Here is a 57,671-nt window from a genome sequence, read left to right on the forward strand (position 1 = left end):
GCAACACGTTTTGCTGAATCTGGTCTTATTGTATTTAGTTCCTGAACAAATAAATCAGCAGCATCAGTTGAGTTATTACAATGAACGACAATGTTATATCCATTTTTGTGAAGTAAAGTCGCGGTTTGTTTTCCAATTCTTTTTGCTGCCCCTGTGACTAAAACGGCAAGATTTTTACTCTTCATTTGTATTCTCTGTGTCATTAACTTTCAATTTATGGAAACTGTACGGAGGAAACTCTGTACTGGCTTAAATTTATCTACATAAAAGCAGGTATCTGGCTTGAGATCTTATGTTAGATAAAATAACATTCGCGCTAGACTTATGTCACTCTCTGGGCTCTAGTTTAAACGGATTGTAACCGTTTAACATGCCAACTCTTAATAAATTATAATGTATAAGCGACGCATTGTAGGCGCCGCCACTGTACTAAGGAAATAAAATGCCTGTTATTACTCTTCCTGACGGTAGTCAACGCTCGTTTGATCATGCTGTTTCTGTTCTTGATGTTGCTGGTGACATTGGCCCTGGTTTAGCAAAAGCGACCATAGCTGGTGTTGTTGATGGCAACCGCGTTGATGCAAAAGACTTAATTACCGAAGATGCTAAATTGCAAATCATCACGGCCAAAGACGACGATGGACTAGAAATTATCCGTCACTCTTGTGCGCACCTATTAGGGCATGCGATTAAGCAATTGTTCCCAGATGTAAAAATGGCAATTGGTCCTACTATTGATAACGGCTTTTATTATGATGTAGACCTTGATCACTCTTTGTCTCAAGACGATATTGCTGCTATTGAAAAGCGGATGCTTGAATTAGCAAAAACGAATTATGAAGTTGTTAAGAAAACCGTTTCTTGGCAAGAAGCTCGTGACGCTTTTGAAGCGCGTGGCGAGACTTATAAATTACAAATCTTAGATGAGAATATTGATAAGTCGGACAAACCTGGCTTATATCATCACGAAGAATACATCGACATGTGTCGTGGTCCTCACGTTCCAAACATGAAGTTTTGCCAACACTTTAAACTGATGAAAGTGGCTGGTGCATACTGGCGCGGTAACTCTGATAACAAAATGTTACAGCGTGTTTACGGCACAGCATGGGCTGACAAAAAGCAACTTAAGGGTTATTTAAAGCGTTTGGAAGAAGCTGAGAAGCGCGATCACCGTAAAATCGGTAAAGCGTTAGATTTATTCCACTGGCAAGAAGAAGCGCCAGGCATGGTATTTTGGCATAACGATGGTTACGCTATTTATACTGAACTAGAGCGCTTTATTCGTCGCAAGTTAACTGAATATAACTACGATGAAGTTAAAGGTCCATTAATGATGGATAGAAGCTTGTGGGAAAAATCAGGTCACTGGGACAAGTACGCAGACAACATGTTTACTACAAGTTCTGAAAACCGTGAATATGCTATCAAGCCAATGAACTGCCCAGGTCACGTGCAAATTTTTAATCAAGGCCTAAAGTCCTACAGAGACTTGCCATTGCGTATGGCTGAGTTTGGTTGTTGTCACCGTAATGAGCCATCTGGTGCATTACACGGTTTAATGCGTGTTCGTGGCTTTACTCAAGACGACGCTCATATCTTCTGTACTGAAGAGCAAATTCAAGAAGAAGTCATTGGCTGTATTCAAATGGTTTTTGATACATATAAAACGTTTGGTTTTGAAAATGTATCAATTAAACTTTCTACGCGTCCAGAACAGCGCGTAGGTAGCGATGAAATTTGGGATAAAGCAGAAAAAGCACTAGCTGATGCGTTAGAAGCAAATGAATTAGAGTATGACTTGCAACCTGGTGAAGGTGCATTCTATGGTCCTAAAATTGAATTCACATTACATGACTGTTTAGGTCGTGCTTGGCAATGTGGTACGGTTCAAGTTGATTTCTCTATGCCAGGTCGTTTAGGTGCAACTTACGTTGGTGAAGACAACGAACGTAAAACACCAGTTATGATCCACAGAGCAATTTTAGGTTCGTTAGAGCGCTTTATTGGAATTCTGATTGAAGAGTACGCCGGTCTTCTTCCAACATGGTTGGCCCCAAAACAGGTAGTAATTATGAATATTACCGATTCACAGGCCGAATATGTGAAAAATGTGGAAGAAAAGCTGAAACAAAGTGGAATTAGAGTCATTTCGGACTTGAGAAATGAGAAGATAGGCTTTAAAATCCGTGAGCACACTCTTAAGCGTATTCCGTTTATGTTGGTTGTTGGCGAAAAAGAGAAAGAATCGGCACAAGTTGCAGTTCGAACTCGAAAAGGTGACGACATGGGCTCTATGCCAATCGATGACTTTATCGCACAATTTAATGAAGTAGTGAGCAAATACGAATAATATTCGTAACTAATATCGAGCATCGCAATGAGTATAAAATTATAGAAAACGACTCGCGATGCTTTATTTATAATTTTTTTGGAGGATTTTGCCATTAGAGCGCAAAACAAACGTGGCCAGAAGGCTGCTCAAAACAGGTTAAATGAAGAAATTACCGTTCAAGAAGTTCGATTAGTCGGCGTTGAAGGTGAACCTTTAGGTGTTGTTTCTATTAAAGAAGCATTAGCAGCGTCAATTGAAGCAGGAATGGATCTTGTAGAGATCAGTCCAAATGCTGAGCCACCTGTTTGTAAAGTTATGGACTACGGCAAATTCCTATACGAAAAGAGTAAAGCTCAAAAAGAGCAAAAGAAGAAGCAAAAACAGATTCAGGTTAAGGAAATTAAATTCCGTCCTGGAACTGATGAAGGCGATTACCAGGTAAAACTACGCAACCTGCGTCGCTTCATTGAAGCTGGAGACAAGGCGAAAGTCACTATCCGCTTCCGTGGTCGAGAGATGGCTCATCAAGATATCGGACTAGATCTACTAAGACGTGTTAAAGCGGATTTAGAAGAAATTTCTACGTGCGAATCTTTCCCTTCACGTGCTGAAGGTAGACAGATGATCATGGTACTCGCACCAACTAAGAGCAACTAAGCTCTTAAAATAGTCGGTAGGTAAGGCCTTTAACAAGTAATTGGTGAGTTTCGACAAACCAGTTCGCCTTAATACCATTTTAATTAACACTCTAACAATGCGGAGTCTAGGCAATGCCTAAAATGAAAACTCATAGCGGCGCGGCAAAGCGCTTTAAAAAGACTGCCTCTGGTGGTTACAAACGTAAACAGTCTCACTTACGTCACATTTTGACTAAGAAGAGCTCTAAGCGTAAACGTCACTTACGTAGCAAGTTAATGGTTTCTTCAGTAGATAAGCCGTTGATCGATCGTATGTTAGCTGGCGCTTAAGAGAGGAGACTGAATAATGGCAAGAGTAAAACGTGGTGTACAAGCTCGCAAGAGTCACAAAAAAGTACTAAAGGCAGCTAAAGGTTATTACGGAGCACGTTCACGTGTTTACCGCGTAGCATTCCAAGCTGTAACAAAAGCAGGTCAATATGCATACCGTGACCGTCGTCAAAAGAAACGTGTTTTCCGTCAATTATGGATTGCTCGTATCAATGCAGCGGCTCGTCAAAACGGTTTGTCATACAGCAAATTCATGAACGGCTTGAAAAAGGCGTCTATTGAAGTAGATCGTAAGATCCTTGCTGACATCGCTGTTCACGACCAAGCAACATTCGCTGTTTTAGTTACTAAAGCAAACGAAGCGTTAGCTGCTTAATCAAGCCAAAATTTGATTTTGATGAAAGGAAGCCTAGGCTTCCTTTTTTAATGCTCTCGATTTATGTAACACTATTTTACTGAGCTGACCTGAAGCTAATCTTTACAAAACGCTCTGATAGGTCTGCAGAATACATTGAGTAGGCATCTTCGGTTTTAGTTAAAACCATGTTTGCGGGTATGAAACATGGTTTATTAAATTCTACCAATAGTGATCCATTTTTATTGTCTTCCTCTAACATCACTTCGTTTATCGCTAAGTGGGCGTTGTACATGCCGTGGACTATGGCACCTTTGAGACCAAACCGCTTTGCTAACCAGTTACTGATGTGAATAGGGTTATAGTCTCGAGAAATCGAAGCGTAATTTCTAACCATTTTTTGTGTAATCTTGTAGCTTGCTAATTCCGTCGATATGTTATTGTCTTGTGATACAGAAGCGGAGCTTCCTTTGTAGTAACGATTCTTGTCTAACATCTTGTTAATATTAACGATAGTAAGTTCTTTATTCTGCCAAACCGAAGTTCTAATTTCATAAAGGATACCTTTTTCATTTTCTGTAGCTGACATTAATTCAACAGAGACTACCGACGGCAGTCGCCAGTTTTGTTTCTTTAAAGGGATTATTTCGGATGAGATATGGATTAATCCAAGTAAATTTGAAGGGATACTGCTTTGACAAATACATTGGAGCATCAGTGGAAACGTCGCGTTAAATACAAAATTAGGACGGTGGTCGACAGAACCAAATAAACTCTCAAAACCATTTAGAACTTTATAATGTGGGAAGAAGTTATCTACACTAATAGCAAAAGGCTGAAATAGTGCTAATTCACGCGGGGTTCGTGTAATTGCGCTATAAATTAACTTAGTGAATGAAAAAGGTGGCTGTTGAATAACCATGATAAAGTTTATTTCCTTATTCTTGTTGACTCTGTTAAGTATACGAGTAAACGCCGAAACTAACACTATCAAGATATCATCCGGAGTTGCTCCTCCCTACATTATGGAAGAAGGCAGTTCGACAGGTTTTATATCAAAAATAGTTCACAAGTCATTAGACCATAGTAATAATAAACCTCAATTTATTTTTACTAACTGGACGAAAGCGCAACAAGCCGTTGATCTTGAACATCACTTGTCTTATTGGTGGCAGAAAAATAACGAGCGAGAGAAAAAGTGGCTTTTTTCTCAACCGATCTACAAAGCTGAGTTTGTTTTTTTAGCTCGAAAGGCTGTGCGTTTCTATTGGACACGCTATGACCAATTGCGACCTTATAAAATAGGCTTATCGAGGATTCAGAGTTATGGTCCGCAGTTTGACTCCTATGTACAGTATTTAAACACAGAACAACTAATATCTGATTACACGGGCATTAAAGCTCTTTTGAATAGTGAGCTTGATGTAATTTTAATTGAAAAAGCGTTAGCTAAATATTTACTTGGATACTTTTCGAAAAAGGATAATGAGCAGTTAGAACTGCTTGATGAACAAGTAATTTATACCGAGCCGTATTACTTAGTTTGTGCAAAATCGTTTGTTCAATGTAATTATTTGATAGAAGTTTTTAATGTTGGCCTTAACGAGGTAAAATCATCAGGTAGTTATCAAGCAATTGTAGAAGAGTTCTTCGAGGGAATAAATGAAAATTGAAGTTTTACCAGTGACGCCGTTTCAACAAAATTGCAGTATCATAATTTGTACTGAAACTAATAAAGCAGCAATAGTTGATCCAGGCGGAGAAGTAGATCGCATTATCTCAAAGTTAGATTCATTAGGCGTGATTGCAGAGAAAATTTTAATTACCCATGCCCATATTGATCATGCCGGTGGAACCAAAGATTTAAGTGAAAGGTTATCTTTGCCAATTGAAGGCCCACAACAAGAAGATATTTTTTGGATAGATAGGTTATCTGACCAGTCAAGAATGTTTCAGTTTCCCGAGGCAAAACCTTTCGAACCAACGCGATGGTTGTCTCATAACGATAAAGTCACGGTAGGTAATTTAGAGTTTCAAGTTTTACATTGTCCTGGACATACTCCAGGTCACGTTGTTTTTATTAACCATAAGTATAAATGGTGCTGGGTAGGGGACGTTCTATTTAAAGGAAGTATAGGCAGAACAGATTTCCCTAGAGGCGATCACGATACATTAATAAATGCAATTAAAGAAAATCTGTTGCCATTAGATGATGATTATCAGTTCTTATCGGGACACGGCCCAACATCAACTATTGGGAATGAAAGGGTAAACAATCCGTACATCAACTAAGATGCAAGCGAGAACACGTTAGTCGCGGTTCTCGCACTCTTTTTTAACACAGTTACCATATAGATAAAGGCTGTGATTGGTAAGTTCAATACCATTGCGTTTTGCTACATCGTCTTGACGTTTTTCAATAACATCATCTGTAAATTCAAGAACTTTACCACAATCTAAACAAACCAAATGATCGTGATGTTTTTTGTTAGCAAGTTCAAATACCGATTTACCACCTTCAAAGTGGTGTCTTGTTACAATACCAGCATCGTCAAATTGGTTTAGGACACGATAAATAGTTGCTAAACCAATTTCTTCTTCGTGTTCCAACATCAGCTTATATAAATCTTCGGCACTGATATGTTCGTCTTTAAGAGACTTTAATAGTTCTAAAACCTTTAAACGGGGCGAAGTCACCTTTAATCCGGCGTTTTTTAATTGAAGATCATTTTCACTCATAAAGCTTTTCTTTTAATTAATTCTAATTTCATTATACGCATAACAGACTACATTAGAACCGTAAAAACAGTTCTAATGTAAAATAGTTATGAATTATGCGATACGGCCCCAAAGGTCATATTCATCAGAATGCTCTATTAAAACATCAACTAAGTCGCCTGGTTTTACATCTTTTTCTTCATTTAAGTAAACCATACCGTCAATTTCTGGCGCATCTGCATAACAACGACCAATAGCACCTTCTTCATCAATTTCATCAATCAGTACCTTCATTGTAGTGCCAATACGTGCTTTTAATTTAGCGGTACTAATCGCTTGTTGTTTTTCCATAAAGCGAATATATCGTTCTTCTTTAACTTCTTCAGAAACGTCACCACCAAGCTCATTAGCCTTAGCCCCTTCAACTGGGCTGTATTTAAAGCAACCAACTCTGTCTAATTGAGCGACATCCAACCAGTCGAGCAACATTTGAAAGTCTTCTTCAGTTTCACCAGGGAACCCAACGATAAATGTTGAACGTATGACAATCTCAGGGCAAATATCTCGCCATTTTTGAATTCGTTCTAATACTCTTTCTGCTTGTCCTGGACGTTTCATTGCCTTCAAAATTTTAGGACTAGCATGTTGAAAAGGAATGTCTAAATACGGTAATAATTTACCTTCGGCCATTAACGGTATTGTTTTATCAACGGAAGGGTAAGGATAGACGTAATGTAAGCGAACCCACATACCCATTTCGCCAAGCTTTTCACACAATGTTTTCATGTCCGTTTTAATCGGCATGCCGTTCCAAAAGTCCATTTTGTGTTTAACATCTACACCATAAGCACTAGTGTCTTGAGAGATTACTAATAACTCTTTAACACCCGCTGCTTTTAAACGCTCCGCCTCAGATAAAACCTCGCCAATTGGGCGACTAACTAGGTCGCCACGCATTGATGGAATTATGCAGAACGTACATCTGTGGTTACAACCCTCAGATATTTTTAGGTATGCAAAATGTTTTGGAGTTAACTTAACGCCGTGATCAGGAATTAAGTTTTCAAAAGGATTGTGTTCTGGTTTCGGCAAGTGCTCATGTACTTGATTAAGGACTTCTTCATAGGCATGAGGTCCTGTAACTGCCAATACATTTGGGTGAATCTCTCTAATTTCATCGTCTTTAACACCTAAACAACCAGTTACGATAACACGGCCATTTTCTTTCAACGCTTCGCCAATGGTATCTAAAGACTCTTGAACGGCACTATCAATAAAGCCACAAGTATTCACAATAACCAAGTCTGAATCATGGTAAGTATTAACCACCTCATAACCTTCAGTGCGAAGTTGAGTTAAAATACGTTCTGAGTCGACTAAGTTTTTTGGGCAGCCTAAACTTATGAAACCGATTTTACTCCCTACATCAAAAGATTGACCTTCCGTTAACGTAGCCGCACCTTGTGCTTTATTTTGCTCTGCAATTACCTTAACTGGAGTTTCAAGCGTTGTTGTTTTGTTTGGAGTGAATTTTTCGACTGTCATACTTTGCCTTCTTTAATTGAACGTTCGAGCAGGGCATTTAGAATAGCCCTGCCGAATTTGCGCAAGATTATACAGGATAGAAGGGAACCTGAGTAGTAATACCTGTATTAACTGTTGAGCTCAACTAACTTGAAACTTGCACCATTGCTGCCGTCAACTAAAATTTGGCATTTACCCCAAGATTTTGGGATTACCCATTGATTATTTTCTTCGACAGTAAAAGTATTACGCTTGTTATCGCAACGAACATCTAATTTATCTAGGTTGCCATTTATACTCTGAATTACAAAAGAATTTCGAGACAATCTGTGTCGCCAAGTACCAGACTCAGTCAGATTTACGTTACGAACAATTAGTTTGTCGCTGGCGATATATTGCTCAATGTTTTCTGCGTATGGTGCTAATGCTTGTTTTGTGTTTTTTGCTTGGTCAGACGTTAAATAATCAAGGCTATTAAAAGTGTATAGAGCGTCGTTAAAGCGCTGTTGTTCAGACTCTAAGATGAACATCCGATGCAAATTACGAACGGTCGTACCTTCGGGTAACCTGCCACTGTAATTTGCATATTTAGGCTTGTGAGTTGCTTTATATAGATGTTTTAATTCATTGGTTTTGTCGCCCCGCAGTAAATAGTATTCTGCGTTTAAATAGTGAAACCATGTAAGCTCAGTTAAGTTAGACGTCTCTGCCCATTTAGCTTCTGATAATTCAATCTCTAATTTGTTTAGCTCTTTGTTTTCCAATAGAGCTAATGCACTGTCGTAAAATTTTCTGAACCGTTTTGACACGCTATTATTATTCAATGAAAAATCAAATTGAAGTTGCGAATCGCACTGTTGAATAGCCTCGCCATTTTTTTGAGCAGGTGAGTATTTCCACTTTTTTATGGCTTTTAATGCTGCACGTTCAAAGGCAATGTCTCCCGCAGAATCGATGACTATTGGCTCTATTACACTTCCATCAGTATCGATTACAAAACTCATCTGGACCCATCCTTCTTTTCCCTGTCTAACTGCGCTTGAAGGGTAAACTGGCTCTTTGCGTATGATTGGTGTTGCATTAACAACGGATTCTACTAGACGAGCTGTTTTGATATCAGGGTTTGGAATATTTAATTCTGAACCTGCGAACGCATGCATAGAGAATACTACTGAAAGAGCTATTGGACTCAGTTTTTGGATATGGCCTGATACCTTGCGTGAAAAGCGTTTCATATTATTCCCTCAATTATTGAATTTAGATTATCAAGAATTTAAAAAGGTTTTGCAAATGTAGGGTCTGACATAAAATATGTACTATTCAAGGTAAATTACGTAGGATTAACACTATATTTTTATTAAGCCATCAATAAATTATAGGTGTAATTTGTATATAAAAAACTCACTATTAGTTTGCATTCAGGGGCTGACTTTAAGTGCATTAGAAGTAAATCGGTTGATGCACCCGTTAGTTGGCGGCGTTATTCTGTTTTCTAGAAACTTTGCGAACAGCAAACAGTTACGAGAGTTAATAAGCCAAATTAAAAACATTAGAGGAGGAGAGTTAGTTGTTTCAGTAGACCAAGAAGGGGGGCGTGTACAGCGCTTTCGAACAGATGAGTTTACTAAAATTCCAGCAATGGGGTGCTTCTATGACTATTTTGTGAAACATGACAAGTTAAATGATGACTCATTTATTCGAACTACACTAAATAGCGCCGGTTTTTTGATGGCTATGGACTGTAAAGCTCATCATATCGATTTTAGCTTTGCTCCAGTACTAGATTTAGAGCGCGGTTCAGACGTAATTGGAGACAGAGCATTCCATTCAGATGTAGCGGTTACCCTAAAGTACGCTAATTACTTTATTGAGGGGTTAAAACAGGCAAATTTCCCATCAATTGGAAAACACTTTCCTGGGCATGGTTCTACAAAAGAAGACTCACACTTTCACTCACCTATAGACAAAAGAAATCTTGCTGATGTTATTGAGAACGACGGGAGTGTTTTTAAAAAACTCATAGAGCAAAACATGCTTGATGCAATAATGCCAGCTCATATTATTTTTGAACTAATTGATAGCAAGCCTGTAGGTTATAGCTCAATGTGGCTTAGCGAAATCCTCAAAAAGAGGTTAGGATTTGAAGGTTGTATTTTTAGCGATGACTTATCAATGGTAGGTGCTGGGCAAAGTGAAAAAGGGGAGCTTAGTTATAAATCTCGATACTCAAGAGCAATTAAAGCAGGTTGTGATGTGACTTTAATTTGTAATCAACCTGAAGAAGTTGATCAATTTCTAAAAAGCGTGGACCCAAAAGAGGTTGAAGTTTCGAAATCTGCATTGTCGCTATTATTATCCCGATATCGAGGTAGCTCGCCAGTAAAACCAAATAAAAGCGAGCTATTAGTGAACAGCCAACAACACTTAAGCTCAGCAAGAGAGCTTATGGCAGATATTTTATCTTAATTACAACGTGCAACGTTGAAACGGTCTGGAAGTTTCTTGCCAGCGACTGAAGGGTCGCGAGTATTGTTTAGTTTAGCGACAACATTTTTGAAAGTACATTGCGAGGCCGCATTTCTTGAAAGTTGAAATGGTGTGGTGCGTTTTGTAACTATTTCAATTCGCTCGATACCGTCGTCAACAGGCGCTTCTAACTTTATAGTATCGTTTTTATCGAAGCGCAGAGGGACCTTTTGGCTAACTAAGTTTGATTTATCGTCTTCAACCCAAACCATAATTTGGTTTTTAATATTTGAAGCACGTAGTAAATGTTGTTCTGATTCGTTCAATTTTACTTTTATAGGCAAAAACGCTTCTTGAACTCTATCAGTAGAGTTATCTATGGACTGTAAGGCTCTTAAATACAGTATGTGAGGGCCTGGTTTAATACCATTTCCGTCGGTACGCTTTCCATCAAAACCGACAACACCGATATAAAAAACACTAGTGTCATTCTTAGTTAGGAAATAATTTATAGAAGTCGTTTTACCAATGTCTGATTCATTAGGAGAAGTAGCACATGCACTTAAAAACAACAAAAAGAAAGTTAAGTAAATAATTTTCATTAATTTTATCCTTATTTATATAATTAGATTAACCGATCCATTACTAATCTAATATGTGTAAAAACAAACTATTTATCAATATAAAATCTAATGATAATAGTGGTTTATTTCTAAAAATTAATCAGAAACTATAACTATTTAGCCGAGGATGTTATAAATTGGCAGCTTTTGAAGTTTAGTAAAATGGAGTATCAATGCTTTTAAAAAAGCAAAGTTTAATTTGGTTAGCGCCACTTATAGCGGTTTTCGCGGGCATTATGACGCTTGAACTTGGCCAACCTAAAGAAATTGCCATAACGTTAGCAATAACTGTTTGGGTTGGAATATGGTGGGTTACAGAAGCGGTACCAATTCCATTTGCTTCACTTGTCCCATTTGTGTTTTTACCTGCATTTGGAGTTATAGACTTTAAACAAGCCTCGTCTGCGTTTGGAAGTCATGTAATTATTTTGTTACTCGGCGCGTTTTTGTTAGCAAAAGGGTTAGAGTCTTCTGGTGTTCATAAACGCATTGCTTTTAGCATAATAAATGCTATCGGTGGAACCAGTGCATTTAGAATAGTATTTGCATTTATGGTGGCAAGTAGCATTTTGTCAATGTGGATATCTAATACCGCAACAGTACTTGCTTTAATTCCGGTAGCCACAGCAATTGCGCTGTCAGCAAATAATAGAGACTTTGCCGTTGCACTACTATTAGGACTAGCGTTCTCAGCAAGTATTGGCGGTGTGGGAACACTAATAGGTACACCGCCAAACGTTATATTTGCATCAGTATACGAGACCTTTGCTGGTCAAGAGTTCGGCTTTGTAGAATGGATGAAATACGGTATTCCAGTTGTAATTGTGACAATTCCGGTTGTTGCTTTGTATTTAAGTCGCGGAATTTCACTTCAACACAAACTAGAGCTACCAGAAGTTGGAATTTGGCGAAAAAGCGAAAAACGAGCGTTATTAATCTTTTTTATCATTGCGATGATGTGGATATTTAGGAAGCATCCTTTTGGCGGTTGGGCAGAGTTGACAGGCATAGACCAAGTCGGCGACGCGACTATAGCGCTGTTTGGAGCAATGTTAATGGCCATTGTAATAGGTGACGATGACAAACCGATTTTAGATTGGCAGCAAGCAAAAACGATTCCTTGGGATATGCTTATTCTATTTAGTAGCGGTATTTGTTTAGCAAAGGGCTTTGCAGCATCTGGTCTTAGTGAATTAATTGGACAGCAGCTATCATCTGCTTTTGCTTTGCCGATGTTTTTACTATTGTTGTCATTATGTTTAAGTTTATCGTTTTTAACGGAAGTAACATCAAATACAGCCACTGCCACTTTATTTATGCCAATATTAGCGAGCGTGGCCATAGAGAAGGGGATTCCTATTGAACTAATAATGATCCCGGCGGTAATTTCGTGTAGTTTCGCGTTTTGTTTGCCAGTTGCAACGGCACCAAACAGTATTGTATTTGCGTCAGGACAATTAACAATTTCTGATATGGCCAAAAAAGGTATTGGGTTAAATGTTATTGGAGCGTTTATTGTTTCCACAGTGGTTTACTTTATCCAGTAACCCTCTTTTACGTGTCAATTTCATCGAAAAGCTGTGTCCAGATGCAAAAAAACCAGCAGTGCTTATATCACCTGCTGGTTTTTATTACTTTAATAAGAACGCTTAATACTTTTTAAAGCGATTAATTCGTAATTAGGCTAATTCGTCTAAACACATTTCTTCACGAATCTGAGCACACCATTGCTTAACACGTTGTTCTGTTAGTTCTGGTTGGCGATCTTCATCAATTCCTAAACCAACAAAGTGGTCTGCATCTGCCATTCCTTTAGAGGCAACAAAGTCATAACCTTCCGTCGGCCATTGCCCTAATAGAATAGCGCCCTTAGTTTCAACGATGTCTCGTACCATACCCATAGCGTCAAGGAAGTATTCTGCATAGTCTTCTTGATCACCACAGCCAAATATAGCAACAAGCTTTCCATCAAAATCAATTTGCTCTAACTCAGGAAAAAAGTCATCCCAATCACATTGAGCTTCACCATAGTACCAAGTTGGGATACCAAAAAGTAATAAGTCGTACTCAGCAATTTCTTCCTTAGTACTCTTTGCAACATCATGAACATCAATTAGATTTTTGCCCAATTCTTTCTGGATCATCTTTGCTATATGTTCTGTATTACCAGTATCGCTTCCAAAATAGATGCCTACGCTTGCCATCGGATTAACCTTCTAATAAATTTTTTAATGATTCTTCTATTAACTCTGCTAGTAGCTCACTACGGCTTATACCGCGCTGCTCAGCAATTACTGTTGCATCGTCATAAATTTCACGATGTAATTTAATTTCTACTCTTTTTAAACCAGCTTGTTTGTCTCGGGTAAGCTGATTTTTTTTATTAATTCTTATTTGTTGTTCACGACTATAAGGCGAAGATTTAGGTCTGCCTCTTTGTTTGTCAGTTGCAAACAGGTCAATAGTCGTTCTATCAATTGTTGCTTTTGCCATTTAAGATAAACCGTTACTTTCCCAAAAAAATTGAATAATTCCTTTCGCAACAAAACCCGCACAACCTAGGAACAAAACTAACCAAACAAATACGCGGCCAAATTTTGGCACTTCGCCTTTTTTCAAAACATCTTGTATCGCCAAGCCAATAAACACAAAAATGCCCAAAAAAAACAAATTTAGTCCAATTGTTTCTGCAATTGCATACTGTTCTGGTGTCATTACTTCATACCTTAAATGACCAAAAACCTAGGTCTGTGTTTTAGATTTACCACTATTTCAGTTCTATTGACCGAAACGGCGGCGGATATTAACAAATTTACAATCTTATTTCAGCTATTGAGATAAAAAATCTCTAGATATTTTTACAAATGCGACTGTACGTTCCGCATGTAACCAGTGACCAGCACCATTAATAGTTTTAGCCTGCACGTTTGGAAAGCGTGACACTATGTGCGGACGATAATCTGGCGTAACATAATTTGACTCACTACCAATTATAAAAAGGGTCGGCTTAGTAAACTCAGCGACGATATTTGCCTTTATAAGTTCATCGTAGTCCTTTGACAACTGCTCCAAGTCAAAACGCCACTTCCAGCCCGAACCTGACTCTTTGTTTCGAACTAAACTTTTTAATAAAAAGCTGCGTACTCCTGGTTCTTCAATTCGTTCGGCCAAGATAGCATCAGCTTCCTGGCGACTAGTTAAGCTATCAAGCGGAACGGCTTTTAGGCTTGATATAATTGCATCATGTCTTCTTGTATATTGAACGGGCGCAATATCGGCAACGATCAGCTTTGACACTAAATTAGGTTTCGTGAGTGCGACTTCCATTGCTATTTTTCCACCCAGTGAGTGACCTAAAATAGCGACAGGGCCAATATTCAACTCAGTTATAAAATTTGCAACCTCCGTCGCCATATTGCCTATTGAAAGCGGTGAGACGCTATCTGAGTCGCCATGGCCGGGAGCATCGATTAAGAAAACCTTGAATTGGTTAGACAGTTCTCGAGCGACGCTTTTTAAATTATCAGATGTACCAAATAAACCATGAATTATGACTAGAGGTTCGCCGTCGCCTATGGTTTGAAAATGTATTGTCATTGACACTGCCTTGAAAAATTTTTCGTTAAAACATCCATACTTGATCTTTATTTTCCCTTACACCACGTATTAATGCAATTAGGGTTTAAGAGCGGCTTTGATTCTGGTTATAATGATGGCATTCTTTAACGCCTACCGTTAACGATCATTTGAATCAAATAATAATTAGTAATGATTGGATTTTATGAAAACTATTCAAATAGACGATGATTTATATCAATTTATCGCCGCAAATACGCAAAAAATTGGCGAAAGTGCCTCCGATATATTAAGACGACTGCTGTGGGAACATGCAGAAATAAAAACAGTTGAAGTGACTTTAAAAAGTAACTCAGAGGAAATCGCAGTTTTAAAACGTGAAAACTCAGCGGTTGTCGAGTCTAAAAATATAGAAGAAAAAAATAACGAAATAGATTCAACAACTATAGAGCCGCAGGAAATCGTTACACCAAGTGTAAATGATACCGTGATATGCAAAGACACAACTGTATTTAATTTATTGAATAAAGAAGAAGTGGCTACGCAAAAAGGGGCTGTTGGTCGTTTTCTTTTTATATTGAGTAAACTTCATCGAGCGCACACGAATACATTTACAGATGTTCTTAGTATAAAGGGCCGTGAACGAAATTACTTTGGTCTTTCGGCATCCGAACTGGAAGCAAGTGGTAGTAGTATTAAACCTAAGCAAATACCAAATAGCGAATATTGGGTAACAACAAATAACAACACGCCACGTAAAAAGTTCATCATTTTCGAAGTAGCTCGCCAGTTAGGCTATGCTGAGTCTGATGCAGAAAAGCTCAGAGAATTAATTTAAGGAAATATTGATGGCAATGCACCCAAGAGCCGGACAGCCTGCAACCGCAGAAGACTTAATCAATGTACCCAGGTTGATGACTTGTTACTACCTAAATGAACCAGACATCGAAAAATACCCGGAACAACGTGTCGCATTTGGTACGTCGGGGCACAGAGGCACAGCGTTAGATACAACGTTTAATGAAAGCCATGTTTTAGCAATTGCTCAGGCTATTTGTGAATATCGTATTGCGCAACATTATGAGGGGCCAGTTTATCTTGGTTTTGATACCCACGCTTTATCTGAAGCCGCTTTTGCCTCGGTGATCGAAGTACTGGTGGCGAATGAAGTGCAGGTAATTGTGCAAGAGGGTTTAGGTTATACGCCAACGCCAGTAATATCTAACCTGATCATTGAACATAATAAAGCACATCCCGCATTTTTGGCTGATGGCATCATCATAACGCCATCGCACAATCCACCACAAGATGGCGGTATTAAGTATAATCCGCCTCATGGTGGACCAGCAGATAGCAAAGTAACAAAGTGGATTGAAGATAGAGCAAACAAATTGCTCATTGAAGATTTGCTTGATGTAAAACTATTTCCATACGCGCAAGCTTGGCAAACAGGTTACGTTAAAGAGCAAAATTTTGTTGAAGATTATGTAAATGGTTTAGAGCGCGTAATTAACTTTGCAGCCATAAGGAAAGCAGGCGTAAGCATAGGCGTTGATCCTCTTGGCGGGTCGGGTATTGCATATTGGCCACAAATAAAAGAGCAATACGGTATAGATCTTAAAATGGTTAACCAGACGGTCGATCCGACTTTTTCATTTATGTCATTGGATAAAGACGGCAAAATCCGAATGGATTGCTCGTCAGAAAAAGCGATGGCCAGCTTAATTGGTTTAAAAGATAAATTTGATATCGCTGTTGCAAATGACCCCGATTATGATCGTCATGGCATAGTGACCAAAACGCACGGGTTAATGAACCCAAATCATTACTTATCGGTTTGTATTGACTATTTGTCAAAACAACGTCCTGAATGGGATAAGAATCTTAAAATTGGTAAGACCTTGGTTTCGACATCAATGATTGATCGCGTTGCTAAAGCCAACAATAAAGAAGTTGTTGAGGTACCAGTAGGTTTTAAATGGTTTGTAGATGGTTTAACTAATCACCAGTTAATGTTTGGTGGTGAAGAAAGTGCTGGCGCGAGCTTTTTGACAAGATACGGCGACGTTTGGTCAACAGACAAAGATGGTATTATTTTAGCGTTATTAGCGGCTGAAATTACCGCTGTGACAGGCTTAAATCCATCAGAATATTATGACATGTTAGTTAAAGAACACGGTCAACCTTACTACAAACGTATTGATGCACCAGCAAACGCAGCACAAAAATCTGTTTTGAGCTCGCTTGCTCCGCAAGACATTACTTCTGATACATTAGCGGGTGAAAAGATTGTTTCTGTTCTTACAAAAGCCCCAGGTAATAGTGAGTCTATTGGTGGTTTAAAAGTTGTTACTCAAAATGGCTGGTTTGCAGCTCGTCCTTCTGGAACAGAAGAAATATACAAAATATATATGGAAAGCTTTTTAGGTCTTGAACATCTGGAAAAGATCGAAAAAGAAGCTCAATCAATAGTCACAGCCGCGTTTAGTAACAAAGGTTTATAACTTTAATATTATGCCAAATTTTGCCCTGCAAACGTATGTAGGGCAAAAAGTCCGGCCATCAGCTTGGTCAAAAACCTCCTAACCTATATATTCCTTCCCAAGATTTTGACTATTCTTGAACTCAAGCAATTCGGAATTAAATTCTGAACATTTAGTAAAATAAGGCTGAGTCTGGAGACAACAGGGCATTTCAAATGGCGAATAACAATAAATCGAATTTTCCTCTCACTGCTGCCATTACGGCGCAGACATTTAAAGAATCTATCATTAAGCATTTAAATGCGACGCATGGCACAGACATAAATAAAGCGACTAATCGTAGTTGGTGGGATGCCGTGACTTCGGCTCTAAACGAGCACGTTCATAGCAGTTTAAGTCAAACACAAAGAACGTATTTTGAAAATGATACCCGTGCGGTTCATTACTTTTCTTTAGAATTTTTAATGGGTCGTTTAACGGGTAATAATCTTCATAATTTGGGTTTATATGATGTTGCGAAACAAGCGCTGAATGACTTGAACGTCGACATTTCTGAGCTAGTTGACGAAGAAGAAGATATGGCCCTTGGCAACGGCGGTCTTGGTCGATTGGCAGCTTGCTTTATAGACTCATTGGCAACAATGCATTTACCAGCTGTAGGCTATGGTATTCATTATGAACATGGCTTGTTTCGTCAAGAGTTTCAAGATGGCCATCAAATTGAACGCCCAGATAGTTGGCGAGAATATGGTAATCCATTTGAAATTTGTCGCCCTGAAAGTGTTCAAGAAGTCCCTGTTTATGGATATGTTGAAACAAAATTTGATGACAAAGGCGGAATATCAAAAGTTTGGCATCCAGGACGCGTAATTAAAGGCGTGCCGTGGGATGTTCCTGTTGTCGGTTACAAAGGCACCAACGTTAATATATTAAGGTTGTGGGAGTCTAGAGCATCAGACTTTTTTAATTGGGACGTATTTAATGCTGGCGGCTATCACGATGCGCATAAAGAAAATGTAGAAGCGGAAACAGTATCTAAAGTTTTATACCCAAATGATGATACAGACGCCGGTAAAGAGCTGCGCCTTATGCAGCAATACTTTTTCAGTGCTTGTTCGCTAAAAGATATTATTAAACGATATCAAAGAGTGCATAACGATGACTGGAGTCATTTTAGTGCTCAAGTAGCGGTACAATTAAATGATACTCATCCAGCTATCGCAATTCCTGAGCTACTTCGTATTCTTGTGGATGAATATGGACAAGACTGGGAATATGCATGGACTATTTGTCGAGAAACCTTTAGTTATACAAACCATACGCTATTACCGGAAGCATTAGAGAAGTGGTCGGTTCGTTTATTCGAAAAACTACTGCCACGACATTTAGAGATAATCTACGAAATTAACCAACGTTTTTTAGCTACTGAAGTCGAGGCTAAATGGCCGGGTAATGATGTAGTGAAAACGAAGCTTTCTATTATTGAAGAAGGCAACGAACGTATGGTGCGAATGGGCAACTTAAGTGTTATCGGTTCTAACAAGGTAAATGGTGTAGCAGAAGTACACTCGGCCTTGGTAAAAACCGACCTTTTTCCTGAATTTGATGCGTTGTGGCCAGAAAAATTAACAAATGTTACAAACGGTGTGACGCCAAGACGTTGGTTAAAGGCTTGCAATCCTAGTTTGTCTGACCTAATTGATAGAACTGTGGGTGATCAATGGCCGACCAACCTAGAGTTGCTTAGAGATCTAGATAAATCAGCCGATGATTTAGCGTTCCAAAACGAATTTATGGCGATAAAGCATGATAATAAAGTTGCGCTAGCAAAAGTAATTAAAGAGCTGACGAATGTCGAAGTCGATCCGAGTGCTATTTTTGATATTCAGATAAAAAGATTGCATGAATATAAGCGACAACACCTTAATTTACTTCATATTATGGCGTTGTATCGACGACTGTTACAAAACCCAGATTATGACATGCACCCTCGAGTATTTATTTTTGGTGCCAAAGCCGCACCCGGTTATGCATTGGCAAAAGATATAATCTACGCCATCAACAAAGTAGCCGATAAGGTCAATAATGATGCAAGAATTAAAAACAAGTTAAAAGTTGTATTTTTACCGAACTATCGAGTTTCATTAGCAGAAAAAATGATACCAGCGGCGGATGTTTCCGAGCAAATATCAACCGCCGGTAAGGAAGCTTCTGGAACAGGGAACATGAAGCTGGCATTAAATGGTGCAATTACGATCGGTACGCTTGATGGTGCAAATATTGAAATTGCTGAAGAGGTTGGTAATGATAATGTGGTTATATTTGGCCTAACTGTTGATGAAGTTAAAGCGGTGAATAAGGCGGGATATAGCCCTTGGGACTACTACTATGGAAATCCAGAAATTAAAGCAGTACTAGACTGGTTTGAAACAGACTACTTTACACCGGGCAAACCTGGTGAACTGGCCTCAATAAAACATAGTCTTTTAGAAGGGGGCGACCCTTACTTATGTTTAGCTGATTTTGATGGTTATTCTAAAGCACACCAACAAATAAATGCTAAATACACAGATAAACGTGGCTGGGCAAAAAGTGCAATATTAAATACGGCGTACATGGGTAAATTTAACTCTGACCGTTCAATCCAAGACTATGTTGATAGGATTTGGAAACTTAAGCCTTACCCAGTTAAAAACGCGTAGAATTATACGTTTTGATTAAAAGATGCCTAGCTTATGCTGGGCATTTTTATATACATAATAGTTAGTGTTGCGCGTATATAATCAAGCGGATTGTTATGTATTTACTTGTAGCTTTGCTAATATGGCATGCGCTAACTTTTAGAAATTTAGGACTTTTCCCATATGCATGATCTTATTAAAACTGACTTTTTAACACTGACCCGTCAACACGAGTGGCATTTAGACGCGTTTATAAGTTCAAACGAGATATATAACATAAGCGTTTGGGATACCGGTGTTATTAAGTTTGAGCCCAAAACCTTGAAAAAAGAGCAAGCTGAGCAGGCGTTTGTCTTTTCATCTGCGATTCACGGTAATGAAACGGCGCCTATTGAGATTTGCAGCGACATAATTAATTCTCTTGTAGCAGGTGATTTAATTATTAAACATCCAGTCCTATTTATGTTTGGTAATCCCGCCTCTATCAATATCGGCGAGCGATTTGTAGAAGAAAATATGAACCGACTTTTTAGTGGCTATCATTCGTTACACGAAGGGCAGGCTACTAAAGTATTTCTCAATAAAGAGCGTGAGCGAGCGTCTAAGTTGGAACATTACATGACCAATTTTTATGCTGAATATACAAACGCTGAGAGAACGCATTACGACTTACATACAGCAATAAGGGACTCTGCCCATGAGAAGTTTGCTGTATACCCATATGTGCACGGAAAACCCTGGAAAAAACAACAGTTTGAAACGTTAAAAGCAATGGGCGTAACGACGTTTTTATTAATGGAGAAACCGGCGACTACGTTCAGCTATTACTCGTCTAATACACACGGAGCAAATTCTTTTACTGTTGAGCTAGGAAAAGTTAGACCCTTTGGTGAAAACGATCAAAGTAAATTTGTCGCTGCTAAATCCACATTAATAAATTTGTTACAAGGTCATACTTATGCCGGTGATAATTTTAATTCAGCAAATTACCAAATCATGACTGTGTATCGTGAAATTAATAAACATGATCAATCGTTTCAGCTTAGTTTTGCCGAAAATGTAGCTAACTTTACTCAATTTAAAGCCGGAGACCAACTCGCAACTGAGAACGGCGTCGCGATCGTGACCGAAAAAGACGGTGAGGCTATAGTCTTTCCAAATGCTAATGTCGCAATCGGGCAAAGAGCATTGTTAACAGTTCTACCTACTGATATATCCGCTAACTTAGTTTGACAAGAAAGTCGCTAAACAACTCGTAATGGTGGCACTTATCATTACGAGTTCGTTTGTTAAATATTCACTCTAGTTTAATAAATAGCCAAAAGTGGCAATTTATCTGAACACTTTATATCTCTAAACTATTTACTCTAAACCCCTCAAAAATTGAACGAAATCCCGCTCGCAGGTAAAGTCCTGCACAATCTATAATATTGTATAAAAATAATGATCAAATTGCGCTCTGTTAGGGGTCTAGGCCATAACAAACGATTTGAAGAAAGGGGATAGGATTCAATGGCTAAGCTATTAAACGTTGAAAATCCAACTAATACGATTCGTAAAGATACGTTAGAGCTGGATTTTGTTGGTGAGCACGCATTGTCGATACCGACGTTCAAAATGTTAGATGACAATGGCGAGCTTTATAAAGGCGCTCAAAAGTCTTCCATGAATAAAGAGACAGCAATTCGTATATATGAAACGATGCGTTTTATTCGTGTATTTGATGAACGTATGTTGGCAGCTCAACGCCAAGGCCGGGTAAGCTTTTATATGCAATGTCTTGGTGAAGAAGCTGCGGTAACCGGAAGTGCAGCTGCGTTAGAAGACAAAGACATGATCTTTGCCCAGTATCGTGAGCAAGCAGCTCTTGCCTATCGAGGTTTTAAGCTCGAACAGTTTATGCACCAAATGTTTTCAAACGAAAAAGATTTTGGTAAAGGCCGTCAAATGCCTATTCACTATGGTTCAAAAGAATTAAATTATTCTACGATCTCTTCGCCATTAGGCACGCAAATCCCTCAAGCAGCGGGTTACGCCTATGGTCAGAAGCTTAAAGGTGATGGTGCATGTACGATTTGTTATTTTGGTGAAGGTGCAGCATCAGAAGGTGATTTCCACGCTGGTTTAAATATGGCGGCGGTCCATAACTCGCCAACAATATTCTTTGCTCGTAACAACGGCTACGCAATTTCAACACCAGCAAGTGAACAGTTTAAAGGCGATGGTATTGCTGTGCGTGCTACTGGATATGGCATGAAAGCCATCCGAGTTGACGGTTTTGATGCACTAGCGGTTTATGAAGCCGTTAAAATGGCAAGAGCTTACTCCGTTGAGAATAACGCGCCAGTTTTAATTGAATCAATAGCATACCGTTTAGCTGCTCACTCTTCTTCAGACGATCCTACGGGATATCGTGAAAAGGAAGAAGAAGAAACCTTCCGTGATAATTGCCCAGTTGAGCGATTCCGTAAGTACATGGTTAAGCAAGGTTGGTTAGATGAAGCTGAAGATGAGAAGGTAAAAGAGCAAATAAAAGTGCAGGTACTTGATGCACTAAAAGTGGCAGAAAAGGTCGCTAAACCAGCTCTTGAAGAGATAGTTACAGATGTATATGAAGAAGTACCAGCCCATCTGCAAAAGCAATACGAGCAACTAAAAGCACATATCTTAAAATACCCAGAGTCGTATCCTGCTACGGCAAGTCGTATAGGGGAGTCTAAATAATGGCTAAAATGAACATGTTACAGGCGATAAACTCCGCGTTAGCGATCGCTATGGAAGAAAACGAAAATGCCTGTATCTTCGGTGAAGATGTTGGTGCATTTGGCGGTGTATTTAGAGCCACTAGCGGACTGCAAGAGAAGTTCGGAAAAGATCGTGTTTTTAATACTCCTCTTGTAGAGCAAGGTATTTTAGGTTTTGCAAACGGCTTAGCTGCACAAGGTACATTGGCTATTCCAGAGATTCAGTTCGCTGACTATATATTTCCAGCGTTTGATCAAATAGTAAATGAAACCGCTAAATTCCGTTTCCGCTCAGGTAATGAATTTAATGTAGGCAACATGGTTATTAGAACACCATACGGTGGTGGTATTCACGGTGGTCTCTATCACTCACAATCACCAGAAGCGTATTTTGCTCATACACCAGGCCTTAAATTGGTATTTCCAAGAAACGCATATCAAGCGAAAGGCTTATTAGCGGCTAGCTTAGAGAGTAATGACCCTGTTATTTTCTTTGAGCCAAAGCGCTTGTATCGTGCATCAGTAGGTGAAGTGCCAGAAGGAAAGTACACCATTCCATTAGGAAAGGCGGAAATCGTTCAGCAAGGTGATGACGTGACGTTGTTAGCTTGGGGAGCTCAGGTAGAGATGCTAGAAAAAGCGGCTGAGATGGCTGAAAAAGATGGTATTTCCTGTGAAGTTATTGATCTTCGGACCGTAGCACCATGGGACGTCGAAACCGTAACTGCATCTGTTATTAAAACGGGTCGTTTAGTCGTGTCACAAGAGGCCCCTTTAACGGGAGGCTTTGCGTCTGAAATTGCAGCGACAGTTCAAGAAGAATGCTTTTTGCATTTAGAGTCTCCAATAGAACGTGTTTGTGGTTTAGATACGCCATACCCATTAGCACATGAAAAAGAATATATGGCCGATCATCTAAAAGTTTACGAAGCGATTAAACGCTCTGTTAATTATTAAGTCTGGAGAATTAAGAATGAGTACTGATTTTATCTTACCAGATATTGGTGAAGGCATTGTAGAGTGTGAAGTTGTTGAGTGGTTAGTGTCCGAAGGCGATACAGTTGTAGAAGACCAACCAATTTGTGAAGTGATGACAGATAAAGCTATGGTTGAAATCCCGTCTAAAAGTGACGGTGTTATTACCAAGCTATATTATAAAAAAGGCGAGATTGCTAAAGTTCACGGTCCTTTATTTGCGTTGCAAGAAGCTGGCACTGCTAATAATGAGCAAGCTTCTGAGTCAAAACCAAGCGTTGAGACAATAACGTCTGCGGCGAGCCACAATGGCGCAACCGAATTAAATGCTACAGGTACAACTCTAGAGGACTTCCTACTTCCAGATATTGGAGAAGGCATAGTAGAGTGTGAAGTCGTTGAATGGTTGGTTAAAGAGGGTGATGTTGTAAAGGAAGATCAGCCGATTTGTGAAGTAATGACTGATAAGGCTATGGTTGAAATACCGGCTAAAAGTGATGGTGTTGTCGCAAAGTTATATTATAAAAAAGGTGAAATAGCGATAGTGCACAAACCTTTGTTTGCTATTGAAGTTGAAGGTGCGACAGCAGTTTCAGGCGCAGAAGATAAAGCTTCTACAACAACTGATAAGGTTGTTTCCATTGATACTCAAATGACTAAGTCGGCTTCAGCGGACGTAAATAATGAGTATTCTACTAGGAAAAAAGCCGTCGCTTCACCGGCCGTTCGCCGTTTGGCGCGAGAGTTAAACTTAGACATTACGGTAGTACCGGGTTCTGGTGCTAAAGGACGTGTTTACAAACAAGATCTACTCTCTTTTAAAGATAACGGCGTACAGTCATCTAATAAGCTTGCAAATGCTTCTAAACAAGATGTCGCGACGTCATCCTTACCGTCTGAAAGCAATCGGGTAGAGCCTATACGAGGCGTAAAGGCCGCTATGGCGAAAGCTATGCAGGTGTCAGTTTCTACGATTCCGCATTTTACCTACTCTGATGAAGTTGACTTAACCGCGCTATATGAATTACGTAAACAATTAAAGCCTGAGTACGAAGCTCAAGGTATTAAGCTGACAATGATGCCATTTTTTATGAAGGCGATGTCAATGGCAATGAAGCAATTCCCAATTATGAATTCTCAGCCAAACGAAGACTGTACAGAGTTAACGTATTTCAATGATCACAATATCGGTATGGCGGTAGATTCTAAAGTCGGACTTTTAGTTCCTAATATCAAGGGATGTCAATTGCTAAGCATTAAAGATATTGCAGTTAAAATGACTGAACTTACAGAGCAAGCCCGAGCTGGACGGTTAGCACCTGAGCAGCTTAAAGGTGGCACAATCTCAATATCTAATATCGGTGCACTAGGTGGAACTACAGCAACACCTATAATCAATAAACCAGAAGTTGCTATTGTTGCGCTTGGTAAAATGCAAACATTGCCACGCTTTGACTCAAATGGAAATGTTGAAGCAAGACGTATAATGAATGTAAGTTGGTCTGGTGATCACCGCATTATAGATGGTGGAACAATTGCACGTTTTAACAATTTATGGACTAAATATTTAGAAAATCCTACGTCTATGATTATGGATATGGTGTAGATAAATATTGCGAAATAAAAAAGGCTCTTAATTTAATAAGAGCCTTTTTTTTACAATTTTTGCGTTAGTTACAACTTAGGGCTAATCGTTACAATTAGAAAGTCGTAATTACTTTAACATCGGGCGTGACTTTTGATGCATCGATGTAACCAATAACGCTAGGGTTAGTAGAAACCAGTTTTAGAACCTCATCGGCATTGGCAACAGACTGCGGTGGGGTACCTTTCCCTGTGAAAACCAACTTTGACCAGTAGGCTTTTAATTGGCTCTCTGAACGTTTAAGTACCTTCTCGTTAAATTCAGCTGTTGCAGCTTGACTATTGTCTAAATTAACAGGAATAATTTGGTTTCCATCAGGGAACGATTTCATTTTGCCTGTAAATATCCTGGCAACATCTTTTTCATCTAGGCTAGCGCCGTTAGAAGGGTGAACAATCACTGCAATTTCCGATACTGCATTAAACGAAAATAGCGCTAAAATAATTAAAAGTTTTTTCATTGTTTATTCCTCTAGAAAACCAAATCTATACCAAAAGTTAGCGATTTACTGTCACCGGCCACGGCATACTCATAGGAGTTGTCATTCACGATGTCATATTGCACTTTAAACGCTGCTGATGGATGAAAGTTGTATCTTAAGCCGACAGAAGTTGTATCGTGATCTTCGCCGTCAGTAATTGGTGAACCGTCTAAGTACTCGCCTGTTTGATCGAGTTTAGAATAGGACAAATAAGGCGTTACACTTCCAAAGTTATGTCCAACACTCACCATTAACGAGTCAAGCTCACCGTCATCGTCTAATTTTAATTTGTTTAATTCTGTGAGAAGAAAGGTATCTCCCCATGTCGCATTAACTGCAATACCTAAAAATGTACCATCACGTTCTGTACTGCCTCCCCACGTTTGTTGTACACCACTACGATAGCGTTCGTTAGTATACGTCATTGCTGTAAATCGAAACTCTAACCAATCATTACTTGTGTTAACGACAGCACCAAAAATGTCTTTCCAGATCTCTGTTGTCGGCTCAATAAAAAAGAACTGACTTAATAGTCTATTGTTTACACTCTCTTCTTCACCAGTATAAAAGTTTGCTGAGACAGACCAATCATTGACTTGCGTCGTGTATAAAGCATTAATGCCATTGTAGTTAAAAACTTGCCATGTATAAGTATCAGCAGGTGGTCGTAGCCATACATAAGCAAAACCAACATCATAAAAGTCTGAGTAGTAAAATAATGGAAGGCGCTTTTTACCAGCTTGGATTGTCCAATTGTCATTTACTTCATAAGACAAATAAGCCCATTCAAAGGTGGTATTAAAATTATCTGCGCCTCTAGAGACGATTTGCGCAGTCGCAGATAGACCGTCTGAAAGTGTGGCTCTGACCTGTAGACCAAACAAGCTTTCTTGTTTAAATGATAGATCTTCGGTGTACGCTGATACGATAGGGTAGTCAGCTAAAAAAGTTGGGGGAACATCATAATGTGGAACACCGTCTCCACTCAATACTTTACCAGCGGTAATGCTAGCAAAGCCAGTGAAGTCGATATCAGCTTGTGCACTTCCTTGCGCCAACAAAGCACATGCCACCGTGGCTGCATAAATCTTTGTTCGCATATTTTGAGACCTAAAAGTTAATTAGTGTCTTAAAGGTATATAACTGAAAGTGAAATTTTACAAATCAGGATGGCAAATTTATTGAATTTAGGTGTTATAAACGCAAAAAGGCACAACCTAAGTTGTGCCTTTTCTTCGAAATGTGGTGGAGGGAGGTGGATTCGAACCACCGAAGGTAGAACCGTCAGATTTACAGTCTGATCCCTTTGGCCACTCGGGAACCCCTCCAGAACGAGACGCATAATAACAAAGAAAAAAAATCTGTAAACAAATAATTAAAGAAAATTTACCGACTGCCGAAATAATAACTAATTGAAGTAAATAAGAAGTTTATATGTCGAATAATTGGCCAAACAGCAGTTCAGATCACTCTGATTTAAATACGAATAAAAATGTAATTAGAGAGTCAGCCTATTATTCACAATTCCGTCGCGCTGTAGACTCATCAGATAGCCAAAGTTTTGCATTACTGCTTTCAATGATTACACAAGATGCCACTGAATTTGATCAGTTTCATCAAGTAGACACGCCGACTAATCTTAACGAAAACGCCATCACCGACATTTTTCCTACAGCCAAACCCGACATATATGGTGCGGGTAACTCGGTCCGTGCATCAAATCAAAATAGACTGGTTCATAATGGTCAATATCAAGATGTTCGGTTAGAGAACACTCTCAAGCCAGAACCCCTTTGTTACAAAAAGGCAGTTTTTGACGACGAATTAGTCAATAGTTTAGATTTTAATGTAAGACAAAAGTTAATAAATACGAGTCTAATCTCAAAAGATATTCCTACACAACGTAACTCAGATGTAGATAAAGATGCAAAAGTTGTGAATATACATAGCATTAAACGTCCAAATTCAATGGATATCGACCTTTGGTTTAATACCCTAACAGCTTCAAGAAGTTTAGACTTAGTGGGATAGAACTGGTTATAATCGACTACTATTCTTTATCTGTAGAGCGCTAGTTGATATATGATTCGTAGAATTCCTGTCCAGAACACCATTAGTCCAACGGTTCATCTGTTTTGCAAAAAACTAAAGGACAATTCGTCATTTAAATTCTCTGGTGATATAGAAACAAGCTACTCTTCTCGTTTGTCGCAATCGACAGACAACAGTATTTATCAAGCAATTCCCCAAGCCATTATCTTTCCTAAAAATGAAAAAGATCTATTAGCATTAACAAAGCTTGCTAATGAAGCCGAGTTTAAGGCGTTAAAATTTACACCGAAAGGTGGCGGCACTGGCACTAACGGGCAGTCTTTAACTGAGTTTATAATTGTCGATATGTCGCGACATATGCGAAATATAATTGAAATCAATGTGGAAGAACGCTGGGTCAAGGTAGAGTCTGGTGTAATAAAGGATCAGCTGAATGATTTCCTTAAACCCTATGGGTTTTTCTTTGCTCCTGATCTTTCAACGTCAAACAGAGCAACAATTGGTGGAATGATAAACACTGATGCGTCAGGTCAAGGATCACTAGTTTATGGTAAAACAAGTGACCATGTACTTGGCTTAGAAGCCATTACTATTGGCGGTGATAAGTTGTCTACGTCGCCTTTGACCGTTGATGAAGCGTTATCTCGAAGTGTCGACAACAAGACTACAGCGGGTATATATAAACAAGTTTACGAAACAGCAACTAATTATAGAGACCAAATTCGAGAAGTGTTTCCTCGTTTAAATCGTTTTTTGACAGGATATGACTTAGAGCATGTGTTAAGTGATGATAAAAAACACTTTGACTTAAGCAGAGTATTAGCTGGATCCGAAGGTACGTTAGCGTTTATTACTGAAGCTAAGCTTAATATTACCCCCATAGCAGCTTATAAAACGATGATTAATATCACGTATGACAGTTTTGATTCAGCGTTGCGTAACTCGCCATTTTTAGTTGATGCAAAAGCGACATCTGTAGAAACTATAGACAGTAAAGTTCTTAACTTAGCAAAACAAGACGTAATTTGGCAGGAAGTCCAAGATCTTATTATTGAGGTTGAAGGGCAAGTCATAGCAGGGTTAAATATTGTAGAATTTAATGACGAAGACGAGAGTAATCAAGATGATAAAGTCTCAAGTCTATGCAAAAGATTAGATCAACTAATATCAACAAAAAGTTCAGGCGTAATAAGTTATTCAGTAACTTCAGACCGTTCAGCAATGGCAAGAATATACGCAATGCGAAAAAAGTCGGTTGGCTTACTTGGTAATGTTAAAGGCGATAAGAAACCTATCGCATTTGCCGAAGACACCGCAGTACCACCAGAAAACCTTGCCGACTTTATCGCTGAATTTAGACAGCTATTAGACTCTCATAACCTTGAATATGGCATGTTTGGTCATGTGGACGCCGGTGTTCTTCACGTTAGACCAGCGTTAAATATGATGGATCCTAACCAAGAAAAGTTACTACGAGTGATATCGGACCAAGTTGTTAAGCTCACGGCAAAATATAAAGGTTTAATGTGGGGGGAGCACGGTAAAGGATATCGAAGCGAATATGGTCCAGAATTTTTTGGACAAGAGCTATTTTTAGAGCTTAGAAAAATCAAAGCAGCCTTTGACCCTCACAATAGACTAAACCCAGGTAAAATATGTACTCCTATAGGCAGTGAAGAAAAATTAGTGAGTGTTGATGCGGTTAAAAGAGGGCGATTTGACAAGCAAATACCGATAGACGTTAGAGAAGAATATCAACAAACCGTTAATTGTAATGGCAATGGCTTATGCTTTAATTATGATGAATCCAGCGTAATGTGCCCATCTTATAAAGTAACCAAAGATAGGCGATATTCGCCGAAAGGGCGTGCAACATTGATGCGAGAATGGTTAAGGTTACAAGGCGAAGGTGTGTCTTATGTAAACATGGCAATGGCAAAAACGGTATTTCTCGACTTGTTTAGATTGCCATACAAAGCCGCTTATACATTAGCGAAAAAGTTCGGTCGATATGACTTTAGTCATGAAGTAAAAGAAAGCATGGATGCGTGTCTAGCGTGTAAAGCTTGTACATCAGCATGTCCAATAAAAGTTGACGTACCAACATTTAGAAGCAAATTTTTAGAGGCTTATTACCTGAGGTACATGCGACCGTTAAGTGATCATTTAGTTGCTAATGTCGAGTCTATAATGCCAACGCTTTCTAGGATGTCTACGGTCACAAATTGGCTGACTCACAATCCAATTAGCAACTTTGTTGTAAAAAATATTGTTGGTTATGTTGATGCACCAAAGCTTAGCCAACACCCAACCCAAGTAATTGAAAGAAAATACTTTTATAACAAAACGCGTTACCAGGCGCTGGCCGAAGTTGATAAGCAAAAGACCGTTTTTCTTGTACAAGATGCGTTCACATCAAGCTATGAGTCATCTTTGTTAAAAGACACTGTTATTGCGCTTGAGGGATTAGGTTTTTCTCCGCTTATATTACCATTTCAAGTTAACGGTAAAGCCCAGCATGTTAAAGGGTTTTTGACAAAATTTACTGAAACGGCAAAAAGCGCCTGCGATTATTATAATGACATCGCGACCTTTAAACGACCAATGATCGGCCTAGATGCTTCTATGACTTTAGTTTATCGCGATGAATATCCAAATTTGCTAGGTCATAATAAGGTTAAATTTAAAGTAGACTTATTAGGTGAATGGTTATCAAAACAATTACTGAATAAATCTGTTGCAGATAAAACTAAAATGGCAATCGATGAATCATTAACGAAATACACAGTGTTGTCTCATTGTACAGAAAAGTCTTTAATCGCAGATGCACCTTCGCATTGGCCAATTATTTTTGAAAGGTTAGGGCTCACCGCTAAACCAGTGAATACAGGATGTTGCGGTATGGCCGGAACGTTTGGGCATGAAAAAGCAAACCAAACAGTATCAAAAGAACTCTTTGATATTAGCTGGGCGCCAATTCTTCAAAATAGTGAACATGATACGGTATTAGCCACAGGCTTTTCTTGCCGCTGTCAAAGCAAACGATTAGCCCAACAAACATTGAAACATCCTATTCAGATTATCGCAGGTCTGTTTAAATAGGCTTCATTAAGCAAATTAGGCATTATTATTTTGGAGTTTTGACATGGATTTCACTGAATACTCAATCGAATTTTTAACTATTGCACTTGCACATTTATTTGCAGTTGCAAGCCCAGGTCCCGACTTTGCGATTGTTATGAAACATTCGATTCAATATGGCAAGCGGACAGCATTGATAACCTCTGTAGGTGTTGGTAGTGCTATTTTTGTTCACGTTGCATACGCTTTAGCGGGCATTGGTCTAATTATTAACGCAACGCCTTGGTTATATGACTTATTAATTATTATTGCTGCAAGTTTTTTGATTTATCTTGGTATTGGAGCTCTACAATCACAGGCCCTGGTATCAACTGCAGCTATTAAAGAGTCAAGTAACCCTGAACTGTCTGATAAAAAGGCATTTTTACTAGGGTTTATGACCAATGGTTTAAATCCTAAAGCTACTTTGTTTTTTTTGTCTTTATTTACTGTTGTTGTATCTATTGATACGCCTATGATAATTAAAGGTGCTTATGGTATCTATTTGGCTTTTGCAACAGCGGCTTGGTTTTGTGGACTGTCACTTGTTTTAAGTCGTCCGTACGTACGAGATTTGTTTAGTCGGAATGCGTATATTTTTGATCGCGTTATGGGACTGATTTTAATATTGTTAGCAGTAAATATTCTATACAGTGAGTTTGGTGCTCGGTTTGGTATATAACAAAGGTCGGTATTTTTGTACTAACCTTTGTTACAGGGCTGAATGTTTATTTAAGTAGAAATATTCCGATGGTTAGTTGCTACTTTGTGTGAGTCACTTCAATCAAGTCGAAGTCACGTAAGTTTTTGTGCGCTTTTTGAATACGATTTTCTAGAGATGCTAAAGCATCTACTTTTTTACAGACCACATCGGCTTTTGCTTCTAATTGAGTAGCTCTAGCTTCAATTTCCTCTTCAATATTTTTTTCGAGGTTTTCTAGTTCACTAAAGTCGGTATCGCCACTCGCAATTGACGTACCTATTAATTGCAAAACACCGCCTATTAACGACGGAAGTGCTTGTTCTACCACTTCTTCAATAGCTCTATCTAACTCTTCATCAGCAAAGTCCATATTAAATTGACCTTCATCAAAAGTATAATAGCCGTCCTGCTGTGCAAATTTGTTCTCAAGTCGCTGTTTTACATTTGCTAACTTCGCATCAAGTTTCGTTGAATCGCCAAACTGACCAAGTCCAGCATTGATTCCGTCAAAAGCGATACCAACCGCTTCCAATGCTATTTCAGTAATAGTAGGAATTAGTGAACGAGTCTCAGTAGAGAATTCTTTTATTAAAGCTGAGTCGCTTGCGCTTAGCTCAAGCTTTTCGCCCTTATAGAATATGGTTTCATTGTTATAAATGTCGTAAAGGGTTTGATTGTTTTTAATGACTAAGATGTGGTCAGGGGTGATCGATACTTTATTTTGAAAAGTAACATCACATTGTTTATTTACTACGCCATCATTGTGGGCTTGAGCGTAGTTGCTCGATAATAGAAGAGGTGAAATTAAGCAACTTACTAATAATGAATTTTTTAACATTTTATATTTCCGTGATATTTGTATGTAGATTTACAGAATAGATATCAATCTCTGTGCCACTTGTGAGATTCCTTTGTTATAAGGGTTTCAGGTCAATTTATTGCATTACTACACTTTGGACAACACTTAAAGTTTGGTGATATCCGCCAAATATTAGGGTATTTACTCATTGCGTTCTATTGAAGATTTATTTGCTTTAAAAGTATTCGATTGATGGCATTTTGCTTGGTGTAACCGCAGACCATAGTGGTATACTCAAATTAATTAATAGTTTTATAAGGGTTTATAAATGGCGGACACAGAAAATCGCCCATCGAATTTTATTCGCAACATTATTAATGCGGATTTAGCAGACGGAAAGTATGAGACTACGCACACTCGATTTCCTCCAGAGCCAAATGGTTTTCTTCATATTGGTCATGCCAAGTCGATTGTACTAAATTTTGGTATTGCACAAGATTATAAAGGGCTTTGTAATCTAAGGTTTGATGATACTAATCCAGAGAAAGAAGATATTGATTACGTTAATGCTATTAAAGAAGACGTAAACTGGCTTGGTTTTCAATGGGATGGTGATATTTGTTACTCGTCTAACTATTTTGATCAACTTTTTGGTTATGCCGAAGAACTAATTAATAAAGGCTTAGCTTACGTAGAGTTTTCAAGCCAAGAAAAAATTCGAGAAATGAGAGGCACCTTAAAATCACCTGGTGAAAATAGCCCTTATCGAGATACTAGCCCTGAAGAGAATTTAAAGCTGTTTCATGACATGCGAGATGGCAAGTTTAAAGAGGGTGAATGTTGCTTACGCGCTAAGATTGATATGAGCTCAAGCTTTATTTGTATGCGTGACCCTGTTATCTATCGAATTCGTTTTGCTCACCATCATCAGACCGGTGATAAGTGGTGCATTTATCCAATGTACGATTTTACTCATTGTATATCGGACGCAATAGAGAACATTACACATTCATTATGTACATTAGAGTTCCAAGATAACCGACGTTTATATGACTGGGTGTTAGACAATATAAGTATCGAATCACGTCCACACCAATATGAGTTTTCAAGATTAAATCTCGAATATACAATTATGAGTAAACGTAAACTGAATACTCTTGTTACCGATAATCATGTAGAAGGCTGGAATGATCCACGTATGCCGACCATTGCTGGCTTAAAACGTAGAGGTTATACACCAGGCTCTATTCGTGAGTTTTGTAAACGTATCGGTGTGACTAAGGTCGATAACATGGTTGAGATGGGCATGTTAGAAGCTTGTATACGTGAAGACTTAAACGAAGCGGCACCTCGCGCTATGGCCGTCGTTGATCCTATTAAGTTAGTTATTGAAAACTTACCGGAAGACCATATCGAGTGGATTGATGCACCTAATCATCCAAATAAAGAAGAGATGGGTACGCGTAAAATCCCATTTACAAAAGAAATCTTTATTGAGCGTGAGGACTTCCGTGAAAGTGCAAATAAAAAATACAAACGCTTGGTGATAGATAAAGAAGTTCGCTTACGTAATGCTTATTATGTAAAAGCTGTCCGCTTTGATGCTGACGATGCTGGGAACGTGACCACAGTATATTGTGAATATGACCCGACCACATTAGGAAAGTTACCTGAAGATGGGCGCAAGGCAAAAGGTGTTATTCACTGGGTGTCTGCATCAGAAGGGGTTGAAGCGGAAATTCGTGATTACGACCGTTTATTTACCGTTCCTAATCCTGCGGCTGAAGAAGACTTCACTACAGTGTTAAATCCAGAGTCGTTAGTCATTCGAAAAGGTTATATCGAACCAAGTTTAGTTAACGCGGCACCTCAACAAGGTTATCAGTTTGAACGCTTGGGTTATTACTGCTTTGACGGTAAAACTAACGAGCAAGGCCAACTTATATTTAATAAAACAGTTGGTTTAAGAGACTCTTGGGGTAATTCAGAACAGTAATATTGCTGTTATAAAAAAAAGGAGGCTTTCGCCTCCTTTTTTATTTATACATGTGTAACATCAATGATAAGTGACTCATCTATATTTGATGATGATACCGTTGCCTCAGAAAACTCATACGCTTTACGTTCTTCACTTCTATCAATAGGTAAGTTTTTAAAGTCAAACAAATCGCCATCAGCTAATTGGCTCACACTGACACTTTTTATCGAGCTAAATATGTTTTCAATTCGCCCCGGAGTTTGTTTATCCCACTCGGTTAACATCGCCTTAATTGACTGTCTTTGTAGGTTTTCTTGAGAACCGCATAGATTGCAAGGAATGATCGGATAGTTTTTGTGCTCTGCAAGTTTGATCAAGTCTTTTTCACGACAAAAAGCTAGCGGGCGTATTACTACGTTACGTTTATCATCAGAACGTAATTTAGGTGGCATGGCTTTTAATTTAGCACCGTGAAACATGTTCAAAAACATAGTTTCAACAATGTCATCCATATGGTGACCTAGTGCGATTTTTGTTGCTCCAATGGACTCTGCAAAAGAATATAAAGTACCCCGTCTCAAACGAGAACAAAGTCCGCAGGTCGTTTTTCCTTCAGGTACTTTTTCTTTTACAATGGAATAAGTGTCTTTATCAACAATGTAGTAGGGTATGTCTAATGACTCGAAGTACGCTGGCAGAATATGCTCTGGAAAACCAGGCTGTTTTTGGTCTAGATTAACAGCGACAATTTTAAAGTCGATAGGTGCTGACTTTTGTAAACTAATTAGGATATCTAACATTGCAAACGAGTCTTTACCGCCACTTATTGCAGCCATAACAACGTCTGACTCCTCAATCATATTATACTCAGCTATTGCTTTGCCAACTCGACTTCGAAGTCTTTTTTCAAGTTTATTTTGTTCGTGAATAGCTTTTCTTGGATCTAAATCTGTCATGGATAATGAACTGCAAAATAATAAATGGTCGCGTATTTTACCTATGCTTAAACATTTAATAAATAGTAAAGAGAGAGCAAAAGCGATAAATCATCGCCTTTGCAGTAATATTGGTAGGGGAGCTAAAGTTTTACTGGGCAAACAAAGTCTGAGGGCTTAATGGCAAGTAAATCGCAGTTGATATTATCTATTACATGCTCAGCCGTGTTACCAATAAGTGCGGCCGTTATACCGAGTCTGCCAACCGTTCCCATTACAACAAGCTCAGCATCTAAGTCGTTAGCAACTCTTGGGATCACATCTTCGGCCATTCCTTCGACCACATGGCAGCGTGTATTAGGAACTTCATGCTTATTTGCTAGTGCCTCCATAGACGTTAAATGATGTTGTTTCATGGTTGAATTATATTCGTTTGGATCAAATTCTGGAATTTCGACTGCGATATTGACAGGGGTTGGAGGATAAGCATTTATTAAATGTGTATCGGACTCCAGTAATTCAGCAATGTGCTTTCCGTGACCGATGATCCGATCGTTTAACTCTTGATGCTTGTCATCTTCCGTACCAGCACTTACCGCAGCTAATACTTTACCGTGTTCAGGCCATTCGTGCTCTTTAACTAATAACAGTGCACAAGGACATTTACGCAATAAATGCCAATCAGTTGGCGTAAAAATAACAGATTTTAGCGTGTCATGGCTATGCGTCCCTTTAATCACTAGGTCATAATTCCCTTCAAGTACCGTCCGGATGATGCTTTCGTAAGGTCGGTTGTGCCAAACAACTTTAGTTTTTATATCATGAGGGATAGTGGGACTATGAGTAATGAGATCTAGCAACCAACTTTCTCGGTCAGCGATTACTGCGTCCCGCATATGATGGCGTTCATCAGAGGACAACATAGTGGTCATTTCATAGGAAAAATCATAAATAGTAAGAAATAGAGTAATACTAATCGGCTGTTTTTCTGCTAGTTCTAATGCTCGAGAAAGCGCTTTTTGTGTATCTTCGGTAGGGTCGATAACGACTAAAACATTTTTGAAATCACTCATAAGTTATCCTTACTATTTCTTATTAAACCTAAGTTTAGTAAAGATAACGAAAAATGTGCGCGATAAAATTGCCCTAAATCAATAAACCAGTCAATTAGTTAACTAAATTTTCAACTTTAGGCAAATCTAACACTGTAATAAACTTTCCATCAATAGAGATGACACCAAGCTTCTGTAATTTGCTAAAAATACGGCTAACGGTTTCAACGGTTAGGCCTAAGTAATTACCGATATCGGCACGAGTCATAGGTAATCGGAATGTTGTTGACGATAAATTACGTTCACTAAAACGGTTTGAAAGTGACGCTATAAAGCTACATATGCGCTGTTCGGCAGACTTTTTGTTCAACAACATAAACATTGCTTGGTCGTTTAAAATCTCACTACTCATTAGACGCGTAATTTGTTGTCTTAAGTTTGGCATATGACCCGATAGGTCTTCGATGGTCGTGAACGGAATTTCACACACCATAGATGTTTCCAATGCCTGAGCAAAAGTAATATGTTTGTTAGTTGATAGTGCATCAAACCCAATGATATCGCCCGGAAGATGAAATGCTGTAATTTGTTCGGTACCATCATTATCAACTAAGTACGATTTAAAGCTACCGGAGCGCACCGCGTAAAGTGTTTTTAGTGGTTGTCCAGCGTCAAATAGAGTTTGGCTCTTTTGATATGGTTTTTTACGCTGTATTAAATCGTCTAATTTACGTAACTCATTGTCATCTAATGTAAACGGAATACACAGTTGATTTAAGTTGCAGTTCGTGCAACTAATGCTAAACGCGCCACAATTATGTTTTTGTTTTGTGCCTGTCATTATTAGTCAATTCCCGTTAACTTTTGATACGTGACGTAAAGTTGATATAACGCCATTATAATGATCAAAGTCCCAAAAAAAAGGCGTATATTAGCGTTTTTTAAATAAATACTAATTTTGCTATTAAATACGGTCATACCGACAACCCCTGGCAAAGTACCTAGACCAAAACAAAACATAATAAGCCCGGCGTTAATTGGACTTTCAGAAACAACTGCTAAGCTCAAAGCCGTATATATTAATCCGCAGGGTAAGAAGCCCCATAAAACGCCATAAGCGATACATTTAGATAAACTGTCGATCGGTAATATTTTTTTCTTTAATGGCTCAATAACACGATTTACATGTTTACCAAGCCATTCTATGTTCAAAATAGCATTAGATATTTGAGCAACATGTAAACCTATACCGATCATTAGTACGCTAGCAAATACGCTTAGATATAATATGTTGCCATTCGTTAACGTAAAAATTGATTGTGTAAAGTAGTTAGCAATAATTCCTATCAATGCATACCCTGTAATTCGAGACAGGCTGATAATACTGGCATAACGGACAAAGCTTTTATTGGCCGGGATCGAGAAACCCAACGCCATAGATAACGAACCGCACATAGCAACACAGTGACCTACACCAAGTAATCCCATGAGAAATGCGGTTAGCAGTAAACTCACAAGCTTCCCTTTGGCTCTTTATCATGTGAATTTGCTTGGTCATTTGCATTTGAACTAGTATCGTTTTTTGACTCTGTCGATTGATTATTTCCCGAAGGCATATCATCCATTAGTATCGACAAACCTTGCTTCTCCATGTCTTCAAACTGTTCTGATTTAGTTGCCCAAAAAAACGCGACAACACCGATCACCATAAACAAAATGGCAACCGGAATAAGATAATAAATTATATTCATTTCAATAACCTCAATGAGTTACTAACGACAATAATCGAACTCGCTGACATACCAATTACTGCAATATATGGAGGTACAAGACCGAGCATTGCCACCGGCAATATACTTACGTTGTATAACAGGGCCCAGTATAAATTTTGTTTAATGATGCGCCTTGTCTTAGCTGCATTATTTAACAGTATATTGACTGCTTTTAACGAGTTGTTTACCACAATCACGTCAGCCGCCTGCTTAGTAATATCTGCACCACTTCCCATTGCTAAACTTACGTCGGAACCTGCAAGAACAGGCGCATCGTTTATTCCATCACCGACCATCAAGGTTGCATGACCATTTGATTGAAGCTTATTGATAATTTCAGCTTTACGCTTTGGAGAACAAGCAGTTTGCACGTCATCAAGTGGCAAGTTTTGAACTAAATGTGCCGCTTTAGTACTAGAATCACCCGTTAGCATTAACATTGTCTTTCCGTCATTTTTTAACGCGGTTAAGGATGACAATGCATCTGTTTTCAATTTATCCTGGGCTTGATAGCTAACAACAACACAATCATCTAGAACGACTTGAATATTGAAGTCACTCACCTTTGTATTGCAAAATTCAGCGCTACCTATTTTTAGTTGATGTCCGTTAACATCTCCGGAAATACCTTTACCCATTTCAACCCGAACATTTGACACTTGGTTGCCGCTAGTATCAAAGCCAACTATACCCAATGACTCTTTATTAAACGCCTTAGCAATGGGGTGTTCAGATTGCTTTTCTAAACTATATATGTAACTAGCAATATCAGATTTTGTTAAGCCCGCTGGCAAAGGATCACTCGTCCAGAGTTCCTCAATAATGGAAAACTTGCCTTCGGAAAGTGTTCCTGTTTTATCAAATATGATTGTATCTATTTGATTGAGTCGATCAAAAGCAACAGCATCTTTTATTAGTATACCTGTTTTCGATAATGTCGAAAGCACGCAAGTATAAGCGGTAGGTGTCGCTAGACTTAACGCACAAGGGCAGGTGGCGACTAGTACTGATAATGAAATCCAAAGTGCATCAGCTGGACTATTTACGCTCCAATACCAATAGGTAAATACTGATATAACGAGTTGCGCAAAAACAAACCAGTGCGCTACACGATCTGCAATTTGACTGTATTTGGGTTTAAAGTCAGAAAATGTTTCTTGTAGTTTATTTATTTCAGATAGAGCAGTTTGAGAACCAGTGGCAGTGACCCGAACTTTTATAAATCCGTCTGAGTTTACACTTCCTGCAAGCACAGTATCATCTATTGACTTAAATACTGGCGCAAACTCACCGGTTAAAATTGATTCATTTACCTGCGTTTGGCCTTCGATAATATTACCGTCAACCGCAATTTTCTCTCCGGCTTTTACAACAATAACATCATTAACTATTACGTCTTTGAGTAACACAGTTTGTTCTTCTGAGTTAACTATTTTTACAACGGTTTCAGGTAACGATGCTGATAGGTTTGCGTTAGATAAAATGGCTTTACTTTTAGCTCTGAATTCTAAATATTTACCTATTAATAATAAAAAGGTAAACATTGATATACTTTCAAAAAACACTTCACCTTTATCACCGTCTAGACCGTTAATTATTAACTGATAAAGACTAGCGATAAATGCACCATATATAGCAACAGAAACCGGTACATCCATATTCAGGGTTTTTGCTTGTAATGCTTTAATCGCTCCGGTTAAAAATGGAACTGCTGAATACAGAACAACAGGCATAGAAAGTAAAAAACTTATCCATTTAAAGTAACCTATTTGGTGACTTTCCATACTTTCGAATGCACCAAAATACATAGCGACTGCGAGCATCATAACTTGCATCGTAAATAAGCCCGCAACGCCTAATCGCTTTATATATTGTTTTTCTTTTTGTTTTATTGAGTGTTCTACATCTGACACCTTAAAGGGCGTCGCTGGATATCCGATAGTATTAAATTTTTGTAGAATGGTAGATAGCTTAGTTGAGCTATTGTCCCAACTAATGATGGCACGCTGGCTAATTGTATTTACACTAATCTTTAATAAACCGTTAATTTGGTATAAAGACTGTTCAATTAACCAAGCACAAGCAGCACAATGAATATTGTCCACCGATAGCGTAATTTCGTGATTTAGACCGTTACGCTTTGCTATAAGTTCAAGATAATCATCATCACCATAAATTTCATATTGATTATCACTTATGTCCTCCGCTGGCTTTGACGCGAGCTCAGAGCGAAACTCATAATAGCTATTTAAACCATTTCCAACAATATGCTCAGCGACGGCTTTACAACCTCGACAGCATACCGGCTGAGGAACTGAATTAATTTTTACAAACAACGGCTCTTCTGTATCTAAAACATCGGAGCCACAATGAAAACAATTATCCAATGATGTTATTCCGCTTCTAATTTGACCCAATCATTGGCCGGGAAGGCAATTTTTTGTTGCACTTTCCAAGCTCTATCCATTGGTTCTACAAAGATTGTCCATTTTCCTGTTAGGTGATTATCTAACGTTTTACCAAATGTACCGGCTGCGTTCGGTGTGAGAACCAAAGTTAAGTCTCGTTTACCTTGTGTTGAATGAACTAAACTCACTTTTAACGCGGAGAAGGTCTCGGATGACTTAAGCTCTATCCTATCGTTACTTAGCCGAACGTTTAATTCGATTCCTGAGTCTTTAAATGCCTTGTACAAAACTAACTCTTGATTAATCGCTTTACCTTTTTTGTAGTAATCATCAACCACCATTTCAGGTTGATTTTGACTCGTAATAATAACTGTTGTTATACCCGCTATTACTGAAGAAACAGGCAGCGCTATTATTAGCCAAACCCATCCGTTTTTATACCAAGCTGTATTATTCGATTTCATAAACTACTCATTAATCATTAGACATAAAAAAAGCCTCCGAAGAGGCCTTTTATTTTACCCCATATTACTTGTCAGGGTGTGAAATATTGTAAATATATGCAGAAATAACATGTACTTTATCTTCACCAAGTACATCTTTCCATGCTGGCATAACACCATAGCGTCCGTAACGAAGCGTTTCTTCAACGGCCTTCTTAGAACCACCATATAACCATATATTATCTGTTAAATTAGGTGCACCAAAAGGTAGGTTGTGAGCCAAAGACCCCTTACCATCAGGACCGTGACATGCCGCACACATACCAAACTTCGCTTCACCCGCATCAGCTAACTTGTCGTTAACTTTACGGCCTGCTAATTTAAGTACATACGCTGTCATCTCTTCGATACCTTGGTCGCCTAAAGCAGCTTCCCATGCTGGCATTGCTGCTTTACGTCCATACAATAAAGTTTCCTTTATAGTTTCTGGCGAGTCGCCATATAACCAGTCGTTATCACGTAGGTTAGGGAATCCAGTTGAGCCTCGAGCATCAGAACCGTGACACAATGCACAGTTTTGCAAGTAAAGTCGTTGGCCAACTTTAAAACCTTCATCGTCGTAAGCCAAATCTAAGATAGGCTTGTCCGCTAGTGCTTTAAATACAGGACCATAAACTTCGTCTGCAGTCTTAACTTCCTGATCTAGAGCAACCAGTAGACCTTCAGCTTTCGCTTTTTCAGACAAAGCTTTAGATTCTGCTAGTGTTGTTATGCCTTGGTTAGAACTTTTCCAACCAAGTAAACCTTCATAATTACCTAGACCAGGGAATAGGGCAAGGTAACCTACAGACCATACTAAGATGAAATAGAATAGATACGTCCACCACTTAGGAAGTGGGTTATTTAACTCTTCTATGCCATCGAACTCGTGGCCCATTGACTCACCTTCTTCTACATGAGTGTAGTTTTTAAGGTTCGCCGTGATGATCACAAAACAGGCTACAATGGAGAATACCGTTAGGATAATTATCCACCAGCTCCAAAAATCAGTCATTATCATTTGATGATTCCTTTTTACGCGGACTATCGTTTACATCATCTTCTAAAATTGACTGGGCAATATCATCAAAATCTTTTTTTCGATTTTTGTTGTACGCCCAATAAACGATAACCAAAAATAAAAATAATAAAATTAGCGTGTAAACGCCTCTATAAGTACCGTAATCCATAACGCCTACTTAAGGTGAGTACCTAGTTGTTGCAAGTATGCGATAAGCGCTTGCATTTCGGTCTTACCTTGAACTGCAGCTTGGGCTCCAGCTATGTCTTCCGCAGAGTAAAGAGGAATATAATTTCCATCTTCATCTTTATGAGTTTTGCCAGCAGTAAGTTTGTTAAATACTTCAAACTTTTTAGCTGTGTACTCACCGGTCAATACATTTTCATCTAACCAAGGGAAAGAAGGCATGTTTGACTGAGGAACAACGTCTCTTGGGTTCATTAAGTGAGCATAGTGCCAGTCGTCACTATAACGTTGACCGACACGAGCTAAGTCAGGACCAGTACGTTTAGAACCCCAAAGGAAAGGGTGATCCCAAACTGACTCGCCAGCTACTGAATAGTGCCCATAACGCTCAACTTCCGCACGAAACGGACGTATCATTTGGCTATGACAGTTATTACATCCTTCACGAATGTATATGTCGCGACCTTCCATTTCTAATGCAGTTAATGCACGTAAATTTTTGATTGGTTGTGTTGTATCTTTTTGGAACATCAGCGGAGTAATTTCCACTAATGCACCAAAACTAATAGCGATAATTGTAAAGATAACGAGAAGAGGTACGCTTTTCTCAATTTTCTCATGATGGTTAGTTGCCATTATATAACTTCTCCTTACGCCGCTACTGGGTATTCTTCTTGCTGTGCTTTAGCACCGCGAACCGTTTTATAAACGTTGTAGGCCATGACTAACATACCAGCAACAATGAATACGCCACCAATGAATCGAACAATATAGAAAGGTTTTGAAGCTTCTAAGCTCTGAACGAAACTGTAGGTTAAAGTACCATCAGCGTTTACAGCACGCCACATTAGACCTTGCATAACACCAGAAATCCACATAGCTACAATGTACAGAACTACACCGATTGTATGTAACCAGAAGTGGTGATTAACTAGTTTAAGGTCAAACATTTGAGTTTTACCGTAAAGGCGTGGAATCAAGTGATATAGAGCACCAATTGAAATCATCGCAACCCAACCAAGTGCACCTGAGTGAACATGACCAATAGTCCAGTCGGTGTAATGCGAAAGCGCGTTAACTGATTTAATTGCCATCATTGGACCTTCAAACGTAGACATACCGTAGAAAGATAACGAAACAATTAAGAAACGTAACACAGGGTCAGTTTTAAGCTTATGCCATGCGCCAGATAGCGTCATGATACCGTTGATCATGCCACCCCATGATGGAATAAACAGAATAACAGACATAACCATGCCTACAGACTGTGTCCAATCTGGCAATGCTGTGTAGTGTAAGTGGTGAGGGCCAGCCCAAATGTATAACGAAACCAAAGCCCAGAAGTGAACAACAGATAGGCGGTAAGAATAAACTGGGCGCTCGGCTTGTTTAGGAACAAAGTAATACATCATACCTAAGAAGCCTGCTGTTAATAGAAATCCTACAGCATTATGTCCGTACCACCACTGTATCATGGCATCGACAGCGCCAGAATACATTGAATATGATTTCATTTCGTTTACTGCCATTGCTTGGCTGTTAACAATATGAAGAATCGCTACAGTTACAATAAAGCCCGCGTAGAACCAGTTTGCTACATATATGTGGCTTGTTTTGCGAATAGCTAATGTACCTAAAAATACATACGCATATGCAACCCAAACAACCGCAATAGCAATATCGATTGGCCATTCTAGTTCTGCGTACTCTTTAGATGTTGTGTAGCCTAAAGGTAGTGAGATGACAGCAGATATAATAATTGCTTGCCAGCCCCAGAAAGTAAATGCGGCGATTTTGTCGCTGATAAGTCGAACTTTACAAGTACGTTGAACAACATAATAAGATGTTGCGAATAGGGCACTAGTACCAAACGCAAAAATTACAGCGTTGGTGTGTAAAGGACGTAAACGTGAGAATGTTAACCAAGGTGTATCAAAGTTTAGTGCAGGCCATATTAATTGCGCAGCAATCAATACACCTACGCTCATACCAATGATACCCCACAATACAGTTGTTAAAGCGAACTGCCTAACAACCTTGTAGTTGTACTCTGGGTGAGCAATATTTGTTGTTGTCATAGTATGGTTCCACTTACCCGTGAAAATTGTGTTATTAAAGTTATAAATATTAGACTCTTTTTGAAATTTTGGCGGTAAATTATCCAAAATTACATAAAGAGACTATTACGCACGTGCATGATAAAGGCTTTGTGAGTAAAATCATAGCGAGCAACGCGATTATATTGTCCCAGATCAACATTATGAGAACCTAAGTGATTAAAAAACCAACATTGCTACAAATATTGTTATTCACCAGTGTCTTAGTTTTATCCGTTAAGGGTTGTAAGCCATTGGATAACTCTGCAAATGAAGAAAACTGTCATTCACAAGGTTCTCAATGTTTACAGCTTATATTTACTGATAGTAGGGCTGTTTTCGATCACTCTTTTTTAAAAGCTGAACAAATCACTAAAGTGGATATTGTTGCTACTAAACCAATTAAAAAGATTTGGCTAGAAGCAACAAACATGCAAATGGGGAGTATTCCAATCCATTTCAATGAATATAGGGCGTTAAACTATCAAGCAACCGTCCTTGTAGGGCTATGTTCAGAGCCTGTAATGGATTGGGTAATGTACATTAGCTACCATGATGGAAGCTTAGACCAAAAAACAGTTCGAAGTTATTGGTCAAATGAATATCTTTAACTACAAAAATCGGCGTTAGCTTTCTTCAACCACAGGCTCGTTATGGGTTCCACGAATTGGGTAATTGTTTTCAGGGTTTTTAGCCCATTTTAGTCCCTCATACAAAGTATTTACTTCTGGTCTACTAAAAGGGTTGTTGCTTATATCAACCGCGATAATTGTTTTGTCTCGGTTTATTATGAACAACGCCGGCTCCGCAAAAACGTGATCCGTCTCATGTTCATTTCTAGGTACTGACTGATACACGCCTAGCTTATCCATGTCAGCAAGACTTAAACCATAACCTAACGTGAAACCGACATTTAACTCTTCTTTATGATGCTCTAATTGTTTGTGGCGATCAGCCGAAACGGCAATAAGCTCTATACCTAAATCAAGAAACAAATATTTATAATCTTCCAGCGTGTTTAAGAATTTAGTACATAAAGGGCAATGAGCACCACGATAAACTATAACCATCTGCCAATCAGCATCTTCATTTATTGTAGAGCCTAAGGAAAAAGTCTTCGAAGGGGTTAATTTAACGTCTATATCGGGAAAGTTAGAGCCAGGAAGTAATTTGTTGGTAAACATAGGCATCCTTTTTAATTTATCTATACTTATTGCTACGTTAGTTTAAATGAGCGTAAGCTATTATTACGCAACAATAAGTATAGACGATCAAAAGGAGTTATAGACTGACAATTAATCGATTTTGAAGGTACCGACCATTTTATCGAGTTGCGCAGCTAAAGCCTTCAATTCGTCACTTGAATGTGCCATTTCTGACGCATTAAGTGCTGACTTTTCACTATTTTGACTCACCGTCTTAACATGTTCATTTATTTCGTTAACAACCGTAAGTTGCTCTTCCGTAGCCGTTGCTACTTGCAGATTTAGGCCTGATAAAGTGTCAATTTGTAGTGCTATTTCTTTTAAAGCCTCATTTGCTTCGTGAGCAGACTCTGCACCTTGCGTAGCCAATTGTCTGTTTTCCCTGACACCTTGTACCGCGATTTCTGATTCAGCTTGTAATTGTGAAATCATTGATGCAATTTCGTCCGTAGACTCACTGGTTCGTTTTGCTAAATTTCGAACCTCATCAGCAACAACAGCAAACCCTCGACCTTGTTCACCGGCTCTCGCTGCTTCAATGGCCGCATTTAGCGCTAAAAGATTAGTTTGTTCAGAAACACCCCTGATCACGTCTAAAACACTACTAATATTCCCACTCTTTTCGGCTAATGATTCAATTGTGCCTGAAACACCTTTCATACCTTTTGCCATAACATCGATGAACTGGGCCGACTCACCAACAACAGTTTGAGCAACCTGTGCTTTTTCCATTGCAGCATTTGTAGCGTCAGAAGCGACGTTGGCGCTTTTCGCGATGTCGCCAATAGTAATACCCATTTGATTAATTGCAGTTGCGGCATGAATTGACTGATCTCGCTCGAGCTCAGCGCTTGTTTTAGTTTCTAATGCACCGTGAGACACCGTTTCTGAGGCTTCTTTTAATTCTAGAGAAGTATTGGATACATTCACGATTACATTTCGAATTTTGTCTAAAAATTGATTAAAGCCTTGAGCTAAATCAGAAATTTCATCATTACCGTAACGTTTAATACGATACGACAAGTCTCCAGAACCATCACCTAGATTCTTAAATACACGTGCTAACGCTAAAATTGGTAGCATTAACATCTTTGAGAAATAACGGGCAATAAAACCTAAAGCAAGAACCACAATGAAAAACCACATTATCATGTGATCGCGGCTTTCATTTAATCCGGCATAAAGCTCAGCAGTTGGTACTTCGGCAACAACATACCAATCTAAAGAGGGGATATAACTAGTTGCTACAACTGAGTTACCATCGTTTGCAAAGGCGAAATCTTTTTCTTGTAATAAGGTAGATGTTTTTATATTGCCGTATTCTTCTCGCAATGTTTGATTACTTGCTTTGGCCTTATCCCTATGGATTTGCATTAAACCATTTTTATCAACTAAATAAACAAAACCAGTTTCTTCAATTTTGAATGCATTTAAGTAAGAAACCATATCGTTAAATGATTTAGATACACCAGAAATACCCTTATCACCAATCATTTGAAAGTTAACAAACATATCTACGTCACCATTTGGATAAGCGTAAATACTGGCAGACTCAGCCTGGTTACTATTGGTGAAAGCAAAAAACCAACCATCAGCGGCATCATTTTGAAGCACTCTTAAAAAGCCGTCTTGATTCCAGTACTGTGCTGTATCTCTATTTGCAAAAGACGCATTACTAAGACCATTGGCAGCTTGAATATTCTTTAAGTATTTAACTAGAGTCTCTTCGCCATCTTTGTTTAAACCGCTATTAACCCAATTCAAAATAAATGGATTTGTAGCGATACCACGCGTAATTGTTTTCATCTTGGCGGTTTCGCCATCAATCGCATTACGAACTCGTTGAACTAGATTTGGTAATTCTGATGTTTCCATTCGTTCCAACATAATGGATTGCGCTTTTGAATGACCAACATAGCTAACTATACTAGTAGAAATAATAATCGCGCCAATGAGGGTAAGCGTGATCTTCGTTTGGATCGGTAAAGAGAATATGAACTTCTTCAGCATAATAATTCCAAAAAATATGCGGAGACAACTGTCCCTGTTTAATAACTGTATGTAGTCTACCCAAATGTATCGACACTTATAAGCATCTCTTTAGATAAATTAAAAATAAAGGCATTTATCGGCGGATAACAGCATTTGGTAGTTTTATTAATATCAAATTGTTGCAAATCTGGTCAAATTTAATAATGTCCAACATAACAAATAATTATAAAAAGGCAGAGTAATGTTTTTTAAAAGTTTAAAATTGACGTGTATTTTTACGTTAATAGCAAGTCCACTCATTAACGCTGAGCCCTTACCACCGATGTGGCCCAACACCGAGTATAAAAAAGACATACCTACAGTAAAACAAGTTCTCGGTTATTCTATTGGTCAACGTATTTCTTCACATAGCGATTTGTTACGTTATTTTGATGCTTTAGCTATCGCTGCACCGAACCGTATAAAAGTGCACCAATATGGCACTACGTGGGAAGGCCGTAAGCTAATTTACGCCGCAATCGGTAAGCCAGAGCACCTTACCGATTTAGAACAATTTGCCAGTGATATGCAAAAGCTGTCTGATGGTCAAGCAAATAAGGCATTGATGAAACAGACTCCAGGCTCCGTATGGCTAGGTTACTCTGTTCATGGTAATGAAATTAGTGGTACAGACTCAGCTATGATGACGGCATACCATTTATTGGCCGCAAAAAATGATGCAACAGTTAATAGTATCTTAAACAACACGCTTGTTTTTATTGATCCTCTGCAAAATCCCGACGGCAGAACCAGATTTACTAGCCGTTATTATGCGACGGTCGGTCTAGAGCACAGTGCTGATCGGTTGAGTGCTGAGCATAATGAACCTTGGCCAAGTGGTCGTTCTAATCATTACTTATTTGATATGAATAGAGATTGGTTAGCCATTACCCAACCGGAGACCAAAGGTCGAATAGCGATGTTGAATAAATATCGTCCTTTAGTTGTTATCGACTTGCATGAAATGGGTGGTGATCAAAGCTATTACTTCGCGCCAGCAGCAAAACCAATCAATCCGCACATGACCAAAACACAAGTTAACAACATGGGTGAAATTGGTAAGAATATAGGGCGCCATTTTGATCAAGAGGGTTTTGACTATTTTACTCGAGAGATTTTTGATGCGTTTTATCCAGGCTACGGCGACAGTTGGCCTACATTTTATGGGGCATCAGCTTCTACTTATGAGGTATCGTCCTCCCGTGGAAAACTATTTAAAAAACGCGATGGCGAGATAATGACTTATCGCAACACTGTTAGAAGACATTTTGTTGCGTCCATTGCTACATTAGAAGGAGCTTCATTGAATCGCGAGAAGCTTCTTGCAGATTATGTTGATTATCAAAAGTCGGCTATTGAACAAGGCAAAAAAGATAAAAAAGCGCGCGTTTACATTTTTGCCGAACAAAAAAACAGAAGCGGTTCGCATAAACTCGCTACGCTAATGGCAGAACATGATGTGCAGGTACAAGTCGCGTTAGATAATTTTGAGGTTTGCGGTAAGTCTTATCCGGCTGGAAGCTATTTTATTGATTCTGCCCAACCTAAGGGGCGTTTTGTAAAAACAACGTTTGAACAACAAGTAAATATGTCACCGGATTTTGTCGCCGAACAAGAACGACTTCGTGCTAGAAAGTTGGATAACGAAATATACGATGTTACCGGTTGGTCGTTGCCACTTATGTTTGGTGTTAATGTAGAGAAGTGTGGTAAAACTCCAAACGTTAAAACAACCTTGTTAGCAGAAGATGCACCGCTTGTCGCGAATATTACCAATCCAGATGGTAAAGTTGGTTTTATAGTTCCATGGGGAGACATGGCTGCTGGACGCTTTTTAACATCAGCATTACGACAAGGGTTATCTGTAAAATCGACGGATCAAGCTTTTACCTTGGAAAATGGAAAGACGTTTCCCGCTGGTTCCTTAATTATAGAGCGTCGAAAGAATAATCAAGACTTGAACGACATAGTTGCAAAAATTGCTTCGGCGACTGGTGCAATTGTACATGGTGTTGATACAAGTTGGGTCACGAGTGGCCCTAGTTTTGGTAGTGGTAAAACACCGAAAATGGTTGCGCCAAACATTGCAATTGCCTGGGATTCGCCAGTTAGTTCATTAAGCACAGGTCACACAAGATTCGTTATAGAGCGCGAATTTAATTATCCTGTAACAGCAATAAGAACCAGTATGTTGTCTTGGGCAAATTTAGATAACTATCAAGTTTTAATTTTACCAAATGGTTATTACCATTCAGTGTTAGGGAAGGCCGGAGCGAATAATATTAAGCAATGGGTCAAACGCGGTGGTGTATTAATAACGCTATCTGGTGCGACAAGGTTTGCAGCTGATCCTGATATTGGTTTACTCGATGTACAAAGGGAGTTGGCCGTTAAAAAGTCGGAAAGTGTATATCCTGACGCAGATGATAAGCCAGAGGCAATGGTAAATGGTGTGCTATTAACCAGTAAAAAAGAATTGATTGAATCGGCTGAGAATAACAAAGAATCACCTGACTTTGTAGCGGGTGTATTAGCCAATGTTGAGGTTGATCAAGAACACTGGTTAACGGCCGGTGTTAAGCCAAATGTTGTAGGGTTAGCGTATGGCAATGATATTTTTACACCGATCAAACTTGCATCAGGTAAAAATATAGCATGGTTCGCTGATGCAGATAACGTGCTTGCTAGCGGCTACTTATGGGCTGAAAATAAAAAGCAATTAGCGTATAAACCATTCCTTATACATCAACCAATGGGTAATGGTATGGTTATCGGATACACGCAGGAGCCTACATCGAGAGCCTACCTTGAAGGGTTAAATGTGTTGTTTTTAAATAGTATATTTAGATCGGTGGCCCACGCTAGACCGTTACGATAATAATAAAGTTTATTGTAATAGTATGTATAATGCCGTTTCTTTTACTTAACTGGAATTTTCAATGAATAAAATATACATTAATGTGGCGCCAATAGAGTTAAATAAGCTTCTTAAATTTGAAAGCTTAGTAGCAAGCGGCGGTGAAGCTAAGATGGTTATTGAAAATGGTTTGGTAAAAGTAAACGGCAGTGTAGAAACTCAAAAGCGTAAAAAGCTTAACATTGGCGATAACGTAGAATTTAACTCTGAGCACTATATTATTGCGCTAGCCGATTAATATTTAGGTTGCGTGCATGCAGCAAACGTAAAATGGAAATTTTGTAGAATAACCACTCAAGGATAGAAAGATGGGTAAAATATTAACGATACGTAACAAACTATTTAGCCTACGCGGGCAAATGGACATCAATGATGAGCATGAACAAACCTTTTTTACTGCAAAAGGTGAATTCTCATTTTTTTTCTCTCCGACGTGGCGTGTTTTCCGTGAAAACAATGAATTAGCAACAATAAAAAAGCGTCGCTTTTCAATTCGTCCTACTTATGATGTCACTTCTATTTTTGGCAGCTATTCTGTGAAACGTAAACTGTTGTCATGGACACGTCAATATTACGTGGTTGATGGAATGTATAATGGTGCAACAGCTAAGGGTAATTTTTTTGACCTAGCGTTTACCATTCAGTTTGGCGGAACAGAGATTGCGACTGCAAACGAAAAACTTATTTCACTTCGCGATACACATGTCATCATAGTAAATCGTGATGAAGAGCCTGACGTGCTGTTTACAAGCGTATTAATGGTAATAATGCAGCTGGACAAAAGCGACGATAAAACATCTGGCACCTTGTCGGATTAACTCAATTATTCTAAACGAGAGTGATTTTCGTGTTTAAAGATAATAAGCCTAATACATTTAATGATGCCTTGAACAAGTTAAACCATGCTCAAAAGCAACGTTTAGCATTTATCGATTTTTCGTTGTTCTTTAAAGGGCACTTATGTCGGAATGATTTAATACAACAATTCGAAGTTGGTTTATCTGCGGCGACACGAGATTTTACTTTATATAAAGAGTTTGCTTCAGAAAACCTATACTATGACAATCAGGTTAAGCGATATTTCCAATCTGATGCGTTTAAACCATTATTTGAGCATGACGCAAAACGAACATTAATAAAATTAGCAAATCAAATATCAGATGGGTTTGACGCAATAAGCAACACGCCATTTCCAGTTGAACAGCCGTCTTATTTAAACTTTCCAGATATCAATGTCATAGCTCGCCTTGTTCAAGCTATGTTAAATGGAAATGTGGTTAACATTATTTATACTTCTTTATCAAGCGGGTCAAACGCGCGAGATGTAGTGCCTCATTCGATAATAGACAATGGTTTACGTTGGCACGTACGAGCTTTTGATCGTAAGTCTCAAAGCTTTAGAGACTTTGTATTGACCAGGATCAGCAAGGTTTCTATTCGCTCGAATCAAACCATGCCGTCAGAACGAAAGTCTTCAGACACTCAATGGCAACAAGTTTTAGACTTAGAGATTGTCCCGCACCCAAATAACGTTAATCATACAACAGCTATTGAAATGGATTACGGTATGACAGATGGGCGATTGAATTTAAAGGTGAGGGCAGCCATGGCGGGCTATCTTCTTCGACGCTGGAATGTGGACTGTACCAATAACGCATCGCTGTCATCACCAGAGTACCAATTACATTTACATAACCGATCATCATTAAACGGTGTTGCGCAATTAGCGATAGCACCTGGGTATAGTAACTGACAAACACCTGCAGAGTCGTTAACTGAAGTTGAAATAAACTTTGTCAGTAGCAAACTGTGGTGACGGACTTCCATAAGTAAATGTCAAAGCGATGGATTGCAAGGATAGTAGAGGTAGTTAGTTAGTTAGTTTGCTTTTTATCAGTGAATATCGTATTTAACATAATATACATTATGCGCATAACCGTATTGAGGTTGCTAGATGAGTTATCGAGCATCATAGTCTAATACAGAACTTTAAACTCTTAATAAGCTATCTACGTTCACTGTATATCTATTTCGGCCTTTAAGTTTTGATTGATATAAAGCCGAGTCCGCTTCTGTAATAAATTGCACTTCAGACACTAAAGTTTTTTCTTTAAACGCTTTTACAGCGATGCCAATGCTAATCGTTAAGCGATCGTCTATTTCACTGAACGAATGAGGTATTTGAGCATTGTATACTGCTTTGATTAGCTTTTTAGCCATTAGCGTCGCACCTTTCTCATCGGTCACAGGCAATATACAGGCAAATTCTTCACCACCGTACCTTGCTATAAAGTCTGTTTCTCTAGAAACCTCATTGGACAAAATTTGTGCAATTTGTTTTAGACATTCGTCGCCTTTGGCATGTCCATAGTTATCGTTATATGGCTTAAAGAAATCTACATCTATAATTAATAAAGATAACGTACAGTTATGGCGTTGTGCAGCATAAATTTCACTAGTAAGACGATCGTCAAATGCACGGCGATTATTTATTCCCGTCAATCCGTCTTGTGATGATAGCTCTTCAAGCGTTTGTTTTTGAAGCTCAACGGTGTTCGCAAATATATTGAATGTTTCAGCAATGTCTGAAATCTCGTCCGTGCCGTTATCAACGACATCTTCTGTACTGCCGTTTAAGCGTTTGTTCACGCTAACATTAAGTCTGATTAATCGAGCAACGACTTGCTTTTGTAAATAGTAAACAATAAAAATAAATATTATTAATGAAACTACAAAGGCAATAGTTACTAACGTCAATTGTGCAGAGATTGCTTCTGTTGCCGTTCTAGTGTCTGTCATTACGCGAGTGTTAAGGTTAAAAGATTGGTATTCGGCTTGATTAGCGTAATCTATGATTAAGTTTCTCATAAAATTGCCGCGGCCAATACTTCGTCCTTCAATTCGTAATTGCTTGATTCTAGTTTGAACTAATCCGTCTGGCGCTAGCAAAACCTGGTTTAGTTTCATTATCAAGTTTCGATTTGATCCTTGATCTGTATTTTCTGAATTATTCAGAATGTTATCGATTTCGGCAAAATTCTCTTTCAGTTCAGCTTCTAGTTGCCTTACCAGGTGAAGCCTATCTACATAGGCTAGTTGACCACTGACCGCAAAAATATTAGCGATGTTAAAAGCAATGTTAGTTCTAGTATCATCTTGAAATTTAATAGATGGCATCTGATTAAATAATGAATATAACTGAGCCAGTTTTTCATCGAAGCTAGTTTTGTTTTCGAGTCGCTGCACGATTAAGTCATCTAGCTCTTCTAATTCAATAGTTAGTGCCTTTAACTGAGTAGCAAGGTAGCTCTGGGCGTTATTATTGAGGCTTAAAGCTTTTAGCTTTAACAATTGCTCTTGAATTTGTGCAGTGGTAGCTCGTTTTGATGATTCTGAATTAACTTTAATTAATCGCTCGGTCAGAGAGATTAAGCTATTTACTTGACTATAAGTCTGGCTTGTTTGTATTACGGAAGGAATTGATTCTTCAGTTATGTTTTTGAGTACATAACGAAACTCCGTTAAATGAACGAAGGTTAATAACGTTAGTCCAAGAAAAAGCGCAAAGAATATAGATAGTCCAGTCAATAACGTCGCTTTTATTGATTTTCTTTTTCCGTTTGGATGATAATTTAAGTCTGAGTTTACTATCTCAATAGAGTCAAAATCATTTTTACTTGCAATAGGATTAGTCACGTATCACCTCGTGTATACGCCCTTCTATTTCCGGTAGAACACCTCCTTGCTTTCTCATGTGTAATATCAGAATTTGCGATAGCATAGGGCTCACGCGTGACCCGTTCGTAATTTTTTTGGCGCTAATAAATGCTTCATAACCGTCGCCACCGTTTGCAAGATAGTTTGTTGTACCTATTGAGTAAGTTTTATCCAAATCTAAAAGTTTTCCAGCAACAGTAACTTTGTTAATTCTGCTCCCAATGGGTTTAGTTCTATCAAACACAAAGGACATCCCAGAAACTTGAGGGAATCGGCCTTTAACGTCAACAATTTTGGAAACGCCATTTTCCAAAATGTCCAGGATTTGCTGGCCTGTAGCCTCTATAATAACGAGTTGACTTCGAAATGGCAGTTCAGTCACTATGTCTCTCATAGTCCAAGTATTATTTGCATCATATTGACGGTCGCCACGAATAACCCCGCTATTAATTATTCCAATATCAGTATTTAAGTAAAATCTAATGGCGTCTGTGACCATATTACCAAATACGGTTTCGCTTGTTCGTATTGATAGTTTCCGCGTGTCGACTGCTTTGTCAAAAGTAGCTACATCGATATTAAGTAAACGGTTTAAGCGGTTTATATATGAATCTGACTGGTTTGAAATATCATCATCTATTGGAAAGTTATTTAAAAATAAGGTACTAAAACCGGTTGTTACCTTAGCATTTGAATTGATCGTTAAGTTAACTAAAAGCAATTCCCCCGGAGATTTTAGGTAAAAATGATTAGGGTGTTTTATTAGCTCATAGTTGTTGGTTTGGACATAAGCTTTGTCAGTCATAAAGGCGATGTCGATAACTTCTTCATTCATTAACATTTCGACAGTTGGTGTAGGAACGGAATACAAAAGTACAACGGCGTCTGCACCATTTGCCTTTAATTTTTTTGCTTCAGATTCAATTGCCTCTTTAACCGGCAATATAGTAAGCCTTTTTAACAGATACTCTTCGATAACCGAGTTATTAACGATGGATAACACCCCTATTGAAACATTTCCCTTTTTAATGATGGAAGAACGCTGAATTCCGTCTAGGTTTTCTTTAGTTGCTGGATCAAGAAGGTTTGTGCCAATAATTGGAAATGCCGCTTCGTATGCCCTTTGTGAAAGCTCATCTTCTGAGTAACTAAATTCTCGCTTCGTCACACCCATAGCATCAGGCTCCAAACTATTAAGAATGTCAATAATATGGGAACCTTTATCAAATGAAGACATAGGACTAGGACCAATTGAGCCACCGCCAAATAGAAAAAATGAAGGGCCTTGCTTAGAACGAACTAAATTCAGAAAAGAGGATAACCTGCGATAATCGCCATGGAGCTTATTCTCAATAAGCGGCATATCACCTGTAAAAACGATATTCGCTTTTTTAATATTAAGTGGTTGTGCTAAAAGTTGCGGATTAAAGAGGATAGAAAAACCAACAGCCGCTACAATATGTAATATTTTTCTCATATCCTCTCAATTTATGATTAATTAAGTTCTTTGTCTACCCAAAACTTTGTGCCTTTAACCATAGCCTGTAAAGCTAAGCCATTTTCGGTAAACGTGTAGACGGTAACATCGCCATAATATGCCTCACCTTCAACGGAACCACCTTTACCGCTTGCCTTTGCAGATGCGTCAGCGTTGCCACCGAAAGTCCAGCCGTTAGTAACAAAATCATTAATCGCATCGGCAGAATGGAAGACCATAACAATTCGATAGTCTTTAACGCCAAACCCAAGTCCAACTCCACCTTCCGCCATGTTCATATATGTGGTTTTGCCCGTAACTTTATCATTTACTAACCCATAGCCAGTACCTGCTGCAAAAAATAATAGGTTGATATTTGCATTACTAAACACTGCATAACCCGGTGCTGTTCCAAGTTGTGCGCGAGTATCAGGTTTTGTACGATATAACTCAGCAAGTACTTCACGTTCCATGTCTAAAATTATTTGTCTTTTATCTTCAACCGAGCCTTCACCCATTGAGGCGCAACCACCAATTGCTAAGCTTACTAATAAAAATGTCAAAAATAATATGTTTTTCATCACTTATCCTTTTAGATATTTATGTTTCTTTAACAACTATATACCTAAAAAACAAAAAAGCTTGGTATAAACCAAGCTTCAATTTAAATGCTGTTATATATCCGCTTCATTGTTTCGATGGGATCTTTAGATTTAGTAATTGCGCGTCCGATAACTAAATAGTCGGCTCCTGCAGCAACAGCACTCTTAGGTGTCATTATACGCTTTTGGTCGTCAGTGGATGCTTCTTCTGTGCGAATACCAGGCGTTACAAGTTTAAAGTTGCTGCCAAACTTCTGTTTTAGCATTTTCGCCTCTTGCGCTGAGCACACTACGCCATCTAGCCCAGCGTCAAAGGCTAATTCTGCCAAAAATTCAACTTGCTGTTCAGGAGTTTTATCGATGCCCAAATCTTTTAAGTCTTCTTGACCCATGCTTGTTAAAACTGTAACAGCGATTAACAGTGGTGCTTTTTCACCATAAGGCTCCAATATTTCTTTTGCTGCCTTCATCATTTTAGTGCCACCGGAAGCATGCACGTTAACCATCCAAACGCCTAGCTCCGCCGCAGCTTTAACAGCTTTTGCGACTGTGTTAGGAATGTCATGAAATTTCAAATCTAAAAACACCTGAAAACCACGGTTATGAAGTTCAGTTACAAACCCTGGCCCGAAATGCGTGAACATTTCTTTTCCTACTTTTAATCTGCATAAGTTTGGATCTAGGCGTGATACCAGATCTAATGCTTCTGATTGTTTATCAAAGTCTAATGCTACTACTATTTTGTTATCCAACACTGTCTCCAATTTTTATATCCCATCTAAACCTGTTAGCGGTTTAATTGATTGCCAATTATTACAAGCAGGACACCGCCAGCTGAAGTTATTGGTTGAAAAGCCGCATGACTTGCATTCATAGTTTGGCTTTAATTCAATATATCGCTTAATCAACTGCTGAAGTTGCTTATAATGCTCGTCTGACATAAACAATTCTTTTTCAAGTTCTATTAGCTTGCCAAACCCTCTAACACTCGGAATATATTGAAGTTGTTCAATTACATATTGGCGAGCGGCTTCAACGCCCTTTTCTTTTGCTATAAAATCAGCCATTTGATTATGCGCATTAACACTATTTATCTTTTTTTCTTTTATTAACCAGTATAACCATGCTGCTTGCTCAAATTCATTTACAAAACATTCAGGTGCAATGTCAAATAAAGCCGGCGCAAAACTCGGTTCTTTATCTAAGACTTGTACAATTAGCTCTCTAGACTGTTGTTTGTTATTTAATAGCAAGTATAGCTTAGCCATTGAAACTAAGCTTCGTATACAATTTGAGTTAACTTTAATTGCTCTTTTATACAGTTGTTTTTTTGACTTTATATTGTCTGATTGGTCTGCTAATTCACAGTAAAAATGACTGACCATTTGACGACTATTGTCCGACAACATACTTGGTTTTGTATTTAAGTATGCTTCAATTCCCTGCTTCCACTCTCGTGTTTGCTCGTAAATATGAAGGATCATAAGCAAAGCTTCATTAGCATGTTCGGAGGTTAACAATGGGAGCAAAGTCTCTAGTGAGTG

55 protein-coding genes and 1 tRNA gene (2 of these 56 running past the window's edge) are annotated in these 57,671 nt (G+C 38.6%); 24 read left to right on the forward strand and 32 right to left on the reverse strand.

Annotated features, from left to right (window positions below):
* Nucleotides 1-185, reverse strand: partial view of a pteridine reductase gene (locus ACZ1GV_RS06010; protein WP_472675677.1) — the beginning only. It extends 565 nt beyond the left edge of the window; the window shows 185 of its 750 coding nt (coding positions 1-185); its start codon is at nt 183-185; its stop codon lies off the left edge, out of view.
* A gap of 257 nt (nt 186-442) precedes the next feature.
* Between ACZ1GV_RS06010 and thrS the strand changes: the two genes are divergently transcribed.
* From thrS to rplT, 4 genes are all read left to right on the forward strand, one after another.
* A complete protein-coding gene (gene thrS, locus ACZ1GV_RS06015) occupies nt 443-2,353 on the forward strand; it encodes a threonine--tRNA ligase (RefSeq protein ID WP_472675678.1) in 1,911 nt (636 codons plus the stop codon).
* A 78-nt stretch (nt 2,354-2,431) separates the two neighbouring features.
* Nucleotides 2,432-2,992: a translation initiation factor IF-3 gene (gene infC / locus ACZ1GV_RS06020; RefSeq protein WP_210559527.1), complete on the forward strand. Its 561-nt coding sequence runs from the start codon at nt 2,432-2,434 to the stop codon at nt 2,990-2,992.
* 113 nt (nt 2,993-3,105) lie between these two features.
* On the forward strand, nt 3,106-3,303 hold the full coding sequence (rpmI, locus tag ACZ1GV_RS06025) for a 50S ribosomal protein L35 (RefSeq protein WP_343822038.1): 198 nt from the start codon (nt 3,106-3,108) through the stop codon (nt 3,301-3,303).
* Between the two features lie 16 nt (nt 3,304-3,319).
* Nucleotides 3,320-3,679 (forward strand): 50S ribosomal protein L20, encoded by a 360-nt coding sequence (gene rplT / locus ACZ1GV_RS06030; protein WP_208832356.1) that lies wholly within the window; start codon nt 3,320-3,322, stop codon nt 3,677-3,679.
* A 76-nt stretch (nt 3,680-3,755) separates the two neighbouring features.
* Here the strand turns inward: rplT and ACZ1GV_RS06035 are convergent, their stop codons facing one another.
* Nucleotides 3,756-4,580, reverse strand: coding sequence for a MaoC/PaaZ C-terminal domain-containing protein (locus ACZ1GV_RS06035; RefSeq protein ID WP_472675679.1), 825 nt, complete (start codon nt 4,578-4,580; stop codon nt 3,756-3,758).
* Between ACZ1GV_RS06035 and ACZ1GV_RS06040 the strand changes: the two genes are divergently transcribed.
* Nucleotides 4,579-5,331: a substrate-binding periplasmic protein gene (locus tag ACZ1GV_RS06040; protein ID WP_472675680.1), complete on the forward strand. Its 753-nt coding sequence runs from the start codon at nt 4,579-4,581 to the stop codon at nt 5,329-5,331. The two genes, ACZ1GV_RS06035 and ACZ1GV_RS06040, sit on opposite strands and share 2 nt — an antisense overlap.
* A complete protein-coding gene (locus ACZ1GV_RS06045) occupies nt 5,321-5,950 on the forward strand; it encodes an MBL fold metallo-hydrolase (protein ID WP_472675681.1) in 630 nt (209 codons plus the stop codon). The genes ACZ1GV_RS06040 and ACZ1GV_RS06045 overlap by 11 nt, the downstream gene beginning before the upstream one ends.
* Nucleotides 5,951-5,968: 18 nt before the next feature.
* Here ACZ1GV_RS06045 and fur read toward each other — a convergent pair whose 3' ends face one another.
* The 3 genes from fur to ACZ1GV_RS06060 form a co-directional block, all read right to left on the reverse strand.
* On the reverse strand, nt 5,969-6,397 hold the full coding sequence (fur, locus tag ACZ1GV_RS06050; RefSeq protein ID WP_472675682.1) for a ferric iron uptake transcriptional regulator: 429 nt from the start codon (nt 6,395-6,397) through the stop codon (nt 5,969-5,971).
* Nucleotides 6,398-6,490: 93 nt separating this feature from the next.
* A complete protein-coding gene (gene rimO / locus ACZ1GV_RS06055; protein ID WP_472675683.1) occupies nt 6,491-7,921 on the reverse strand; it encodes a 30S ribosomal protein S12 methylthiotransferase RimO in 1,431 nt (476 codons plus the stop codon).
* 107 nt (nt 7,922-8,028) lie between these two features.
* Complete coding sequence (locus ACZ1GV_RS06060; RefSeq protein ID WP_472675684.1) at nt 8,029-9,135, reverse strand: energy transducer TonB; 1,107 nt, start codon at nt 9,133-9,135, stop codon at nt 8,029-8,031.
* Between the two features lie 151 nt (nt 9,136-9,286).
* On the opposite strand from ACZ1GV_RS06060, the gene nagZ reads away from it, so the two are divergent.
* A complete protein-coding gene (gene nagZ, locus ACZ1GV_RS06065) occupies nt 9,287-10,366 on the forward strand; it encodes a beta-N-acetylhexosaminidase (RefSeq protein WP_472675685.1) in 1,080 nt (359 codons plus the stop codon).
* Here the strand turns inward: nagZ and ACZ1GV_RS06070 are convergent.
* Nucleotides 10,363-10,968, reverse strand: coding sequence for a hypothetical protein (locus tag ACZ1GV_RS06070; RefSeq protein ID WP_472675686.1), 606 nt, complete (start codon nt 10,966-10,968; stop codon nt 10,363-10,365). The genes nagZ and ACZ1GV_RS06070 overlap by 4 nt on opposite strands.
* A gap of 194 nt (nt 10,969-11,162) precedes the next feature.
* Here ACZ1GV_RS06070 and ACZ1GV_RS06075 point away from each other — a divergent pair, with 194 nt between their 5' ends.
* Nucleotides 11,163-12,536 carry an SLC13 family permease gene (locus ACZ1GV_RS06075; RefSeq protein WP_472675687.1) on the forward strand — a complete coding sequence of 458 codons (1,374 nt, stop codon included), beginning with the start codon at nt 11,163-11,165 and terminating at the stop codon, nt 12,534-12,536.
* A gap of 132 nt (nt 12,537-12,668) precedes the next feature.
* Here ACZ1GV_RS06075 and fldA read toward each other — a convergent pair whose 3' ends face one another.
* The 4 genes from fldA to ACZ1GV_RS06095 all read right to left on the reverse strand — a co-directional run bounded on the left by fldA (nt 12,669) and on the right by ACZ1GV_RS06095 (nt 14,586).
* Nucleotides 12,669-13,193, reverse strand: a complete 525-nt coding sequence (gene fldA / locus ACZ1GV_RS06080; RefSeq protein WP_472675688.1) for a flavodoxin FldA — start codon at nt 13,191-13,193, stop codon at nt 12,669-12,671.
* 4 nt (nt 13,194-13,197) lie between these two features.
* Nucleotides 13,198-13,482: a LexA regulated protein gene (gene ybfE, locus ACZ1GV_RS06085; protein ID WP_210559516.1), complete on the reverse strand. Its 285-nt coding sequence runs from the start codon at nt 13,480-13,482 to the stop codon at nt 13,198-13,200.
* On the reverse strand, nt 13,483-13,704 hold the full coding sequence (locus ACZ1GV_RS06090; RefSeq protein ID WP_472675689.1) for a DUF2788 domain-containing protein: 222 nt from the start codon (nt 13,702-13,704) through the stop codon (nt 13,483-13,485).
* A gap of 114 nt (nt 13,705-13,818) precedes the next feature.
* Complete coding sequence (locus ACZ1GV_RS06095) at nt 13,819-14,586, reverse strand: alpha/beta fold hydrolase (protein ID WP_472675690.1); 768 nt, start codon at nt 14,584-14,586, stop codon at nt 13,819-13,821.
* Between the two features lie 184 nt (nt 14,587-14,770).
* On the opposite strand from ACZ1GV_RS06095, the gene seqA reads away from it, so the two are divergent.
* The 7 genes from seqA to ACZ1GV_RS06130 all read left to right on the forward strand — a co-directional run bounded on the left by seqA (nt 14,771) and on the right by ACZ1GV_RS06130 (nt 25,054).
* Nucleotides 14,771-15,403 carry a replication initiation negative regulator SeqA gene (gene seqA, locus ACZ1GV_RS06100; protein ID WP_472675691.1) on the forward strand — a complete coding sequence of 211 codons (633 nt, stop codon included), beginning with the start codon at nt 14,771-14,773 and terminating at the stop codon, nt 15,401-15,403.
* 10 nt (nt 15,404-15,413) lie between these two features.
* Nucleotides 15,414-17,069 carry a phosphoglucomutase (alpha-D-glucose-1,6-bisphosphate-dependent) gene (gene pgm / locus ACZ1GV_RS06105; protein ID WP_472675692.1) on the forward strand — a complete coding sequence of 552 codons (1,656 nt, stop codon included), beginning with the start codon at nt 15,414-15,416 and terminating at the stop codon, nt 17,067-17,069.
* 194 nt (nt 17,070-17,263) lie between these two features.
* Nucleotides 17,264-19,750 carry a glycogen/starch/alpha-glucan phosphorylase gene (locus ACZ1GV_RS06110; RefSeq protein WP_472675693.1) on the forward strand — a complete coding sequence of 829 codons (2,487 nt, stop codon included), beginning with the start codon at nt 17,264-17,266 and terminating at the stop codon, nt 19,748-19,750.
* 162 nt (nt 19,751-19,912) lie between these two features.
* Nucleotides 19,913-20,962 carry a succinylglutamate desuccinylase gene (astE, locus tag ACZ1GV_RS06115; protein ID WP_472675694.1) on the forward strand — a complete coding sequence of 350 codons (1,050 nt, stop codon included), beginning with the start codon at nt 19,913-19,915 and terminating at the stop codon, nt 20,960-20,962.
* Nucleotides 20,963-21,241: 279 nt separating this feature from the next.
* Complete coding sequence (locus ACZ1GV_RS06120; RefSeq protein WP_472675695.1) at nt 21,242-22,453, forward strand: thiamine pyrophosphate-dependent dehydrogenase E1 component subunit alpha; 1,212 nt, start codon at nt 21,242-21,244, stop codon at nt 22,451-22,453.
* On the forward strand, nt 22,453-23,430 hold the full coding sequence (locus ACZ1GV_RS06125) for an alpha-ketoacid dehydrogenase subunit beta (RefSeq protein WP_472675696.1): 978 nt from the start codon (nt 22,453-22,455) through the stop codon (nt 23,428-23,430). Before ACZ1GV_RS06120 ends, ACZ1GV_RS06125 begins: the two co-directional genes overlap by 1 nt.
* 16 nt (nt 23,431-23,446) lie before the next feature.
* Entirely contained in the window at nt 23,447-25,054 is a 1,608-nt protein-coding gene (locus tag ACZ1GV_RS06130; protein WP_472675697.1) for a dihydrolipoyllysine-residue acetyltransferase, read from the forward strand.
* Between the two features lie 94 nt (nt 25,055-25,148).
* On the opposite strand, the gene ACZ1GV_RS06135 is transcribed toward ACZ1GV_RS06130, so the two are convergent.
* The 3 genes from ACZ1GV_RS06135 to ACZ1GV_RS06145 all read right to left on the reverse strand — a co-directional run bounded on the left by ACZ1GV_RS06135 (nt 25,149) and on the right by ACZ1GV_RS06145 (nt 26,902).
* Nucleotides 25,149-25,553 carry a type 2 periplasmic-binding domain-containing protein gene (locus tag ACZ1GV_RS06135; protein WP_472675698.1) on the reverse strand — a complete coding sequence of 135 codons (405 nt, stop codon included), beginning with the start codon at nt 25,551-25,553 and terminating at the stop codon, nt 25,149-25,151.
* Between the two features lie 11 nt (nt 25,554-25,564).
* Entirely contained in the window at nt 25,565-26,674 is a 1,110-nt protein-coding gene (locus tag ACZ1GV_RS06140; protein WP_472675699.1) for a porin, read from the reverse strand.
* 143 nt (nt 26,675-26,817) lie between these two features.
* Nucleotides 26,818-26,902: transfer RNA gene (locus ACZ1GV_RS06145), tRNA-Tyr, on the reverse strand.
* A gap of 106 nt (nt 26,903-27,008) precedes the next feature.
* Between ACZ1GV_RS06145 and ACZ1GV_RS06150 the strand changes: the two genes are divergently transcribed.
* From ACZ1GV_RS06150 to ACZ1GV_RS06160, 3 genes are read left to right on the forward strand one after another with little or no spacing between them, the layout of a single operon-like run.
* The gene (locus ACZ1GV_RS06150) at nt 27,009-27,605 is read left to right on the forward strand and encodes a VC2046/SO_2500 family protein (RefSeq protein ID WP_472675700.1); all 597 of its coding nucleotides are present in this window, start codon (nt 27,009-27,011) and stop codon (nt 27,603-27,605) included.
* A 51-nt stretch (nt 27,606-27,656) separates the two neighbouring features.
* The gene (ydiJ, locus tag ACZ1GV_RS06155; RefSeq protein WP_472675701.1) at nt 27,657-30,728 is read left to right on the forward strand and encodes a D-2-hydroxyglutarate dehydrogenase YdiJ; all 3,072 of its coding nucleotides are present in this window, start codon (nt 27,657-27,659) and stop codon (nt 30,726-30,728) included.
* Between the two features lie 43 nt (nt 30,729-30,771).
* A complete protein-coding gene (locus tag ACZ1GV_RS06160) occupies nt 30,772-31,428 on the forward strand; it encodes a LysE family translocator (protein WP_472675702.1) in 657 nt (218 codons plus the stop codon).
* A gap of 79 nt (nt 31,429-31,507) precedes the next feature.
* Here the strand turns inward: ACZ1GV_RS06160 and ACZ1GV_RS06165 are convergent, their stop codons facing one another.
* The gene (locus ACZ1GV_RS06165) at nt 31,508-32,287 is read right to left on the reverse strand and encodes a DUF2884 family protein (protein WP_472675703.1); all 780 of its coding nucleotides are present in this window, start codon (nt 32,285-32,287) and stop codon (nt 31,508-31,510) included.
* Nucleotides 32,288-32,576: 289 nt separating this feature from the next.
* Here ACZ1GV_RS06165 and glnS point away from each other — a divergent pair, with 289 nt between their 5' ends.
* Nucleotides 32,577-34,244, forward strand: a complete 1,668-nt coding sequence (glnS, locus tag ACZ1GV_RS06170; RefSeq protein WP_472675704.1) for a glutamine--tRNA ligase — start codon at nt 32,577-32,579, stop codon at nt 34,242-34,244.
* Between the two features lie 44 nt (nt 34,245-34,288).
* Here glnS and ttcA read toward each other — a convergent pair whose 3' ends face one another.
* The 11 genes from ttcA to ccoN form a co-directional block, all read right to left on the reverse strand.
* On the reverse strand, nt 34,289-35,182 hold the full coding sequence (ttcA, locus tag ACZ1GV_RS06175) for a tRNA 2-thiocytidine(32) synthetase TtcA (RefSeq protein ID WP_472675705.1): 894 nt from the start codon (nt 35,180-35,182) through the stop codon (nt 34,289-34,291).
* Between the two features lie 122 nt (nt 35,183-35,304).
* A complete protein-coding gene (gene uspE / locus ACZ1GV_RS06180) occupies nt 35,305-36,234 on the reverse strand; it encodes a universal stress protein UspE (RefSeq protein WP_472675706.1) in 930 nt (309 codons plus the stop codon).
* A gap of 94 nt (nt 36,235-36,328) precedes the next feature.
* Entirely contained in the window at nt 36,329-37,054 is a 726-nt protein-coding gene (gene fnr, locus ACZ1GV_RS06185; protein WP_472675707.1) for a fumarate/nitrate reduction transcriptional regulator Fnr, read from the reverse strand.
* A 2-nt stretch (nt 37,055-37,056) separates the two neighbouring features.
* Nucleotides 37,057-37,728, reverse strand: a complete 672-nt coding sequence (locus ACZ1GV_RS06190; RefSeq protein ID WP_472675708.1) for a sulfite exporter TauE/SafE family protein — start codon at nt 37,726-37,728, stop codon at nt 37,057-37,059.
* Nucleotides 37,725-37,964 carry a cbb3-type cytochrome oxidase assembly protein CcoS gene (gene ccoS, locus ACZ1GV_RS06195; protein ID WP_472675709.1) on the reverse strand — a complete coding sequence of 80 codons (240 nt, stop codon included), beginning with the start codon at nt 37,962-37,964 and terminating at the stop codon, nt 37,725-37,727. The genes ACZ1GV_RS06190 and ccoS overlap by 4 nt, the downstream gene beginning before the upstream one ends.
* Nucleotides 37,961-40,372, reverse strand: coding sequence for a heavy metal translocating P-type ATPase (locus tag ACZ1GV_RS06200; RefSeq protein WP_472675710.1), 2,412 nt, complete (start codon nt 40,370-40,372; stop codon nt 37,961-37,963). The genes ccoS and ACZ1GV_RS06200 overlap by 4 nt, the downstream gene beginning before the upstream one ends.
* 5 nt (nt 40,373-40,377) lie before the next feature.
* Nucleotides 40,378-40,857: a FixH family protein gene (locus ACZ1GV_RS06205; RefSeq protein ID WP_472675711.1), complete on the reverse strand. Its 480-nt coding sequence runs from the start codon at nt 40,855-40,857 to the stop codon at nt 40,378-40,380.
* 64 nt (nt 40,858-40,921) lie between these two features.
* On the reverse strand, nt 40,922-41,890 hold the full coding sequence (locus ACZ1GV_RS06210; protein ID WP_472675712.1) for a c-type cytochrome: 969 nt from the start codon (nt 41,888-41,890) through the stop codon (nt 40,922-40,924).
* Nucleotides 41,883-42,065 carry a cbb3-type cytochrome oxidase subunit 3 gene (locus ACZ1GV_RS06215; protein ID WP_210559492.1) on the reverse strand — a complete coding sequence of 61 codons (183 nt, stop codon included), beginning with the start codon at nt 42,063-42,065 and terminating at the stop codon, nt 41,883-41,885. The genes ACZ1GV_RS06210 and ACZ1GV_RS06215 overlap by 8 nt, the downstream gene beginning before the upstream one ends.
* A gap of 5 nt (nt 42,066-42,070) precedes the next feature.
* A complete protein-coding gene (ccoO, locus tag ACZ1GV_RS06220; protein ID WP_210559491.1) occupies nt 42,071-42,718 on the reverse strand; it encodes a cytochrome-c oxidase, cbb3-type subunit II in 648 nt (215 codons plus the stop codon).
* Nucleotides 42,719-42,732: 14 nt separating this feature from the next.
* Entirely contained in the window at nt 42,733-44,160 is a 1,428-nt protein-coding gene (gene ccoN / locus ACZ1GV_RS06225; protein ID WP_472675713.1) for a cytochrome-c oxidase, cbb3-type subunit I, read from the reverse strand.
* Nucleotides 44,161-44,354: 194 nt separating this feature from the next.
* Here ccoN and ACZ1GV_RS06230 point away from each other — a divergent pair, with 194 nt between their 5' ends.
* Nucleotides 44,355-44,789 (forward strand): hypothetical protein, encoded by a 435-nt coding sequence (locus tag ACZ1GV_RS06230; protein ID WP_472675714.1) that lies wholly within the window; start codon nt 44,355-44,357, stop codon nt 44,787-44,789.
* A 15-nt stretch (nt 44,790-44,804) separates the two neighbouring features.
* On the opposite strand, the gene ACZ1GV_RS06235 is transcribed toward ACZ1GV_RS06230, so the two are convergent.
* Both ACZ1GV_RS06235 and ACZ1GV_RS06240 read right to left on the reverse strand, forming a co-directional pair.
* Nucleotides 44,805-45,362 (reverse strand): redoxin domain-containing protein, encoded by a 558-nt coding sequence (locus ACZ1GV_RS06235; protein WP_472675715.1) that lies wholly within the window; start codon nt 45,360-45,362, stop codon nt 44,805-44,807.
* Nucleotides 45,363-45,473: 111 nt separating this feature from the next.
* Entirely contained in the window at nt 45,474-47,393 is a 1,920-nt protein-coding gene (locus tag ACZ1GV_RS06240; protein WP_472675716.1) for a methyl-accepting chemotaxis protein, read from the reverse strand.
* A gap of 223 nt (nt 47,394-47,616) precedes the next feature.
* On the opposite strand from ACZ1GV_RS06240, the gene ACZ1GV_RS06245 reads away from it, so the two are divergent.
* From ACZ1GV_RS06245 to ACZ1GV_RS06260, 4 genes are all read left to right on the forward strand, one after another.
* On the forward strand, nt 47,617-50,292 hold the full coding sequence (locus ACZ1GV_RS06245; protein ID WP_472675717.1) for a M14 family metallopeptidase: 2,676 nt from the start codon (nt 47,617-47,619) through the stop codon (nt 50,290-50,292).
* A 61-nt stretch (nt 50,293-50,353) separates the two neighbouring features.
* On the forward strand, nt 50,354-50,569 hold the full coding sequence (locus ACZ1GV_RS06250) for an RNA-binding S4 domain-containing protein (protein WP_472675718.1): 216 nt from the start codon (nt 50,354-50,356) through the stop codon (nt 50,567-50,569).
* Nucleotides 50,570-50,639: 70 nt separating this feature from the next.
* The gene (locus ACZ1GV_RS06255) at nt 50,640-51,149 is read left to right on the forward strand and encodes an LURP-one-related/scramblase family protein (protein WP_472675719.1); all 510 of its coding nucleotides are present in this window, start codon (nt 50,640-50,642) and stop codon (nt 51,147-51,149) included.
* Between the two features lie 29 nt (nt 51,150-51,178).
* Nucleotides 51,179-52,084 (forward strand): WYL domain-containing transcriptional regulator, encoded by a 906-nt coding sequence (locus tag ACZ1GV_RS06260; RefSeq protein ID WP_472675720.1) that lies wholly within the window; start codon nt 51,179-51,181, stop codon nt 52,082-52,084.
* A 236-nt stretch (nt 52,085-52,320) separates the two neighbouring features.
* On the opposite strand, the gene ACZ1GV_RS06265 is transcribed toward ACZ1GV_RS06260, so the two are convergent.
* The 5 genes from ACZ1GV_RS06265 to ACZ1GV_RS06285 form a co-directional block, all read right to left on the reverse strand.
* Entirely contained in the window at nt 52,321-54,027 is a 1,707-nt protein-coding gene (locus tag ACZ1GV_RS06265; protein ID WP_472675721.1) for a diguanylate cyclase, read from the reverse strand.
* Nucleotides 54,020-55,525, reverse strand: coding sequence for a bifunctional metallophosphatase/5'-nucleotidase (locus ACZ1GV_RS06270; protein ID WP_472675722.1), 1,506 nt, complete (start codon nt 55,523-55,525; stop codon nt 54,020-54,022). Before ACZ1GV_RS06270 ends, ACZ1GV_RS06265 begins: the two co-directional genes overlap by 8 nt.
* 17 nt (nt 55,526-55,542) lie before the next feature.
* The gene (locus ACZ1GV_RS06275; RefSeq protein ID WP_472675723.1) at nt 55,543-56,106 is read right to left on the reverse strand and encodes a lipid-binding SYLF domain-containing protein; all 564 of its coding nucleotides are present in this window, start codon (nt 56,104-56,106) and stop codon (nt 55,543-55,545) included.
* 83 nt (nt 56,107-56,189) lie between these two features.
* Nucleotides 56,190-56,882, reverse strand: a complete 693-nt coding sequence (gene pyrF / locus ACZ1GV_RS06280) for an orotidine-5'-phosphate decarboxylase (RefSeq protein ID WP_472675724.1) — start codon at nt 56,880-56,882, stop codon at nt 56,190-56,192.
* Between the two features lie 12 nt (nt 56,883-56,894).
* Nucleotides 56,895-57,671: the 3' portion of a hypothetical protein gene (locus ACZ1GV_RS06285; RefSeq protein WP_472675725.1), read on the reverse strand. Its footprint extends 378 nt past the window's final position; 777 of the gene's 1,155 nt are visible here — the last part of the coding sequence; its start codon lies beyond the right edge, outside the window; the stop codon is at nt 56,895-56,897.

This window comes from Psychrosphaera sp. HA2-10, assembly GCF_055693745.1.

Excerpts from the sequence above, each read along its gene's own strand:
- ACZ1GV_RS06120 (WP_472675695.1), top strand. The coding sequence starts at position 21,242 with ATGGCTAAGCTATTAAACGTTGAAAATCCAACTAATACGATTCGTAAA.
- ACZ1GV_RS06210 (WP_472675712.1), bottom strand. The coding sequence starts at position 41,890 with ATGACTGATTTTTGGAGCTGGTGGATAATTATCCTAACGGTATTCTCC.
- fur (WP_472675682.1), bottom strand. The coding sequence starts at position 6,397 with ATGAGTGAAAATGATCTTCAATTAAAAAACGCCGGATTAAAGGTGACT.
- ACZ1GV_RS06110 (WP_472675693.1), top strand. The coding sequence starts at position 17,264 with ATGGCGAATAACAATAAATCGAATTTTCCTCTCACTGCTGCCATTACG.
- thrS (WP_472675678.1), top strand. The coding sequence starts at position 443 with ATGCCTGTTATTACTCTTCCTGACGGTAGTCAACGCTCGTTTGATCAT.
- ACZ1GV_RS06095 (WP_472675690.1), bottom strand. The coding sequence starts at position 14,586 with ATGACAATACATTTTCAAACCATAGGCGACGGCGAACCTCTAGTCATA.
- ACZ1GV_RS06245 (WP_472675717.1), top strand. The coding sequence starts at position 47,617 with ATGTTTTTTAAAAGTTTAAAATTGACGTGTATTTTTACGTTAATAGCA.
- rpmI (WP_343822038.1), top strand. The coding sequence starts at position 3,106 with ATGCCTAAAATGAAAACTCATAGCGGCGCGGCAAAGCGCTTTAAAAAG.
- ACZ1GV_RS06070 (WP_472675686.1), bottom strand. The coding sequence starts at position 10,968 with ATGAAAATTATTTACTTAACTTTCTTTTTGTTGTTTTTAAGTGCATGT.
- ydiJ (WP_472675701.1), top strand. The coding sequence starts at position 27,657 with ATGATTCGTAGAATTCCTGTCCAGAACACCATTAGTCCAACGGTTCAT.
- rplT (WP_208832356.1), top strand. The coding sequence starts at position 3,320 with ATGGCAAGAGTAAAACGTGGTGTACAAGCTCGCAAGAGTCACAAAAAA.
- ACZ1GV_RS06205 (WP_472675711.1), bottom strand. The coding sequence starts at position 40,857 with ATGAAATCGAATAATACAGCTTGGTATAAAAACGGATGGGTTTGGCTA.
- ACZ1GV_RS06135 (WP_472675698.1), bottom strand. The coding sequence starts at position 25,553 with ATGAAAAAACTTTTAATTATTTTAGCGCTATTTTCGTTTAATGCAGTA.
- fnr (WP_472675707.1), bottom strand. The coding sequence starts at position 37,054 with ATGACAGGCACAAAACAAAAACATAATTGTGGCGCGTTTAGCATTAGT.
- ACZ1GV_RS06040 (WP_472675680.1), top strand. The coding sequence starts at position 4,579 with ATGATAAAGTTTATTTCCTTATTCTTGTTGACTCTGTTAAGTATACGA.
- ACZ1GV_RS06125 (WP_472675696.1), top strand. The coding sequence starts at position 22,453 with ATGGCTAAAATGAACATGTTACAGGCGATAAACTCCGCGTTAGCGATC.
- astE (WP_472675694.1), top strand. The coding sequence starts at position 19,913 with ATGCATGATCTTATTAAAACTGACTTTTTAACACTGACCCGTCAACAC.
- ACZ1GV_RS06270 (WP_472675722.1), bottom strand. The coding sequence starts at position 55,525 with ATGAGAAAAATATTACATATTGTAGCGGCTGTTGGTTTTTCTATCCTC.
- ACZ1GV_RS06160 (WP_472675702.1), top strand. The coding sequence starts at position 30,772 with ATGGATTTCACTGAATACTCAATCGAATTTTTAACTATTGCACTTGCA.
- rimO (WP_472675683.1), bottom strand. The coding sequence starts at position 7,921 with ATGACAGTCGAAAAATTCACTCCAAACAAAACAACAACGCTTGAAACT.
- uspE (WP_472675706.1), bottom strand. The coding sequence starts at position 36,234 with ATGAGTGATTTCAAAAATGTTTTAGTCGTTATCGACCCTACCGAAGAT.
- glnS (WP_472675704.1), top strand. The coding sequence starts at position 32,577 with ATGGCGGACACAGAAAATCGCCCATCGAATTTTATTCGCAACATTATT.
- ccoN (WP_472675713.1), bottom strand. The coding sequence starts at position 44,160 with ATGACAACAACAAATATTGCTCACCCAGAGTACAACTACAAGGTTGTT.
- ACZ1GV_RS06165 (WP_472675703.1), bottom strand. The coding sequence starts at position 32,287 with ATGTTAAAAAATTCATTATTAGTAAGTTGCTTAATTTCACCTCTTCTA.
- ACZ1GV_RS06235 (WP_472675715.1), bottom strand. The coding sequence starts at position 45,362 with ATGTTTACCAACAAATTACTTCCTGGCTCTAACTTTCCCGATATAGAC.
- ACZ1GV_RS06140 (WP_472675699.1), bottom strand. The coding sequence starts at position 26,674 with ATGCGAACAAAGATTTATGCAGCCACGGTGGCATGTGCTTTGTTGGCG.
- ACZ1GV_RS06275 (WP_472675723.1), bottom strand. The coding sequence starts at position 56,106 with ATGAAAAACATATTATTTTTGACATTTTTATTAGTAAGCTTAGCAATT.
- ACZ1GV_RS06035 (WP_472675679.1), bottom strand. The coding sequence starts at position 4,580 with ATGGTTATTCAACAGCCACCTTTTTCATTCACTAAGTTAATTTATAGC.
- ACZ1GV_RS06150 (WP_472675700.1), top strand. The coding sequence starts at position 27,009 with ATGTCGAATAATTGGCCAAACAGCAGTTCAGATCACTCTGATTTAAAT.
- ACZ1GV_RS06060 (WP_472675684.1), bottom strand. The coding sequence starts at position 9,135 with ATGAAACGCTTTTCACGCAAGGTATCAGGCCATATCCAAAAACTGAGT.
- ccoS (WP_472675709.1), bottom strand. The coding sequence starts at position 37,964 with ATGAATATAATTTATTATCTTATTCCGGTTGCCATTTTGTTTATGGTG.
- ttcA (WP_472675705.1), bottom strand. The coding sequence starts at position 35,182 with ATGACAGATTTAGATCCAAGAAAAGCTATTCACGAACAAAATAAACTT.
- fldA (WP_472675688.1), bottom strand. The coding sequence starts at position 13,193 with ATGGCAAGCGTAGGCATCTATTTTGGAAGCGATACTGGTAATACAGAA.
- pgm (WP_472675692.1), top strand. The coding sequence starts at position 15,414 with ATGGCAATGCACCCAAGAGCCGGACAGCCTGCAACCGCAGAAGACTTA.
- ACZ1GV_RS06130 (WP_472675697.1), top strand. The coding sequence starts at position 23,447 with ATGAGTACTGATTTTATCTTACCAGATATTGGTGAAGGCATTGTAGAG.
- ACZ1GV_RS06250 (WP_472675718.1), top strand. The coding sequence starts at position 50,354 with ATGAATAAAATATACATTAATGTGGCGCCAATAGAGTTAAATAAGCTT.
- ACZ1GV_RS06075 (WP_472675687.1), top strand. The coding sequence starts at position 11,163 with ATGCTTTTAAAAAAGCAAAGTTTAATTTGGTTAGCGCCACTTATAGCG.
- ccoO (WP_210559491.1), bottom strand. The coding sequence starts at position 42,718 with ATGGCAACTAACCATCATGAGAAAATTGAGAAAAGCGTACCTCTTCTC.
- ACZ1GV_RS06215 (WP_210559492.1), bottom strand. The coding sequence starts at position 42,065 with ATGGATTACGGTACTTATAGAGGCGTTTACACGCTAATTTTATTATTT.
- ACZ1GV_RS06090 (WP_472675689.1), bottom strand. The coding sequence starts at position 13,704 with ATGACACCAGAACAGTATGCAATTGCAGAAACAATTGGACTAAATTTG.
- ACZ1GV_RS06045 (WP_472675681.1), top strand. The coding sequence starts at position 5,321 with ATGAAAATTGAAGTTTTACCAGTGACGCCGTTTCAACAAAATTGCAGT.
- ACZ1GV_RS06255 (WP_472675719.1), top strand. The coding sequence starts at position 50,640 with ATGGGTAAAATATTAACGATACGTAACAAACTATTTAGCCTACGCGGG.
- ACZ1GV_RS06240 (WP_472675716.1), bottom strand. The coding sequence starts at position 47,393 with ATGCTGAAGAAGTTCATATTCTCTTTACCGATCCAAACGAAGATCACG.
- seqA (WP_472675691.1), top strand. The coding sequence starts at position 14,771 with ATGAAAACTATTCAAATAGACGATGATTTATATCAATTTATCGCCGCA.
- ybfE (WP_210559516.1), bottom strand. The coding sequence starts at position 13,482 with ATGGCAAAAGCAACAATTGATAGAACGACTATTGACCTGTTTGCAACT.